Consider the following 49,073-nt stretch of genomic DNA (forward strand, 5'->3'; position numbering starts at 1 on the left):
GGCACGCGCACGCAGCGCGAACTGACCCTGGAGCGACTCAACGCGGCTGTGTTGGGTTGCGCCGAAGAGCGGGCAGCCGCGGTGGGGAGATAATGATCTAAAGAAATTGGCAAGGCTTAAACCCTGACATTTCTAATGATCTTGACCTTGGAACAGCGAAACGACGGCATCGCCGCCGTTTCGCTTTCGACCATGCGCTCGTCACTGCCCAGTCAATTGCCACTTGAGGACCGGATGCGTAGCGCCAACCGGCAACGCCCACGCGCCGCCCAAGCTGAAGTCATACCCGCTGAGACTGCCCGGTTGACTCATCTGCGCCGTGGTCAGGCCGTTGGCATTCGACACCGGCGTGCCCGTGTTCGTGAACACGCCATTCGCTTGCTGTGTCCTTTGCGCGTCCCAATACACGTTCGCTGCAATCGCGCCCTCGTTGGAGGCCGCGATCCCGGCAGTCCGTGCGCCCACCGTTCCAACGGGAATCACTGCGCCGGTCGCGAAGGACTCGCTGATGACACCGCTCGGACCATTGCCGTTCACCAGACCGCCCGCGCCGGGAGCATTAACGCCGCCGAAAGCGCCGCTGACGGCCGCAGTGGAATACGACTGGAGGATCGAGCCACCGTGTATTGGACAAGGCCGCCAGCCGAATAACCCGTCACGGTGCCCGTAGACAACGACTGCACGATGGTGCCGTAGTTCGACACCGCAAGACCGCCCGAGTTACCTGCATCTCCCACATCGGCACCGCTTGACGAGCGTTCGATCAGACCAAGATTGACGCCCGCAAGGCCGCCGTTCTCGTTGTAATTGCTTCCCCGACGCGACCGCTCGACGTTGCGTAAGCGATCGTGCCGAAATTTTCACCGGCGAGCATGCCCAGGGCAGCATCGGTTGAGGTTGCATTGGTGGATGAGCCGGACACGTTGACGTTCCGCGCCACGCCATTCGTGCCGATCACAGCGAACAACCCGCCGAACACGCACTGACAGACAGGCGAGATAACCGTGCTCACCGCATCGACGTTCACCGAATGACCGGAGCCGTCGAACTGCCCTGTAAACGGCGTTTGATCAGAGGCGATCGGACTGATCGTGCCGGCCGAGAAGTCTTTGCCGAGCGCATAGTTACCCGACACATCGCTCGATACCTTCCGCAAGTCCGCTGTGTTGTTCACGAGCTTGTACGCCGTGATGTGCGTCACATCGCCGCTGTAGCGCTGCGGGGTCCATTGTGCGTTCGATAGCAACGTGCCCGGCGTATAGCTGCCGTTCATGTCGTACAGCGCGCTGACCAGCCCTGTGCTCTTCGACCAGTCGATCTTGCCCGCGTTGTTCACGCTGCCGCCGTTATCGACGCCATGCATGTCCGCACGCAGTGTGAGATCGCCCGAACCGCCCTGGTTCGCGATCGTCGCGCCACGGTTGATGGTCACGCCATGACCCGCGTCGAGCACCAGCGCTGCATCGCCCTTCCATTCGATGTCGCTGCGCACCGTGCGTGGGGTTGCGCACATAGACCAATGTGCCAAAAGCATGGGCATGCGTGTCCGGATGTCGCGGTCGTGCAGCCACCCGCGCGCATAAAAAAAACGCGCGGCATCCCGAAGAACACCGCGCGCAACCTTGCACCCTGGTGCGACCGCTGCTCTCGCTTAACGCGGCGCGCCCGTCTCGATCGCGTGGACAAACTGCCGCAGCACCCCGCCCGATGCATCCGTCACCGCCCAGAACGTCATCCCGTCGTGATTCCAGCGTGCGAGCGCATAGCCATCGTCGGACTGCGTGACGACCGGCTGGAAGTCCTTGTCCGCGGTCTTGCTCTTGCCATCGCCCTTGTGCTCGGGAAACACATACACGTCGATCGGATGCTTCAGATACCGGTACACCACCACCGCCACCGGACGATGATCGATGTAATCCAGCCTGCCGCCGACCAGCGCGAATCCCGGTCCGGCCGGATCGATCACCGGCGGCGCGTAGTCGATACGGCCGTTGAACCACGGCTTCACCGTGTGCTTGTCGCTGGACAGCACGTCGATAGGACGATCCGACATCAGCGCGCGCACGTGGCTCGACACGATCTCCTGCGCCATCGGCGATCCGGTCGCGACGCCCGACATCAGCGGCAACGCCTGGAACCACAGCATCGCGCCGAGCACGAGCGCCGAGAGCGTCGCGCCGGCGAACGCGCCGCCGAAGAACGGCCAGGGCGCGGCGAACGCATTGCCGAACCAGCCCCGGCTCGCCCGATGCACGGGCGCGCGTTCACGCTCTGCCTCGAAAGCCTCTTCCCGCACCCGCGCCAGCACCTGCGTGCGCAAATGCACCGGTGCGCGCTGGTACAGCGAACCGTCGGCGAGCCTCGTATCCAGCGAGGCGGTGTCGTTATTTTCCATTTCCCGACCCCTCTGATTGACCCGGTCCGGCACGGCGCACGAGCCGCACGCTCGGCCGGTCTTGCCCACCCTGGGCCGCGCGTACCGCTCCCGCCAGCATCTTGCGGCCGCGCGCGAGCCGCGACATCACCGTGCCGATCGGCACGCCCGTCACAGATGCGACTTCCTTGTAACTCATGTCTTCCAGTTCCCGTAACACCAGCACCTCGCGAAAGGCCACCGGCAGCGCCTCCAGCGCGCGGTGCACCAGGTGAATCTCGTCGCGGCGCACGGCCAGCGTCTCGGGATCGGCGCCCCCTTCCTCCGACCAGCCCGGCAACGCCTCGTCGCCGCCCAGTTCTTCGTCGTAAGGCGTCGCGTCGGCCGTCTGCACCCGTCGACGCCACTCCGTGAACCAGGTATTGCGCACGATCGCCAGCAGCCACGCACGCGCGTTCGCCTCGGCGCCGCCGTCGAATCCGCCAAAGAAACGAAAGGCGCGGAGATACGCTTCCTGCACCACGTCGTCGGCATCGCTTGCATTGCCGGACAACCAGCGCGCGAGATTGTAGGCCGCATCCAGATGCGGCATCACGGTCGCCTCGAAACGCGCCCGCATGGCCACCGCAGCCTGCGGGTCCGCGTGCTCGCCGCGTCCGGCCTTGTCCTGTCTCGACCTGCCTTGCCACATCGCGCGGTCTCCTTTCGCTGCCACGTTCGGGAAACTGCCCCAGGCGGCGCGGCCAGACTGCTTCCCGCGCCCTCCCTCACCGTTACGCATGCCGTCCGGGTTTTATTCCCGTCTCCAGTCCGCTTCTACAACAAATAAAAAGGGAATAACAGGCCATCCACGCCGGTTCGATGGACGGATGCCGCAGCAACGTCCGCACACCGGGCGCCACGCTCAGGCCTCGTCCCCTGCACCGGGCCGCCAGGGGCACGCGATCCCACAAAAGGGAGCGCACCTGCCCCAGGAAACACGACCCACATCGACACCAAGGAACCGCCATGAAAACGGATAGCCTCGCTCAGGATCAGCACCCACACGAAGAACTCGACGATCACGGCAAGCACCGCCGCACCGCCCTGTCGTGCATGGCATGGGCGGGCGCCGGCGTGATCTGGACCGTGAGCGGCGGCGTGCCCGTTTCGCGCCTGATCTCGTCCGCGCAAGCCGCCGAGACGACCAGCGGCTTCAGTTTCGTGCAGATCAGCGACAGCCATATCGGCTTCAACAAGGATCCGAACACCGAGCCGACCAGCACGCTCGAAGAAGCCGTGAAGCGCGTGAGCGCCATGAAGAAACAGCCGGCCTTCATGATCCATACCGGCGACATCACGCATCTGTCGAAGCCCGCGCAATTCGATACGGCGACGCAGATCATCGGCGCCGCCGGCATGGATGTGCACTATGTGCCCGGCGAACACGACGTATTGGTCGAAGACGGCAATCCGTTCTTCGACCGCTTCTCGGCGCAATACGGCCGCGGCAGCAACCGTCACTGGTACAGCTTCGACCAGGGCGGCGTGCATTTCATCGGCTTGACTAACGTGATCGACCTGAAGGGCGGCGGCCTCGGCTTTCTCGGCGATGCGCAACTCGCCTGGCTCAAGGCGGATCTGCAGGGCAAGTCGAGCAGCACGCCGATCGTCGTGTTCGCGCACATCCCGCTGTGGGCGCTGTATCCGGAATGGGGCTGGGGCACCGACGACAGCGCGCAGGCGCTCGCGCTGCTCAAGCGCTTCGGCTCGGTGACCGTGTTGAACGGCCACGTGCATCAGGTCGCACAGAAGGTGGAAGGAGAGATGCGCTTCTATTCGGCGATGTCGACCGCCTTTCCGCAACCCGCGCCCGGCGCGCCGTCGGGACCCGGACCGATGAAGGTACCGTCGGATCAGTTGCGCAGCATGCTCGGTCTGCGTGAAGTCACCCATGTCGCCGGACGAACCCAGCTTGCGGTCACGGATACGTCGCTCGCGGGGGTGCAGTCATGATCTCCACGACGCTCGCGAACTATGTGTCGCCGTATGTTTCGCCGGCCACGCTCCGGCCGCTCGCCGGCAAGTTTCTGCGCAAAGCGGCTTTCGCGCTGGTCGTGAAGGGCGTGATCGGCATGGTGCCTACAGCCTGTGCCGCGGAACCGGCGCAGAAGCCGATGCCCGCGCCCGCGCAACAGGTAGCGATAGCCGCCGCGCCGACCATTTCCATCGACAGCTTCGCGTTCAGCCAGCCCAGCATCACAGTGCCGGTCGGGACCACGGTCACCTGGGTGAATCACGACGACATGCTGCATACCGTCGCGGACGAGGGCAAAACCTTCAAGTCGGATCCGCTCGACAGCGGCGAACACTTCTCGCACGTGTTCGACAAGCCCGGCATCTACAAGTACTTCTGCTCGCTGCATCCGCACATGACCGGGACGGTCATCGTGCAATGAGCGCCGATGCGAAGGTGTGCCTGTTCAACCGCGCGCCTTCGCAATCGCGCTCAGGTTGCCCTCGCCGAAACCGTGATGGCCGCGCCGCTCGACGATCTCGAAGAACATGTCGCCGGGCCGGCGCTCGGCGAAGGTCTGCAGGAACAGCTGCGGCGTGCCGTCGGCAAGGATCTCGCCATCGACGAGAATGCCGCGCGAACGCAACGCCTCGATGTCGAGGCCATGACCGGGCAGACGTTCGTCGATCTCGTCGTAATAGCGCGGCGGCGGCTGGAGGAAACGCACGCCGCGCGCGAGCAGGCTGTCGACGGAGGCGAAAATGTCCGCCGATGCCAGCGCGATATGCTGCACGCCCTCGCCTTCGTGGTCCGGCAGGTACTGCTGCATCAGGTCCGTGCGATAGGTGCCTTCCTCATACACCGGAATGCGGATCGAGCCGCACGGCGACACGATCACGGCCGAGTCCTGCGAGACGTGCCAGTCCGGATGCACCTGATGGATTTCCGCGAAGTGCAGCACTTCGCGATAGAAGTCGAGCCATTCCTGAATGCGCCCCGCACCGACTGTCTGGGTGAAGTGATCGACGTCGAGCAGGCCGGTGCTGTCCGCGGCGGGGCTTGCGTCCGGAATCGGCCGGAAGTCGATGTCGTAGATGGAACTCTCGCCGCTGTTCTTGCCCGGCCAGTGGTCCACGAAGTAGATATGCGAGTCGCCGATGCCCTGAATGGCTGGAATCGCCAGTTCGTTCGGGCCGATCTTCTCGCCCTCGAAGTCCCACGCGCCGTATTCCAGCGCGCGCTCGTGCGCGACCTGCGCATCCAGCACGCGAATACCGATGGCGGCAATGCCCACTCCGTGCGATTCCGCGAAGCGCGAGGCGAACGAATCCGGTTCGGCGTTCAGCAGGAAGTTCATGCTGCCCTGGCGAAACAGCGTCACCGCCTTGCTGACATGCCGCGCCACGGGCACGAAGCCGAGCCGGCCGAACAGCGCGGCGAGCCCCTCCGGATCAGGGCTCGAAAACTCGACGAACTCCAGTCCCGCAATGCCGAGCGGATTGTCGTCCGGACGGGATTCGGACGTCGCGCGGGCGGGAGAAACGGAGTCGGGCTGTGTCATCAGCATTACCTCAAAATTGTACGATCTGGTTCACCGACGCAAAGCTACCACGACCGGCCGCCTCCGCGCGACCCGGCGATGTCCCCGCCGGGCCGGAATGCTTGCGCCTAGAGTAGCGGCAGCGGGTTCGCCGTGTCAAAGCCGGAGCCGCCCGACGCGCTCCGGCCCTGCCCGGCTGTCCGTCGCCGTCGCGGTCGTCGTTTTCAGGCGGCGAGACGCTGCGCGCTCATCGACGGGCGCCGTGTTTGCGGCGGGAACACGTTCCAGGTGCCGTCGTCGTGACGGAAGAAGATGATCGCGAGCGGGCCGCCCGGATGCTGCGCCTCGATGCAGACATAGCGCGCGCCGGTCGCCTGCGAACGGCACAGGCGCACGACCCGTGCCGGATGCGCGGAAGTCGGTGCGAGCCACTTGTCGACGGCCCAGTGCAGCGAGTTGGCGGCGGTTTGCATGACGGTCTCCTCGGGTTCAAGGTTCAGCATTCGGCGCGTCGAGCGCCAATCAGGCGGCGAGCGCCGCATTCATGCGGCGGATGCGGCGGGCGGCGATAGGCGCGGCACAGTCCGCTCACGGCACGGACCGCCGCGCGCGGATGTGCGAGGCAGGCCTGCACCTGACGGCTGCGCGCGCGGCCGTCGAGGCACCACGTGACGAAGTGCTCGCAGTTGTTGGTCAGCAGGTGATAGCGGTCTTCGCCGATGCGGCTGCGCGCGCGGCGCACCGCTTCCATGCCGACGAAGGTGGCGGCCGGGTTCTGGCGCATCGTGACTTCATGGCCGGCTGCGAACTGTTCGACGGTCACTTCCTCGACCGGCCCGCGATGCAGCGACTTGGCGAAGCCGGCGTAGTGGATGACCATGCCGTTGCCGGCATAGATGCCGTGATGGTCGTAGCCGGAACGCCGTGTGACGAGTTCGGTGCCCAGAGCGGGTTCGTCTTCCTGCGCGAAGGCTTGCGCCTGATTCACTTCGAATTGTTCCTGGGTTGACATGGCTGGCTCCGAGGCTGTTCGGCTTGGCGTCATGTGTTTGTGTGGCGCCGGGTTGCCAGCTCTTTTGCATCTTCCTTGCCAGTGTTTATATGTCTTTGATTTTTATATGGTTACGCCAGTTTTACCCCATGTGACGGTCGGCGGATGTAGGATCGAGGCCAACAGTTCTCAGGCGTGTCTGTCGGGTCCGTAGTGTCATTTGCTCGCCTCCTTCGTAAAGCGCTTTGAGCGTATCGAGCGCGCGTCGGAGAAGGTGTTCGCGAGATACAGTCGAGTCTGTACACGGTGTTGGCGCCGTGCCGACTGTTCGCCTGAGTCTGCGAAGCAGAAGTTGTCAGGGACCCAGCCGCTCACGCCCGCCCGTTATGGCGACCCATTTTTCGAACGGCTATGGCGCGCATTCCGGCACGGCCTTTGCATTGATCTCGCGCGTCCCTTCAGGCCATTCCGGAGAACTGCCATGGGCATCCTCACCATCACCGATCTCGCCTACGACAAGGAACTCGATCAGGCGGCGATGTCGGCCATCAGCGGCGGCGGTGCTCCCTGGGTCTACGGCTGGATCACGCCGTACGTGGACCGGGGATCGGGCGGCGGCGGCGGAGTGGGCGGCGCGACCGTGAATGTCTTCGATGTCACGAACAACATCTACGAGGTGACGAACAACGTCACCAACAACACGACGAACGTCGGCCAGATGGTCAACCAGTTCCAGAGCACCACCGTCAGCAACACGGGCAACGGGGCGACGCTGACGGTCAATCCCGACTCGGTCGCCGGGAATCGCGCGGGCTGAGCGGTGCACATCCGCCGTTCGCTGCGGCGCATGTTGGGAGACAATGACCGCGATCGCTCGCAGTCTCCGCCCGCCGCCGCGCCACCCCGAATTCCGGAGGTTGCCATGACCTTCCCCAGCGAGTTTCGATGGACTTCCGCCGCCCGCAGCGACACCGGCTGCGTGCGGCAGATCAACGAGGACGCTCTGCTCGATGCCCCGCCGCGCGGCGTGTGGGCCGTCGCCGACGGCATGGGCGGCCATGCGGTCGGCGATCTCGCGAGCCGCATGGTCATCGAGAGTCTGGCGAAGGTGAAAGGCGCAAGCGGCCTCACTAGCGTGCTGGCCGATGCACGCGCGAGGCTTCTGCGCGTGAACGAACAACTGCGGGCGGAGGCGGCGCGGCGACAGGTCTCGCGAATCGGCAGCACGGTGGTCTTGCTGATCGCACGCGATCGCGCCTGCGGCTACCTGTGGGCCGGCGACAGCCGGATCTATCTGCTGCGGCGGGGCAATCTCGTGCAGCTGACGCGCGACCACAGCCATGTGGAAGAACTGAAGGCGCGCGGGCAATTGACGGCCGAGGAAGCGCTGCACCATCCGGCGCAGCATCTGATCACGCGCGCGGTGGGCGCGCTGGACGTGCTGGAGCTCGACGAGAACACGCTCGAACTGCGCGACGGCGACACCTTCCTGCTATGCAGCGATGGTCTGTCGAACGAGGTGAGCGAAGCGGAAATGGCGAGCGAGCTGGCTCCCGGCGATTGCGATAGGGCGGCGCAAAGGCTGCTCGAGATCGCGTTGTCACGCGGCGGGCGCGACAACATCTCCGTGGTGGTCGCGCATGCCGAGGATCTGATGGCGTCGGACAAGACGCAGGTGAATCCGGGGGTTTGATTGATAGGGGTGGCGCCGAGGTCCATGCGCTCCGCATCCGATCACCCCGCCCTTCACCCCTCCGCCTCCCGGCTCTTCTGCGCCGCCAGCCGGAACTCCTTCGAATGCAGCCCGTGCTTCTTCAGCAGCATCTGCAGATGCGAGCGGTTCATCTCATAGCGCCGCGCCAGTTCCGCCACTGTCCCGCCGGTCTCCTTCAAACCGCGTTCGAGAAACGCACGCTCGGCTTCATCGCTCGCCACGCGTTTCGCTTCCGCGAGCGAACTCGCCGTCACGATGCCGTTGCCGTTCGCCGAGGCATCGTTCATGGCCAGCGAAAGCGACGACTTCGGCCGGATATCCACCGGCAGATGTTCGAGGTCCGCCATGTCGGTGGCGAGGCACGTCAGCCGGTACACCACGTTGCGCAGCTCGCGGATGTTGCCGGGGTAATCGTAGTTGCGCAGGAAATCCCGCAGCCGTGGCGACATGCGCACCGGCCGGCGCTTGAGCGTCGCCGCCGCTTCATCGCCGAAGTACTGCAACAGCAAGGCAATCTCGTCGCGCCGTTCGCGCAACGCAGGCAAGGTCAGGTGAATCACGCTCAGACGGTAGAACAGGTCCTCGCGAAAACGCCCTTCGTCGCAGAACTGTCGCAGGTTGCGATTGGTCGCCGCGACGATGCGCGTATCCACCGCAATGGGTTCGTCCGACCCGACGCGCTGAATCTCATGCGCCTCCAGCACGCGCAGCAGCTTGACCTGGCCCGTGAGCGGCAACTCGCCGATTTCATCGAGAAAGATGGTGCCGGTATGCGCGCTCTCGAACTTGCCCTTGCGATCGTTGGTCGCGCCGGTAAACGCGCCCTTGCGATGCCCGAACAACTCGGACTCCAGCAGATTGTCCGGAATCGCGCCGCAGTTGACCGAGATATAAGGCTTGTCGGCGCGCCCGCCGTTCGCGTGAATCACCTTCGCCATCAGTTCCTTGCCGGTGCCGCTCTCGCCGTCGATCAGGACCGGCAGATCCGTGGGCGCGGCCTTCTCGGCAATCTCCAGCGCTTCGAGCAGCTTCGGATTGTCACCGAAGGTCCCTTCGAAGATGAAGCTGCGTTCCAGCAAGGCCCGCCTCCGCGCACCCGGCGATAGATCCCGCTTCGGCTCCGCTGCAGCGGCCTGCACGAAGCGCTCCTTGTGCGACATCTGCATGACTTCGTCGCGCAGGGCGCTCGCCTGGCGCAGCAGCTTTTCGATTTCAGGGCGTTCGAGACGCGAGGTCCAGCGCAATGTCGAGCGCAGGATCTCGATCTTCTCGATCAGTCCCGCATACGAGATCGCCGAGGTCGGCGCGCTGGCTTCGCTTTCCGGTTGGTCGAGTATTTTCATGCTGCGCTCAGTTGCTTCTGCACGAGTTGGTAGTACATGCCTTTTCTCGCCACGAGTTCGTCGTGCCTGCCCTGCTCGACGATGCCGCCTTCGTACAGCACGAGAATCTTGTCGGCACGCATGATGGTGGACAGCCGGTGCGCGATGATGACCGCCGTGCGCCCTTTCAATATCTCCTGCATGTTGCCGAGGATGTTGCTCTCCGACTGCGTATCGAGCGCGGACGTGGCTTCATCGAACACCAGCAGGCGCGGGTCGTGATACAGCGCCCGCGCGATGCACAACCGCTGAATCTGTCCGCCCGAAAGCCCCACGCCGCGCTCGCCCACCACCTGCTCGTAACCGAGCGGCATCTTCACGATGAACGCGTGAGCATCGGCCATCTTCGCGACTTCCTCGATGCGCCTGCGGTCCGGCGCTTCATCGCCGCTCGCGATGTTGTCGGCAATCGTTCCCGAGAACAGCAGGTTGCTCTGCATCACATAGCCGATCTGCGCGCGATAGAAACCCTTGTCGACCACATTGATGTCGTAGCCGTCCACCGTCATCTTGCCTTCGCTCGGCCCGTAGAAGCCGACCAGCAGTTTCGCGAGCGTCGTCTTGCCCGAGCCGCTGCGCCCGACCACCGCAATCAGCTCGCCCGGCTTGATGTCGAAGCTGATGTTCTCCAGCACGTAGGGCGTCTCGCCGTCGCCATAACGGAAGTACACGCCCTTGAAGCTGATGTCGCCCTGCAGGTCGGGCAGCATCACGCGCTGCTGCATGTCCTCGGGTTTCTGCTCCGGCTCGATGTCGAGCACATCGCCCAGCCGTTCCATGGCGACGCCGGCATCGTTGAGCAGGCTCCACAGGTTGATGAGCCCCATCAGCGGCGCGAGCACGCTGCCCATGAACGCGTTGAACGCAATCAGCTGGCCAATGGTCAGCTCGCGCGCCAGCACCAGGTTCGCGCCCACCCACAGCACGCCGATGGTCGTTGCCGCGTTCAGCAACTGGCTGCACAGCCCCACGGCGATATTGAAACGCTGCGACCTGTACTGCACTTCCAGCGACTTCGCGTACTTCTTCTCCCACTTGAGCCGCACCGCGCGCTCGATCCCCATCCCCTTCACGGTCTCGACCCCGCCGAGCGCTTCCATCAGATAGGAACGCGCGTCGGTGCCTGCCGAAAAGGTCTCGCGCGCGTTCTGCTTGATGCGCGGCGTGGCGAGCACGGTGAGCGCCGTCATCGGGATCACGAATGCGATCAGCAACAAGGTCAGCTTCACGTTATAGAGGAACATGATCGTGAAGTAGATGAAGATCATCAGCAGGTTCAGCACGGTCGTGACCGTGGATTCCGTGAGGAACGCGCGGATGGTCAGGTTCTCCTGAAAGCGCGCGAACACGTCGCCGGTCTTGCGCTTGGCAAAGAAGCCGAAGGGCAGCGAGAACGTATGCTTGAAGAACTGCGACATCATCGCGAAGTCCATGTTGCGCACCATGAAGTTCGCGAGATAGGCGCGGATGGTGGACATCAGCTGCGTGAACAGACTGGAGATGATGAGCCCGGCAATCAGCACATGCAGCAGCCCGACGTTCTGATGCACGATCACGCCGTCGAGAATGTTCTGGATGATGAGCGGCGGAATCACGCCCAGCACCTGGATCACGAAGGTGGCGAGAAACAGGTGCAGCAGGATCTTCTTGTAGGGCTTCAGATAGCCGACGAAGCGCAGCCACGGAGAACGCGACACCGCCTTCTGCGCGAGATCCTGTCCCGGCGTGAAGAGCAGGCAGGTACCGCTCCAGCCGCGCTCGAACTCGCCTACCGTCATCTTCCTGAAGCCGAGCGCCGGATCCGCGACCCACACGTTGTCCTTGGAGACGCCGTAGATGATGATGTAGTGATAGCCCTCCCAGTGCGCGATGAACGGCATCTCGAAGCCGCGCAGCGATTCGAACGTGCATTGCACGCCGCGCGCCGTGAAGCCGAGCGACTCGCCCGCGCGCGCGAGCGAATCGAGCGTCGCGCCGGAGGTCGTCACATTGGCGAGTTCACGCAGCTTGCCGAGCGTCATGTTGATGCCGTAGTGACGGCAGATCATCGCGAGACACGCCGCGCCGCAATCCATCTCCTCCGCCTGCTCCACCCACGCGAAGCGCTTGAGGACGCGTTCGCCCATTTCGGGGCGCGTGTGCAGGTCGAGCATCGCGGGCAGGCGGCGGCGTTCGGCCATCTTCTTCTGCCGCTGCATTTCGCGCTCGGTGAAGCGGATGCGTTCCTCCAGCACCTCGCGCAGCTTCACATTGCGCTCGATGATGAAATGCACCGTCTTCTCGGGAATCACAAGCAGGCGGGTATCGGTGCTCGCGATCGCCGAAGCCATCTGCTCCTGGCGCATCACGCAGGCTTTCTCGCCGAAGATCTCGCCTGGACCGAGCGTCGCGAGCACATGCTGCTGGCCGCCTTCCTCGCGCACGATGCGCACTTCGCCCTGCCGCACGACATAGAGCCGCCGGTCGTCGCGCGAATCCTGCTTGAGGATCTCCTTGCCTTCGGCCACGCGCTTGACGCCCACGCTGCGCACGCACTCTTCCAGTTCGGCCTTGTTGAGCTTCGTGCGCAAGTCGAACAGCTTGGCGACGAAGCCGCCCGCCGAATTGATCGCGACATAACTCGTCACGAAGGCGAGCGCGGCGGGATTCTTCGCGATGACCACTTCGATCGCGGCGCGCGGAATGAACAGCAACTCGGTCTTGCCCGACGAGCGCACCGACGATTCATGGCGGTAGTCGCGCAGCATCGCGATATCGGCGAAGGTCTCGCGCTCCTTCCTGACCCCCATGCTGATTTCCTTGCCATGCTCCTCGGTGAAGATGCGCACCGAGCCCGCCTTGACAATATAGAGGCCATTGGCGGCGTCGCCGGCATTGCACACGGTCTCGCCGAAACCGAAGCGGCGCGAGCTCGCCTGAGCGGCGAGTTCGTCGATTTCTTCGCGCGAAAACGGCGAGAGTATCTCCACCGACGAGAGGAACTCGGCGGGTGAATCGAGGCTCGATGGCGCGTCCATGTCGTGTCGCTTGCTCGGTGGGCTTCGGAGGTCTTCAGCGTGCTTCGATCACATGTTCCTGCGCCCGCAGCGACATCCATTCCTCGCGCAGCAGGCGGCGGATTTCAGCGGTCACGTCGTCGTCGAGCTGCGCGGAATACTTGGCGGTCACCGCGAAGATTTCATATGAGGTGCCGTCGGCGGAGACGAACGGCCCAAGCAGATCGCCGACTTCGGCGTTGAACACCTTCGCCTCGATCTCCGGCTTCAACTGCCCGCGCATCACCCGGCCGACCCGCCCGCCTTCGTCGCGCGTATCGGCCAGCGAATGCTCGCGCGCCATCTCGGCGAAGCTGTCGGGGTCATCGTTGAGATAGGAGATCATCTCCTTCGCGCTGCCTTCGGTGTCCAGCAGGATGTGACTCACTTCGATGCTGTCGAAGCGCGGCGAATTCAACTGGAAGTATTCCTCGACCTCACGCGCGGTGCCCACGCGGTCCAGCATCTTTTCCTGATAAAGCGAGTCCGTGATGAACACCTCGAACTCGTCGAGGCTCACATGCAGCGCATCGAGATAGTTGTTCATGTCCGCCGCGCGATGCAGTCCGCGAATGCGGCGGAACTGGTCCGCGCGGTTCTGGATTTCCTCGTCGCTGACTTCCACGCCGGTCTTGCGCGCCGCGCGCACCGTCAGCTTGTCGCGCACCAGTTGCTCGATGAGGCCGTCGAACTGGCCGCTCAGCTTCAGTGACCTGAGAAACTCGCCGACGTCGACCACTTCGTCGTCGATACGCACAATCGCCGTCATGTTCTTCTCCGTCTGGATGTGTGTCGATCTGGTGATGAGCCTGCCCCTGCACCTACCCCGCCACGTTGCGGAACGGATCGAGCCCGAGGTCGATCAAGCGCCGCTCGCGCACGACAATCTCCGCGTTCGCCGTCATCCCGTAGCGCAGCGGATAACGCGTATCGGCAACCTGGTAATAGTCGCGGTCGAGCGTCACGCGTCCTTCATACACCGGCTGCTTGGAAGTCGGACTCGGTTTCGTCGCGGGTGAGATGAACGCGAGCGTGCCGTCGATCACCCCGTAACGCTGATACGGAAACGCATTGAACTTGAGCTTCACGCGCTGACCTTCGCGCAGGAACGCCCGGTCGTGTTCCGCGATCTCGATCTTCAGCACCGGCTTGGCATTCGCCGGCGCGATGCCGCCTATCGGCGTGTTCGCCTGGATCTTGTCGCCGGGCTGGGTGGACGTGACATCGGTGATGACGCCCGACACCGGCGCGAGGATCAGCAGGAAATTGTCCTTGTCGATGTTCTCGAACTTGATGCGCGCGGCGGCATCCGCCACCAGCCGCGCGGTCTGTAGTTGCAGACGCAACTTGTCTTCGGTACTCGCGACCTCGCGCATCGCCGCCTCATATTGAAGCCGCAGGCTGGTCGCTTCCTGGCCGCTGGTTTCCAGTTGCCGCTTTGCCTGCGTGAAGTCGTGGCTCAAACGGAAGTCGAGTTCCGCGAGCCGCGATTGCTCGACGCGATACGCGCCGTCCGCTTCGAGATAGGCATTGCGCTTCTGGTCCACCTGCGTCTGCGCGATGCCGCCGCCGCCCGGCAGCGCGAACAGGCGCTGGAAGCGGTCGAGCTCGACCTTGGCGGCATCGCGGGCGCGACGGGCGTTTTCCAGCGTGCTGCGCGCTTCCTGCAACTGCGCCTTCTGGCCTTCCGCGAGCTTGCTCGTACCTTCGGAGACGCGCTGCTGATGCTGATGCTCCTCGACATCCATCTGATCCTTGAGCGCCGCGATGCGCCGCTCCATCAGCAGTTTCTTTTCCGGGAACTGCTTCCATTCACGCTCGGCGTCATCGAGCTTCAGTTGCGCTTCGAGCGCGTTGGAGGCCGCCTCGATCGCGCCCCGGGCATTGAGACGCGCGATCACGTCGTCCTTGCGCACCGGCTGACCTTCCGCGATATACAGATCGGCGAGTTCCCCGTCGATGGGCGCATAGAAGCGCCGCACCTCGGATTCCGGCGCGAGCGTGCCCTGCGCCGACACCATCACGTCCGCATGGCCGACGAACGACCAGATCAGCCCGGAGCCGATCAGCGCGACCATCGCGAAGACCAGCGCCTGCGTGAACCTGAGCGGCTCCGCGGTGAGGATCGAAATGCCTTCCACGCCGTGATCCCCGAGCGCTTCGGACAAGGGCTTAAGGTGTGCGTCTCGCTTCACTGGTCGCGCCTCCGCCGGAATTCGTCATGGCGCCTTGCGCGCCGCCGATCAGTCCGAGCTTCGTATTCAGCAATCCGGGTTCGAGCACCATGCGCAGATCCTGCAGCGAGCGGCGCTGCAAATCCGCTTCGGTGTCGATCTCGCGCGCCAGCGTGCTCCACTTCGCGCTTGCGGCGTCGGCCTTCACCTGCCTGAAGATGCGCATGCCGCGCGTGGCGGCGTCTTCCGCGTCGGACAGCAGCTTCGCCTGGGCTCGGAAGGTGTCGGACACGTTGGCCTCAAGACGCTGCGATCCGCCAATGCCGCCGTTCGTCCGGTACTGCTGCCACGACGTCTGCGCCTGCGCCATGAGCGACTGTGCGCGGGCCGTCGCGCGGTCCTTCAGCGAGACTACTTCCGGCGCGACGGTCTTCACGTAGTACGCGTCGCTGTCGAAGTCGAGCGTCTCGTAGAACGAGAGCAGTGCCTCTTCATAGTTCTTCGTGCCGCGCGCCTTCTGCACGTCGGCAAACTGTGCGGCGACGGCCTTCTTGTGGGCCAGTTCCTTTTGCACGGTCGCGGACCATGCGCCCTGCGGCAACTGTTGCAGCGCGTCGATCGCCTGGGCGCTCTTGCCCTGGTTCCATGCGTCCGCCAAGGCGGCATACTGCGTCAGCACCGGCTGCTGCGGCAACTGACCCGCGCTCATCTGGCGCAGCTTCTCCTGGAACGGCGGCGTCGAGAAATTCGCCTTCTTCAACGCAGCCGCGAGCGGCGCAAGGCTCGCGCCGTTCAGGCCGCGACGCACGGCGCCGAAGGCATCGAGATCGGCGCGCACGCGATCGAGGCCCGCAAGGCGCGGATACTTGTCCGCATAGTCCTTGAGCGTCGCGTCGATGGCATCGAGATCGTCCTGTCCGAGACTCTTCACGATGCTCGCATCCAGCCGGTCGATAGCCGAGAGATACACGGAATCGTCGCTTTGCAGTTTGCGCAGGTGACTGAGCGCCAGCCCATACGGCTCGCGGAACTCCGGCACATAGCCCGCGATGCGGTCCAGGTCGCGCTGATGTCCGCTTGCATCGGCGTCCCAGTGCTTCAGGATCGCGTCGATGCGCGGCTCGTCGGCATAGATGCGGATGGGCGCATCGGCGCCGCCGCGGCCCATCACGAACGCCTCCAGCTTGCCGATCCAGGCCAGTTCGTCGAGCAGCGAACGCACGTCCGCATTGTGTTCGCCGAGCGTCCTCATCTGCGCGATGATCGCGTCCGCGTCCTTGAAATCGCCTTTCTTCAGTGCAGCGAGCCAGCGCGGCACGTTCGACTTGAGTACGGCCTCCGTGTTGATCGCCGTGTAATGCAGGTCCTGCGGATGGGCCTTCAGATACGTGTCCGTTGCGGCGGCCGCCGCGCCGTAGTCGCCCTCCGCCATCAGCGACTTGACGTGCCGCTCGGACGAGCCGCTATAGAACAGCGCCGCGCCGCCCGCGACGAACACGGCCAGTACGCCTGCCACCACCATGCGCGTGCGCCGCGACGCGGAACGGTCATCGCTCGCGAGCGCCCGACGCAGCTCCCCGACGAACAGCACAGCCTTGCTCCGTTTCGCCTGATGCGTGTCTGGGCGCTTTTCTTCAGCGACGCCGGGTTGCGCGTCCACGTTGATTTCGTCTTCGCGCGCGGCCGCCTGGTCCACGCAGAAGATGTCGAGGAACGAATGCGCCGAGCCGACGAAAGTCGTCTTGTCGCTGTCGAACGCTTCTTCGGGAGCGACCTGTGCCTGCGGGCTCGTCGACAAGGCGATTTCCGTGAGCGTCGATTCGCCTTCGTCGCCGTGCAGGCGCACCGTGTACGCGAAGTGCGAGCCGCCGAACGCGACACTGTCGCCATCCTTCAGTTCGAGCGCCGACGCGCCGAGCCGTTCGCCGTTGACGAAGGTGCCGTTGGTGCTGCCGAGATCCTCGACAAACGGCGCGCCGCCCTTGATGAACACATGCGCGTGTCGCCGCGACACATAGTTCACCTGATGCGGATAGCGCTCGCGGAAACGCGCGAAGTGATCGTCTGTCTTGCTGACGAGAAACGGAAACTGCACCAGTTCGATGATCTGCAAACCGAGATCATCGCGTTGCGGCACGAAGGTGACGCCGACCGGTCTCGCCTGGCCCGCGCCGCGTGCGCGCGGGGCGAACTGCACGCGATACGACAGCCGGCTGCCGAACGAAACGATGTCTCCAATGTGCACGCGCGCGGGTGTTTCGCGCACGGGCGTGCCGTTGACGGCGGTGCCGTTCTTGCTGCCGAGATCGGCGATATAGACGAAGCCGTGCTCAATGAAAATGCGTGCGTGGCGGCGCGACAGCTGCGCCACGGCTTCGGGCGGACTTGCATCGAACGGCGCTTCGGCACGGCCGATCGGGAACAGGTTTTCGTCGATGCGGATTTCCGTCAGATGGTCGGCATCGCGGCCGAGTTCCGGGTTCGGCAGCGGCTTCAGGATGACATCGAACGCCTCGCCGACACTCGGCGGCGGTTCCGCGACGGGATAGCCTTGAGCCATGTCCATGTCACACGCTGCGTCCAGCCGCTGCGGCCGACGCGTTATGGGAACGCCCGTCGACGCCGGGTACATGGACAAGTTGAGCCGCACCGGAGGCTGCAGCAACGGGTTCCGGCGGCTGTTGAAAGTTTAAGTCACGCATCGTCGTAGTCAATCGTGCGGTACCGGTGTAATCGATCATGAGCGGTCGTGAGCAATCCTGCATGGATTACTTCATATGAAACATCGCCACGGCACATGGGCCGAAGCGATGCTTACTTCATCGCGTCCTTGCTGGCGCTCTGCACGTCGACCGTCGGCCAGCCGCCGCCCAGCGCCTTGTAGAGCGTCACCGTATCGGACAGGATCTGCTGATGATTCGCCAGCAGGGCCAGTTGCGCGGCCAGCAACGTACGTTCGGTCTCGAATACCTGCAGCTGCGAGATCACGCCTTCCTTCAGCTGCGCGTCGATCTGCGCGGCCACGACCGACAACTGATCCACTTCCTGCTGAAGCTCGCCACGCTGTTTCATGTGCGAATCGAGATTGACCAGCGCGTTCTCCACTTCCTCGAACGCGCCCATCACCGTGCTTCGATACTGCTGTTCGAACACCGTGGTCTGTGCTTCGGTGGTCTTCACGCGGGCACGCACGCTCGGGTCGAGTAGCGGGATGTTGATGCTCGGCAAAAAGCTGAACGTGAAGGTCTTGAGCAAGTCGGTGAGCGCGAAGCTCGCCGTGCCGCCGCGTCCCGTCAGGCTGATGGTCGGCAGTTGCGCCAGCTTCGCCTGGCCGACGAGGTCGTACGCTTCCAGCACGCGGTATTCGGCCGCGATCAGATCAGGACGGCGCGACAGCAGTTGCGAGGGCAAACCCGAGGGCACTGGCGGCGCCTGCACGCGCTTCTGAAGCTGGCCTTCGGGCACCTTGAAATTGCCGGCCGGCACGCCGATCAATGTCGCGAGCGCGTTGTCGCCGAGATCGCGCGAGCGCTTGATTTCGAGCAGATCGCGCGTCAGCCGGTTGAGTTCGGCGCGCTGCGTCAGGACCTGCGTATGCGGCACGAGGCCGTTTTTCTCCATGCCTTCGAAGATCGTCAGGATCTGCTGATTGGTCGCGATGGTTTTCTTCTGCTGGTCGATCTGGTCGTCGAACTGGAGGATCTGGAAGTAGGTCGTCGAAACGGACGAGACGAGTTCGAGATAACCGGCGCGCCAGTCGGCCTCGGTGGCACGGAATTCCGCCTTCTGCGCCTGCACGCCCTTCTCCACCGCGCCCCAGATGTCGATGTCCCAGTTCACCTGCGTCGCGACGTTATAGGTCTTCGAGAACTTCTGGCCGGTGGTCTTTTCGAAGGCCGCGCCCGCGCCGAGGTCCATCGACGGCAAGGCGCCGGCGCGCGCTTCGCCGATCTGCGCGCCCGCTACCTGGATGCGCGCGGCGAGCACCTTGATGTCGACGTTGCCCTTGATGGCCTGCTCCACGAGCGAATCGAGATACGGATCCTTGAACTGCTTCCACCAGTCGGGCTGGATGGTGTCGGATGCAGCGACGGCCGGTGCGTCGATTTTGGTGAATGCGGTCTTCTCGGGCGTGTCGGGGCGCTGGTAGGTGGGCACTTTCACGTCGATGCAACCGGACAGCAGCGCGGCGACGCTGAGCCCGGCGGCCGTCGACCAGCGACGAACCGATCGCACGCGCAACGATGGCAACAAGGCTTGCACGATCTCACTCCCGGTGAACGCGCACCGACGGTCGGATGAACAGGTGAGAAGCGCGGCGCCGGCCGCAAGTGACGTCATTCAGTCAATCAAGTAAATCACACGGCGCACCGCGACTCCATACGGGTTATGTCACATGGCGCGCGCGTGTTCTGCGACACGGCGCGCGGCCATGAAGCCCGCTTGCGGGCAGTGTTACGGCAGAGCTCCCCGCGCCCCGCCTTTCCTGCATTGATGCATTGATGCGTTACTGCTGCGACGGCTGTTTCATTCCCGGAAATACTCAGGCGACATCGCCCGGCACGCCGAAATTGAAGTTGGTGATGTTCTTCGCATCCTGTTTGGGCGCGACGTTCGATCGTGCGGCAAGGCCTTCGGCGAAGGCGATGTTGCTGCCGTTTTCGTTCAGCGTCGTCTGCGTCTGGTTGATGAATTGCTGCGGCGTCAGCGACATCGCGAACGCCGAAAGATCCAGGCCCGGGAAAAAGCTTGAAGCAAGCGAAGCGTTGCCGCCGCGTACGGCATTCATCGCACGGCGATCCAGTTCTTCGCTGACGGGAAGATCCTTGATGGTGAGCTTCGTCATGTCGGTTCCCCTTGGATGGGTGGCAGGTTCGAGCGGGTGTCGGCTCGTACCGCTTAAACGCATGGGTCATGCCAGTTGCTTCGCTGCATCGTTTTATTTGCGCTGCGCCTTGTCTGGCCTGGTTTGCATCGATACGGCCGGTGCTGCGCTTCATCATCTTGTGCTCGCCGGAGGCCAACACTTCGGACTCCGTCTGTTGGTCCTTCAGCAACAACCCTCACGATCCACAGACACATTTCTCCCGCCGCACCGGAACGTGCGCCGTTTCATCGGCTGAGGACGGGAAAGGCGCCGCGCGCGGCGGCGCCCGATTCACCTGACGTAGATCGTGATCTTTCTGGAATAAACCGGCGGGTTATGCGGTATGTGCTTGTCGTCGCCCATCAGGAGCTGAAGCGTATGCTTGCCCGGCGGAAGCTCGATCAGGGTTTCGGTTTCGCCAGCGCCGTAGTGCAAGTGATTGCGGTCCGATGGAATCTCCTGATCCATCGGCGGCAAGTCCACGTCGATCAACAAATGATGATGTCCCGTGTTCGGAAACTTGACGCCGCGCGGCGCCACGCCCATGAAGCGCAGACCGAACCAGACCTTGAACGGCTTGCCCGCCGGCAGGGTCTGGCCGTCGTTCGGATAGCCGATGTACGCGTATGCATTGGCCGGCGCGGGCGTCGGGCCGGCCTGCGTGTCCGTGGATGCGACAAGCGCAGTCGCGGTGACAAGCGTGGCCGCCAGCAGGAGAGCGGGCGCGCGAGCGGATCGTTTCTTCATGTCGTATGCCCTCGGCAAGTGTCACGCCTTCACGGTGATGGTGATCTTCTTCGAGTACACGGGCGGGTCGTGCGGAACGTGGTTGTAGTCGCCCATCAGAAGTTGCAGCGTGTGCTTGCCGGGCGGAAGCTCAAGACGCGCGTCGGTTTCGCCCGCACCGTAGTGCAGATGATTGCGGTCCGATGGAATCTCCTGATCGAGCGGCGGCAGGTCGGTATCGACCAGCAAGTGATGATGGCCGACGTTCGGCATGTCGATGCCCTTCGGACACACGCCCATGTTGCGCAAGCCCATCCGCACCCAAAGCTTGCCGCCGCTGATCACCGCGCCGTCGGGCGGCCAGATGATGTAGGCCTCGGCGTTCGGCGGCGCGGGCGTGCGGGCACGCGCGGCGGGAAACGACGAATCGGCGACGAGTGCGGCAAGGGAAGCCAGCGCGCCCAGCACGGTTCTTCTCAGCATGTTATGCACGCCTCTCGGGTTGAAAGGGCATGGCGATCAGCCAGGGAATCGCTTCCTGCACGAGCGTACGCACATGTACGGCCATGCTTGAAGCGCTCGACATCGTCTGCGGTTTTTTTAGATTAGGCCGTAACGTTTAAAAAAGATACGTATGCACGCAGGGCCCCGAATGCCTGATTGCGGAGCCCTTCTTCAGGGGGATGAAGCATCGTATGACTAAGTGCTATCGTTGTTGTTGCTGCACTGGCACGGAAACGCGCTTCGCTTCACGTGACCGGCCCCGGGCGCGGACCTCGCCCGTGCAGTCTTTGCGCAGAAGCGCGCAAGCGGCGCTGCGCCCTACAACTCGAAGCCGGACGCACAGGGTGTGAATATGTGGCGAACTCTTCTCATCGCAAGCATGTTCGTAACGATCGGCGCCGCGCTCGCGCCCGACCACGCGGCGGCGTCGAGCGCATCCGCAGCACCGCTCGCACCGCATCGCGCCGCGCTGGTCATCGGCAATGCGGACTATGAAGGGCATCCGCTGCCAGGCGCCGCGCGCGATGCGGACGATATCGGCACGGCACTCGCCTCGCTCGGCTTCGCGGTCACGCGCCGCATCGATCTCGATGCCGGCGCGCTGCGGCACGCCGTTGATGATTTCGCCAGCCGGCTCGGTCCGCGCGACACGGCGCTTGTTTACTTCGCGGGACACGGCGTTCAAGTGGGCGGCGATGCGCTGCTCCTGCCGCTCGACGCGCGTGCGGCCGCGCCCGCGCAGCTCGTCGAAAAGGGCATGGCGGCGCGGGAGATCGTCGAGCGCATGGCGCGCGCGCGACCCGGCGGCGCGAATCTCGTCGTGCTGGACATGTGTCTTTCAGAGCCGTTCGAAAAGACAGCGCCCGCAGTCTGGCGCCTGCCTGCGCACACGCTCGTCACTTTTGGGGCCGCGCCCGGCGAAGAGGCTGGCGAGGGTCCGCGCAATGGCCGCTACACGACGGCGTTGCTGCATGCATTGGGCGAGCGCGATGTATTGTCCGCCGCGACGTTCAGCGCGGCGGCCGTGCGGATCGCGCAGCAATCCCATGAGTCGCAGCGGCCATGGATTGCGTCTTCTCTGGAAGAGGGCTTTGTGATTGAAGGAAAACCGGACAACATGCGTGTGACTGCCTCAACCGCCACGCATGCAGCCGAATCCGCCATCGACGAACCCATTCGCACACGCGGCATTCTTCCCAAGGACAGCAACGAGCAATACGAACTGGCCTTCTGGGACTCGATCAAGGACAGCACTTTCCCGAGCGACTATGAGGCGTATTTGAAGGCCTATCCAAACGGCCGCTTCGCGGCGCTCGCGAAGGCGCGCATCGAACGGTTGCACGCGGCCGGCAACGCGAAGCCGAGCGTATCGGCGCCTGCTGCGCAGCCCACGGCTCCGTCCGCCGCCACCGCCACGCCCGCCGCGCCTGCGCCCAAGCCGGCGCCTGCCGTCGCCGCGGCTCCCGAGAAGCCGCGTTCGCCTGCCCCTGCCCCTACGCCCGCTACGCCCGCCGCGACAGCCGCCGCTGCCACCGCGTCAGCCAAACCCGCCGCGAAGACTGCGGGCGGCGAGATCAAGGACTGTCCGGCCTGCCCCGCCCTGATCGCGATCACGCCCGGCAGCTTCACGATGGGCAGCAACAACGACGATCCCGCCGAGAAGCCGCCGCACAAGGTATCGATCGGGCACGCGTACGCCATCGGCAAGAACGAAGTGACGGTCGAGCAATGGAACGCCTGCGCCGACGCCGGGGCCTGCACGCGCATCGCACCGGATGGCGAAACGGGCGGCGCGCCCGCCGCCAATGCGCCGATGCGCAACGTCAGCTGGGACGATGCGCAGGTGTATGTCAAATGGCTGAGCAAGACGGGCGGCAAGCCGTATCGCCTGCCGACCGAAGCCGAATGGGAATACGCCGCGCGCGGCGGCACGCAGACGGTCTACTGGTGGGGCGACCAGATGAAGAAAGGCAACGCCGACTGCAAGGACTGCGGCGAGCCGTATCGTGCGGATGCGCCGACGCCGGTCGGATCGTTCGCGGTGAATCCCTACGGCCTGCACGACATGAACGGCAGCGTCTGGGAATGGGTAGCCGATTGCTGGCACAGTTCCTACAAGAACGCGCCCGCCGATGGCCGCGCCTGGGACGAACCGTCGTGTTCGGTGCGCGTGATCCGCGGCGGATCGTGGCGGGAAGGCGCGAGCTACATGCAGTCCGCGACGCGCTTCAAGTACAGCGCGAGCGTGCGGCAGTCGCAGAACGGTTTTCGCGTCGTGCGAGAGATGGAATGAGGCGCGCGCTCAGCTTGTCATCCTGACGACGATCTGCTGCCGCGTGTCCCACTCCGTCTTGCGCAGCGCCGTCTGAAAGTCGCCGGGCGAGCAGGCCTGCTTGCCGAAGTCGGCGCCGAGCGTCCACGTGATCCTGATGGTGTGGGTCGCGGGATCGAGCGAATAATGCGCGTGGTACTTGAAGAAGCCGCTCGACAGATCGAGGTTGTCCGGCATGCTCGTGATATGGATGTTCTCTGGCAGCACGATCTGCGCGGTTCCGAGAAAACGCCCGCCGACGCAGATATAGGGCTGCGTGCGCGCACGCTCGACGAGCCAGTCGCGCACCTGCGTCGCGATGCCGCCCGAGAGACTCGTCAGCGCGGGAAGCGCCGTGGCGCCGTTCGACCAGACGACGTCGTCGAGCGTGCTGCGCTGGGTGGTCGAGAACGGGCCGCTGGTGGCCGCGAGATCGCTCGATGTCAGCACGCCCGTGCCGCGCAGATTCGACTCACGCAACCGGTTCTGCGCAATCTGTTCGCTTCCCGTTGCGTCGACGCGCCCCAGCCTGGTTCGCTCGATATCCGTCATCACGCCCGCATCTTCGACCCAGTAGGTGTAGTCCGCCGCGCCGTCCGGCTTGACGTCGGTATTCAGACGCGCCTCGCGCTCCGACGCCTGCGTCGCGGGCGTGCGCGACAACACCGCGGAATCGACCAGTAACACCGGCCGGTCCATGTCGACTGTGGGCAGGAAGCCGAACGAGACGTCATCGGCCGTGGTGTCGGCATAGAGCTGAAGATCCGGCAGCCAGGTGATCACATGATCGATTGCGCCCGATCCGTAACCCGGCACGGACGGCAGCGTGTACACCGTGCCGAGCCCGATCGCGCGGGCTCGCTGTGAATCCCTACTGCTGCAAGCAGCGCGCCGTAAAGCGCAACGTGATCCTTGCAGTCGCCGTAACGGTTAGCGAGCACTTGCGTCACGTGATGCGGATTGGCCGGATTCTCCCCGATGTACACGAAGACGCAGCGGATGTTGTGACGCACCCAGTCATACAGCGTCCTCGCCTTTGCGCGTTCGTCCGGATCGTTGCGGGTCAGCTGGCGCGCGAGTGCCTTGGATGGCTGGATCGTTCGCGGTCGCATCGACAGCGGCTTCGCGATAGCTCGCCGCAAAGCTCGCATAGTCCGGGAAAGTCGAGACCATCAAGCAGTCGTCATACTGCGCACGGCCAACCGAGCCCTGTTCGGCACGCACGAGGTTCTCGCGCCGATAGTCGAATACATAGCGCGTACGGCGATTCGCCGTGACCGGCAGCTCGCCGACGTAGCCACGCGCATCTGCGTACAGAGGCTTGTCGGCGGGCAGGTCGTATTTGAGCTGTTGCTTGAGCACCGGTTGCTGCCCCGGAACCGTAAAGTCATCGAACTCGCCGGGCACCACTGCTTCGGACTGAATCATTCGGTAATGCAGATGCACCGTCCAGCCCACCGTCACCGCCGGGAAAATTACGAGACGCAGCTTCTCGTCGAAGAACATCGGCGCGCCCTCAGGACGTGACTTCTGAAGGTCATCGATCTGGCTGGAGGCAACACCGTGGCGCACGCCGTTTGCATCGAGCGTGTAGGCCTCCAGGATGTCCAGCTTCGACCGGCTCGGGTCCTATTCGACATATCGACGTCGCTAACGAGAGTCGAGGGAGAGTCCGTCTGCGCGGCGCTTGCCAAAGCGGCACATATGAAGGCGAGCACACAGGTGCCTATTAGAAGAACTGAGCGGGCCATGTCTGAAATCGCCTCGTGATGCAAAGCACCAAAGCTACACGACCAAGCCGCCTCCGAGCGCTTCCATCAGATGAATTCCCCATTCGATGAAATCGGCCGTTTTATATCACATTGAGATATACTTTCGGACTCGACGCACGCTTGCTCTCGCACCTTCCGCCGGTCAGACAGTGTGTAACCCGCTGACTGACTTCCCCGGAATGCCCGACACGTGTCGCGACTCGCCTTACTCCGCTGGCTGCATGGTTTCCTCCCCGCTCCCGTCGCGCTGCGCTGGAGCGAGCGCCTGCGCGGCGGTCTGGGCGCGCTGCTCGGCATCGCGCTGACGGGCGGCATCGGCCATCTGCTGCCGGGCAATGCCGCCACCATCCCGTATCTGATCGCACCGATGGGCGCCTCCGCCGTGCTGCTGTTCGCGGTGCCGGCGAGCCCGCTGGCGCAGCCGTGGTCGATCATCGGCGGCAATCTGGTGTCGGCGACCGTCGGCGTGAGCTGTGCGCTGCTGATCCACGATCCCGTCGAAGCCGCCGCGCTCGCCGTCGCGCTCGCCATCTGTGCGATGTTCGCGCTGCGCTGCGTGCATCCGCCGTCGGGCGCGGTCGCGCTGACGGCCGTGCTCGGCGGGCCGTCGGTTCACGCGCTCGGCTACGGCTTCGTGCTCGCGCCGGTGGCCATCCAGTCGGCGGCGCTGCTGGGCGCGGCCATCGTGTTCCATGCGCTGACGGGGCATCGCTATCCACACGGCCATGCCATACCCAAACCCGCAGCCGCGCCGCAGGACGCCGCATCGTTCACGCGCGCGGATCTGAAAGCCGTGCTGGCGCGCCGCAGCGAACTGCTCGACGTCGATCCGGACGATCTCGAAACCCTGCTGCGCGAAACCCAGCTGCAGGCCTATGCGCGCCGCTTCACCGAGTTCCGGTGCGCGGACATCATGTCGCGCACGGTCGTCTCGGTGACGCCGCAGACGAGCGCACAGGAGGCGCTTGCACTGCTCGGACGCCATCGCGTGAAGGCGCTGCCGGTGATCGATGCGGCGCGCCGCGTGTGCGGCATCGTGACCCGCGCGGACCTTGCGCCCGTGCGGCACGGTGCAAGGTTTCAACGTCTGCGCGGCGCGCTCGCTAGGGCCATGCTTGGACCCTCTGCGGACGCGCCGCGCGTCGCCGCCCTGATGACGACCGAAGTCCGCACCGTGACCTCGAATACCGCCATCGCCGAACTGGTGCCGATGTTCGCCCACTTCGGCCATCACCATATTCCGGTCGTCGATGCGCACGACCGGCTCGCCGGCATGATCACCGAAGCCGACCTGATCGCCGGGCTCTACCAGCAGTCATTCGCAGCCGAGCGCAAGCAGGCTTGACCCAATTCCGTTTTCGCAGACCGTCTCCATGACTCGACCCCGCACGCTCGCCAAACCGGACTTCGAACAGTTGTCCGAATTCCGCTATCAGATGCGGCGCTTCGAACGCTTCTCCGAACACGCCGCGCAGGACGAAGGCATCACGCCGTTGCAGTACCTGCTGCTGCTGCACATCAAGGGCTATCCGGGCCGCGCCTGGGCGACGGTCGGCGAACTGGCCGAACGGCTGCAGTCGCACCATCACGGCGTGGTCGCGCTGGTCACGCGCTGCGAGGCAGCCGGGCTCGTGCGGCGCGCGCCGAGCGCGACGGACCGGCGCCAGGTGCAGGTGCATCTCGAAGCGCGCGGTGAAGAGGTGCTGACGCGCCTCGCCGCGCTGCACCGCGCGGAGCTCAAGTCGCTGCAGGGCGCGTTCCGCGTGCCGCAAATCGATCTTTGATTCATCAGGACATCGGGAGCTCATCTCATGGACCAGCATAAACGCGACTTTTCCGTCAACGACCGCCTGCTGACGATCTGCGGACTGGCCGCTGTCATCGGCGGGATCAGCACGCTCGCGGCCGTCGTGCTGCTCGGGCTGATTTATCTGTTCACCAACCTGTTTTTCTTCGGCACGTTCTCGGTCGCGGAGCACTCGCCGGCGCTCAATACGCTCGGCCCCTGGGTGATCGCGATTCCGGTGATCGGCGGGCTGATCGTCGGGTTGATGGCACGTTTCGGCTCGGAGACGATTCGCGGCCACGGCATTCCCGAAGCCATCGAGGCGATCCTGTTCGGCAAGAGCCGCATGTCGCCGAAAGTCGCGATCCTCAAGCCGCTCTCGTCGGGCATCGTGATCGGCAGCGGCGGGCCGTTCGGCGCCGAAGGCCCGATCATCATGACCGGCGGGGCGCTCGGGTCGCTGATCGCGCAGTGCATCGACGTGACCGCCGCCGAACGCAAGACGCTGCTCGTGGCAGGCGCGGCCGCCGGCATGACCGCCGTGTTCGGCACGCCGGTCGCGGCCGTGCTGCTGGCCGTCGAACTGCTGCTGTTCGAATGGCGCCCGCGCAGCTTCCTGCCGGTGGCGCTCGCATGCGCGGTCGCGGGGTTCGCGCGCGCCGCGGTGTTCGGCACCGGCGCGCTGTTTCCGCTGGAGACCGCGCCGCCGCACATGCTGTCGCTGCTTTCCTGCCTCGTCGCGGGTCTGCTCTCGGGCGCGCTGGCCTCGGGCTTGTCGGCGTCGCTGTACAAGCTCGAAGACCTGTTCCACAAGCTGCCCATCCACTGGATGTGGTGGCCCGCGCTGGGCGCGGTGTTCGTCGGCATCGGCGGCTATCTCGAGCCGCGCGCGCTCGGCGTCGGCTATGACGTGATCGGCGACCTGCTGCATCAGCACATCGCCATCCAGGTGGCGCTGTCGATCCTCGCGGTGAAGGCGATCATCTGGGTCATCGCGCTTGCGTCGGGCACCTCGGGCGGCGTGCTCGCGCCGTTGCTGATGCTCGGCGCCGGCCTCGGCACCGCGCTCGGCGCGATCCTGCCCGGACACGACGCGGCGCTCTGGCCGCTGGTGTGCATGGCCGCGACGCTCGGCGCCACGCTGGGCGCGCCGCTGACCGCCATCGTGTTCGCCTTCGGCCTCACGCACGATGCCAACGCGCTGCTGCCGCTGCTCGCGGCGACACTCGTCGCGCACGGTTTCGCCACCGTCGTCATGAAGCGCTCGATCATGACCGAGAAGATTGCCCGGCGCGGCTATCACATCTATCGCGAATACGGCGTGGACCCGCTGGAGCGGCATCACGTCGAGGAAGTAATGACGCGCGATGCCCAGACCATCGACGCCGGCACGCCGCTCGCCGACGTCCTCGCCAGACACTTCGGCCCGCAGCAGATGCACCGCGCGTATCCGGTGCTGCGCGACGGCGCGCTCGCCGGCATGCTCGACCGGGCGTTGCTGGGCACGCTGATCGGCGCTTCGTCGGTGCGGGAAGCGGGCGTCAGTGTCGGCGATGCGCTGCGCGGCGCCGGCTATGCCACGCCGGTCTTCGCGCTGCCGGGCGAACCGTGCCGTCTCGCGGCCACGCGTCTTGCCGTACACGAACTGGAGCGCCTGCCGGTGGTCGCGGACGCGGCTTCGCTGCGGCTGGTCGGCATCGTCGCGCGCAGCGATCTCGTGAAGCCGGCGCGCGCGCACTTCGACGAGGAGCATCGGCGGGAGCGGTTCAGGGGCTTCCGCCGCGCGCCCGCGTTGCGCAAACACTGAGGCGGCGCGGAACTTTCTGGCGGGATCGCGCTTCCGAAAGCAGTCGTCCACGCTTTCGCAGGAGCCAAAAAGATGGCCGCTTTCCCGCTTGCTTTCCCTTGCGACATCCTGGCGCGCGTGCAACCGTCATGACCACGCGCCGCGCCTTTCTTCACTGGACGGCCGCCGCCGCGCTCGTGACGCAGGCCGGACGAGCCACCCGAGCCGCCGACACGCCACCCATGCTCAAGCGCCCGATTCCGTCGACGGGCGAGCCGCTGCCGATCGTCGGCTGCGGCACCTGGCGCACCTTCGACGCGGGCACGGACGCCGCCCGCCGCCGCGAACTCGCCGACGTGCTGCGCGCGCTGTTCGCGGCAGGCGGTTCGGTGATCGATTCCTCGCCGATGTACGGCTCCTCCGAAGAAGTCGCGGGCGCATTGCTGGCCGACGCGCGCACGCGCGAGCGCGCGTTCATCGCGACCAAGGTCTGGACCGAAGGCCGCGCGGCGGGCATCGCGCAGATGGAGCAGTCGCTGCGCTACTGGCAGACGGATCGCATCGATCTGATGCAGATCCACAATCTGCTCGACTGGCGCACCCAGCTCGCGACGCTGCGCGAATGGAAGGCCGCCGGCAAGGTGCGCTACGTGGGCGTCACGCATTACACCTCCAGCGCGTTTCCGCAAGTGGAAGCGGTGCTGCGCTCGGAGCGCGTGGATTTCGTGCAGATCAACTACGCCGCCAACGATCGCGACGCCGAAGCGCGCCTGCTGCCGCTCGCGGCGGAACGCGGGGTCGCGGTGATCGTGAACCAGCCGTTCGGCGGCGGCTCGCTGCTCGCCAGTCTGCGCGGCCGGCCGCTACCGGACTTTGCGCGCGAACTCGGCTGCGGCTCGTGGGCACAGCTTCTGCTGAAATTTGTGCTGGGCAACCCCGCCGTGACCTGCGTCATTCCCGGCACGGGCAAGCGCGACTACATGATCGACAACGCGCGCGCGGGCAGCGGCGGCTTTCCGGACACGGCGATGAGACAGCGCATTGCCGCGGCCGTCGCATGAGGAGCCGATCATGAGCGATCCGTATGACCTGCAGCGCTTCGTCGATGCTCAATCGGGCGTCATCGAAGACGTCCGCGCCGAGCTTGCCGCTGGCCGCAAGCGCACGCACTGGATGTGGTTTGTCTTTCCGCAGATCGAAGGGCTCGGCCACAGCGCGATGGCGCAGCGCTACGCCATCGCGTCGCGTGACGAAGCCCGGGCGTATCTCGCGCATCCGGTGCTGGGCGCGCGTCTCGTCGAGCTCACGCGGCTCGTGAACGGCGTGCAGGGACGCGGCGTGGACGCCATCTTCGGCTATCCGGACGACCTGAAATTCCATTCGTCGATGACGCTGTTCGCCCGCACCGCCGACGATCCCGCCGTCTTCGACGAAGCGCTGCGCCGCTACTTCGAAGGCCGCGCCGACGAAGCGACGCTCGCGCGCCTCTAGCCTCCCCGGGCGACGGGCACAGCCGTTGCGCGAGAGCGGGCATTCTCATCCGAACGGAGCCTCATCTCATGAGCCATGCCTTCAAGATCAAGGACCACGTCAGCTGGAACACCCCGCAGGGCGAAACGACGGGACACGTCGTGCGCGTCATCACCGAGCGGACCCATGTCGACGGCCACACCGTCAACGCCTCGTCCGACGATCCGCATTTCGAGGTCGAAAGCGACAAGAGCGGCAAGCGCGCCGTTCACAAGGGCGAAGCGCTCAAGCGCATCGCGCGCTGAATCCCCCTTTCCGACCACCGCACGCTCGCACTAATGCAGTGCGCGCGGCGGGGCGGACACCGTTTCTGCAGAAGTCACGAGAAACGTTCAAACTTCCATCGCGCTGCAAGCTTGAATCGCGCATTTCCCATTGAACCGGTTGGCCCAACCCTTTGAGGAACAGAAGAATGAAAGCGAAACTCGTGGCACTGCTCGTTGCATCGTCGGCACTTGGCCTGACTTCCACGGCATCGTTTGCCCAGGTCGCCGGCGCCCAGCCGCTCGGCGTATCGGTCGAGGTCTCGACTGCCATCATCAACGGCTGGAGCGTCAAGAAGTCCATCCTCAACAAGCCCGTCGTCAACGACCAGGGACAGCGCGTCGGCGTGATCCACGACATCATCGTCGCGCCGGACAAGTCGGTGTCGTTCGTCATCATCGCGGCGAACCAGTTCCTCGGCGTGTCGCATCACGACGTCGCCATTCCGGTCGATCAACTCGACGTCAAGGACGGCAAGCTCGTGCTCGCGGGCGCGACCAAGGACGCCATCAAGGCGCTGCCTGAGTTCCAGTACAACAAGGTCAAGGCCACGCCCCAGCCGCGCGCCGAATACGAGCATCACTGATCCAGCCTTTGCGTCATGAACGGGGCGGCCTCGCGCCGCCCTTTTTCCAGCCACAGGAGCCCCGCCGATGTTCAACGCCCTCATGCTCCAGAAGCAGGACGACCGCACGCTTGCCGCCATCGAATCCATCGACGAACCCCGGCTTGCCACATCGAGCGACGGCGACGTGCTGGTGCGGATCGACTACTCCACGCTCAATTACAAGGATGCGCTCGCGATCACCGGCCGCGGCCCGGTCGTGCGCGCCTGGCCGATGGTGCCGGGCATCGACTTCGCGGGCATCGTGGAGACGAGTTCGCATCCGGACTATCAGCCCGGCGACCCGGTTGTCATGAACGGCTGGGGCGCGGGTGAAACCCACTGGGGCGGACTCGCGCAAAAGGCCCGCGTGCCGGGCGCGCATCTGATCGCGCTGCCCACCGGCATCACGACGCGCCAGGCGATGGCCGTCGGCACCGCGGGTTACACGGCCATGCTGTGCGTGCAGGCGCTGGAGCGGCACGGCGTGAGCGCCGCCGACGGCGAGGTGCTGGTGACGGGTGCGAACGGCGGCGTCGGCAGCTTCGCGGTCGCGATTTTGGCGCGGCGCGGCTATCGCGTGATTGCCTCGACGGGACGGCCTGAAGAAGCCGCGCGGCTGCGCGAACTGGGCGCGGCGGATATCGTCGAACGCGCCACGCTGTCCGCGCCGGGCAAGCCCTTGCAGAAGGAACGCTGGGCGGCGGCGGTGGATTGCGTCGGCAGCCATACGCTCGCCAATGTCTGCGCGAGCCTGCGCTACGGCGGCGCGGTGGCGGCGTGCGGCCTCGCGCAAGGCATGGATCTGCCGGCCACGGTCGCGCCGTTCATCCTGCGCGGCGTGGCGCTGCTGGGCGTGGACAGTGTCTATGTGCCGCGCGAGCGGCGAGTCGCCGCGTGGCGGGCCATCGAGGAAGACGTGCCGGTGGCGACCATGGAAAGCGTCGCGGCCACGATCCCACTCGCCGATACGCCCGACTGCGCCGCCCGGTTGCTGCGCGGTGAAGTGGCCGGGCGCGTGATCGTCGATGTCAACGCCTGAGAGACGTCAGAAGGTGCGTCAGAAGGTGCTCCAGCCGTCGGCGCTGACTGTTGCCGGGCGCGTGATCGCCGCCGGCGCGACATGCCGGGCGGGCTTGACGGCCGGCGCTTGCACCGCCTGAGTCAGGCGAGACGGCGCGCCGCCTTCCACCACGAAAAACGCCACGGCTTCGTTGAGCCGGCGGCCCTGCTCTTCGAGCGAAGTCGCGGCGGCGGCGGCTTCCTCCACCAGCGCGGCGTTCTGCTGCGTGACTTCATCCATCTGGGTGATGGCCTGATTGACCTGTTCGATACCGCGCCCCTGTTCCGCCGACGCCGCCGCGATCTCCTGCATGATGTCCGTCACCCGCGCGACCGCCTGCGTGACTTCGGCCATCGTCGTGCCGGCTTCGCCCGCGAGTTCGGAGCCGTTGCGCACCTTGTCGACGGACGCGGCAATCAGGTCCTTGATCTCCTTCGCAGCGCTCGACGAGCGCTGCGCAAGGCTGCGCACTTCGCTCGCCACAACTGCAAAGCCGCGGCCCTGTTCGCCCGCGCGCGCCGCTTCGACCGCCGCGTTGAGCGCGAGAATATTGGTCTGGAACGCAATCCCTTCGATGATCCCGGTGATCTCCGCGATCTTGTCCGAGCTGTCGCTGATGCCGTTCATCGTCGCGACGACGCGGCCCACCACGTCGCTGCCCTTCCTGGCGATCTGCGATGCGTTCGACGCGAGCGAGCTGGCTTGCTGGGCGTTGTCGGCATTCTGGCGGACCGTCGACGTGAGCTGTTCCATGCTGGCCGCGGTTTCCTGCAGCGACGCGGCCTGTTCCTCGGTGCGCTGGCTCAAGTCGGTATTGCCGGTCGCGAGTTCCTTCGCCGCGCCGCCCACGGCGCCGCTGCTTTCGCGCACCCGGCTGACGGTCTCGGTCAGACGCGCATTCATCTCGGCGAGCGCGCGCAGCAGGTCGCCGGTTTCGTCCTTCGCGTCGGCGACGATGCGGCTCGTCAGATCGCCGCGCGCCACCGTCTGCGCAATGTCGACCGCCGCGCCGATCGGCCGCGTGATCGAACGGATGATGGCGATGCCCGCGATCACCGCGAACAGCGACGCCGCCACGCACAGCGCGATCAGCACATTGCGCTGGAACACGTAGCTGGCGTCGTAGTCGCGCACGATCTCTTCGCGGCGCGCGATGGTGTAGCTCGCGTAGTCGTCGGTGGCCTTGACGAGCTGGGCGAGCAGCGGACGGCACTGGTCGTCCATCTTGACGATCGCGTCCTCGTGTTTGCCCGCCAGCGCCAGGCCGACGATATCCGTCGCAACCGGCCCGTACAGCGTCTCCACACGCGCCATCTCGGCGACCAGGCTGCGGGCCTTCTCGCTCGTGTCGGTGGCGCTCGCGATCATGTCGCGCAACTGCTTGAGCCGCGCCTGCACGTCTTCGTGCGCGCGCGTGACGGCTTCCTTCTCGATCTCCACGTCGGCGGGCTTCGTGACCAGCACCAGATTGCGGGCAGCGATGGCGCGGCGGTCGACGGCGGTGCGAATCTGTGCGGCGACATCGGCGCGGGCGTTGATGCCGTTCACGTAGTGCGAGAAGCCGTCGGTCGCCACCGACAACGCCCGCAGCGACATGCCGGCCACCAGCACGACCAGCACGGCCAGGATGCCGAATCCAGCGATCAGTTTGGTTTTGATCGTGATGTTCTTGAGGTTCATGGTTTGGGTTCTCTCAGGGTCCGGTTGTGGGACTGTCGGCGCCATAGGGTTCGATTGAACGTTTGCCCTCATGCGGGGCGCGGCGCTCCAGGTACTGATTACGGCCTGTGGCCATCGCTCTTAAGATCAGACAAGTAAATAAGTCTGAGATTTGTCCAACCGTGGCGGCCGGTGTATATCGGCGATACTGAGCGGCCGTGCTGTCCCGTCGATCCCTCCTGATAACAATCCATGTCCGATTTACTCGACTTCCGTACGTCCGAATTCGAAGCGGCGCTTGCCGCGCTTCCGCCGACGCCCGTTTCCGGCATTGCCACCGACGAGTCCTGGTGGAACGCGGTGCGCGGCCTGTACCAGCAATCGGATGAGCTGATCAACCTGGAGAACGGCTTCTGGGGCGCCATGGCCGAGCCGGTCAGGCAGATGTTCGAGTACTGGACCGATCGCGTGAACCGCGAGACGACGCTGCTGATCCGGCGGCACTACACGCCGCTGCTCGACGGCCTGCGTACGCGGGTCGCGGCCGCGATGGGCTGCGCGCCCGAGGAGATCGAGCTGACGCGCAACGCCACCGAGGCGCTGCTGGCGCTCATCAGCGGCTATAACCGCCTCGCGCCCGGCGACACGGTGCTGTACAGCGACCTCGATTACCCCTGCGGCAAGGACGCGATGGAATGGCTGCGCGAACGGCGCGGCGTGACGCCGGTGCGTCTCGTGATCCCCGAGCCCGCCACCCGCGAAGCGGTTCTGGACGCGTATGCGGAAGCGCTGCGCGCGCATCCGCGCACGCGCCTCGTGCTGCTGTCGCATGTGTGCTTCGCAACGGGATTGGTCATGCCGGTGGCGGAACTGTCGACGATGGCTGAACGGGCAGGCGCGGATGTCATCGTCGATGCCGCGCATTCGTGGGGCCAGCTGGACTTCGACGTGCCCGCGCTCGATGCGCCCTTCGCCGCGCTGAACCTGCACAAGTGGATCGGCGCGCCGCTCGGCTGCGGGGCCATTTATGTGCGGCGCGGGCATGTCGCTTCGATCGATCCGTATCTCGGCAATCGCAGCTGGCCCGCCGACGACATCCGCGCGCGCGTCCACACCGGCTCGCCCAACTTCGCCGCGTGGTTCACGGTGCCGGCGGCGCTGGAGTTGCACCAGCGCATCGGCGCGCACGCGAAGGAAGCGCGCGTGCGCGCGCTGCGCGATGCGTGGGCCGAGCCGGCGCGCGAGATCGACGGCGTGCAGATCCTGACCCCGCCCGATCCCGCGATGACCGCGGGCATCACCGCGTTCCGGCTGCGCGGCCACGCCGGCAAGACGGGCTGCGATTCGCTCGTGGCCGCGCTGAGCGAGCGCTTCGGCGTGTTCACGGTGACGCGTCCGGGGCCCGAAGCGGGCGAAGTCGTGCGGGTGACGCCGGCCGTGCTTTCGCGCATGGAGGATGCACAGCGCCTGCTCGACGGCATCAGGACGCTCGCACGCGGGGCTTGAGGCCCGCGCGTTCAGTCCGCGACGGGCCGTGCGTCCAGCCGTTCGATCAGCGCTTCCAGCGCCTCCGAGCACGGCGCTTCCACTTTCAGCGCGAGCAGCGCGTCGGCGCGCGTCTTGCCGAGATTGATCGCCGCGATCGGCTTGCCGCTCTTCGCCGCCCATTCGCAGAAGCGGTAGCCGGAATAGACCATCAGCGACGAGCCGACGACCAGCATCGCATCGGCGCCCTCGAGCGAGCGTGCCGCGTCCTCGACGAGCGGACGCGGCACGCTTTCGCCAAAGAACACCACATCCGGCTTCAGCAAGCCGCCGCAGCGGGTGCAGCCGGGCACCTCGAAGGCGGCGAAGTCGAGATCCTCGATCTGCGCATCGCCATCGGGCACGGCGGGCGCCGTGTGGCCCACGAAGTCCGGGTTCAGCGTCTCGAGCCGGCGCTGCACGGCGGAGCGCGTGTGCGGCTCGCCGCAGGCCAGGCAGCGCACCCGCCCGATGTTGCCGTGCAGTTCGATCACGTCCGGATTGCCGGCCCGCGTATGCAGGCCATCGACGTTCTGCGTCACCAGCCGATGCACGCGCGAACGCGCGGCCAACGCCCGCACCGCGTGATGCGCGGCATTGGGGCGGGCCTGCTCGACCATCGGCCAGCCGATCAGACTGCGCGCCCAGTAGCGGCGGCGCGCATGGTCGGAATCGAGAAAGTCCTTGAGCAGGATGGGCGAGCGGCCGGTGCGCTGGCCTTCGCGGTCGCGGTAACAGGGAATGCCGGACTCGGTGCTGATGCCCGCGCCCGACAGCACGAACAGCCGCGGATGCCGTTCGACGAATTCATGAAGCTGCTGCACGTGTCGTCCTTCGACGCGCGTGGGGGACGCGTCCGTATCGATCGATAGAGTCAAAATATACGGGCAAACCGGCCGCGCTGCTGGCCTTACCAATTTTACGATTGGTAAATTGGCTTGACCAAATGAGCGGCCCTCGCTAGATTGTCGGCACCCCACTCCAACGACACATCGAGACAATCGGCATGCTGACCGTCATCTGCGAAACGCCCGGAACCCTCAAGGCCGAACAGCGCGACAAGCCGCAACGCGGCGCCAATGAAGTCCTGCTGCGCGTGAAGCGCGTCGGCGTGTGCGGCACCGACCTGCATATCTTCACCGGCAATCAGCCGTATCTCTCCTATCCGCGCGTGATGGGCCACGAACTGTCTGGCGTGATCGAGGAAGCGGATCCGGCGAGCGGCCTCGCCGCCGGCGACACCGTCTACGTGATGCCCTATCTCTCCTGCGGCACGTGCATCGCCTGCCGTCAGGGCAAGACCAATTGCTGCGTCAACATCCAGGTGCTCGGCGTGCATCGCGACGGCGCCTTCACCGAATATCTGAACCTGCCCGCGCAGTTCGTCCACAAGGCCGAAGGCGTCACGCTCGATCAGGCCGCGATGGTCGAATTCCTCGCGATCGGCGCGCATGCCGTGCGCCGCGCCGATGTCCAGCCGGGCCAGCGCGTGCTGGTGGTGGGCACGGGACCGATCGGCATGGCCGCGCTCACCTTCGCGCGGCTGCGCGGCGCCCATGTCACCGCGCTCGATACGCGCGCGGACCGCCTCGCGTTCTGTCAGCGCGAGCTGAAAGTGGATGCCACCGTGCAGATCGGCGCGAACGACAAGGACGAGTTGTCGACGCTCACGAACGGCGAATTCTTCGATGTCGTGTTCGACGCCACCGGCAACCCGCGCGCGATGGAACGCGGCTTCGAATTCATCGCGCATGGCGGCAAATACGTGCTGGTGTCGATCGTGCCGGACCGGCTCTCGTTCGCCGATCCCGAGTTTCACAAGCGCGAGGCGACGCTGCTGTCGAGCCGCAACGCGACGCCGGAAGACTTCGAAACCGTGCTCGCCGCGATGCGCCGCGGCGACGTGCCCACCGACGCGCTCAACACGCACCGCCTCGCGCTCCACGACGTGCCCGAGCGCTTCTCTTCGCTGCTCGATCCGCAGGCGGGCGTGGTGAAGGCGATCGTCGAGTGCTGAGGCTTCATGCCGGCGCGCCGCGTTCAAAGCGCGGCCGTCCATGCGCGTCGTGCCACGGCTCGGCGCTCTTGCACCAGATCTCGTAGCGCGGCGGAAACAGGCCGGTTTCATCGAAGAGACCGGTCGGCACTTCCACCTCATCCACGCCCTCGAACGCGAGATAGACCGGCGACCCGCATGACGGGCAATGATGCCGCCGGCCCGTCGCGGAACTCGACCACGCACGCGTGTCGCCCGACACCTGCACTGCGTGGCGCGCGAAGATCGCGTAGACGCCGAACGGCGCGCCGTGAATGCGCCGGCACGTCATGCAATGGCACAGGTTCACTTCCTTCGGCTGGCCGGTGACGCGGATCCGCACCGCGCCGCATGCGCATTGTCCTTCGTGGACCGGTTGAGGATTCATGGCCTGTCTCCGTCTGGATTCGCCGCCTGCATTTCGCCCTATGAACCGAGCAATCGACGTCGCGTGACGCTGGCGCTTTGGGCGTTGAAAGTGTCTTTCGACGCGCCTGCACGTTCGATACCATGAGTTCAGCGGCGCTTGCAAACCTCACGCGGACCTTCCCACGAGGCGGCGCTCGACGGCAAGCGGCAGACCGTCATCGCGCTGGCCCGGCGCGCGAGATTCACGATCAGAACGATCACCCGGGACCGTCCACGTGAGGTTCGTATGCGCGCGCAGCAGCCGAATGACGAGTCCTGTTCGCCCCGTCACGATTCTTCCCCGGCGCGCATGCGCCGCGCCCGCTGGCTCAGGCGGTCGCTGCAAGTGATCGTCGCGGTGACCATCGCGGCATGCGGTGGAGGCGGAGGCGGTTCAGGCGACTCATCGACAGCGTCCGGCGGCTCGCCTTCGAGCGGCGGGTCTGCGTCAGGAAGCGGCAGCGCTGGCAGCTCCGGGAGCGGCACGTCATCGGGCACCTCATCAGGCACCGGGACCGGCGCCGGCAGCGGCATGGCTTCAGGCGGCAACACCGGAACCGGCACCGGCAGCGGCACCACCACCGCGCGCTCATCCCCGACCGATGTCCTCATGCATCACAACGACCTCTCCCGCAGCGGCCAGATGCTCGCGGAAACGAAGCTCACGCTCGCGAACGTCAACGCTTCGAGCTTCGGCAAGCTGCGCATGCTCACCACCGACGGCCGCGTCGATGCGCAGCCGCTGCATGTGACGGGCCTGTCGATCGGCGGCGCAGTGCGCAACGTGGTCTACGTGGCAACGGAGCACGGCAGCCTGTACGCGTTCGACGCCGACACCGGCGCACCGCTCTGGCAAGTCTCCCTGCTGGGCGCAGGCGAAACGCCGACGACGACTGCCTGCCAGGACCTGTCGCCGGAGATCGGCATCACGTCGACACCGGTGATCGACCGCTCGCGCGGAACGAACGGCGTGCTCTATGCCGTCGCGATGAGTTCCGACGCCAATGGCCGCGCGCATCATCGCCTGCATGCGATCGACCTCGCAACCGGCGCCGAACTGTCCGGCGGCCCGCGCGAGATCGCGGCGACCTATCCCGGCACCGGCAGCAACAGCGTGAACGGCGTGATCACCTTCGATCCCGCGCTGCACACCGAACGGGTCGCGCTCACACTCGTCAACGGCAACGTCTACATGGGCTGGACCGCGCACTGCATGTCCGGCCCGTACACCGGCTGGGTCATGGCCTACAGCGCCGATACGCTCGTGCAGACCGGCGTCATCAACATCACCGCAAACGGCGCACAGGGCTCCATCTGGATGGCGGGCTCGGGCATGGCTTCCGACGGCAGCTACGTGTACCTCATCGCCGGCAACGGCTCGTTCACGCCGACGCTCAACGCGCAAGGCTTTCCCGTCGACGGCAATCTGGCCAACACGTTCATGAAGATGTCGCTGGCGCCGGACCTGAAGATCGTCGATTACTTCGCGACGATGAACAACGTGCAGCAGGCAGGCAACGACGAGGACTTCGGTTCCGGCGGACCGCTGCTGCTGCCCGACCAGACGATGAGCGACGGCACCGTGAAGCACCTCGCGGTCGGCGCGGGCAAGGACAACAAGATCTACGTCGTCGACCGCGATGCGATGGGCAAGTACAACCCCAATGCGAACGGCAACTGGCAGACGCTCGTCGGCACGCTGGCAGGGGGCATATGGGGATCGTCGGCGTACTACAACGGCGTGGTCTACTACGGCGGCCTCAACGACAGCCTGAAGGCGCTGCCCATCAGCAACGCGATGCTCGCGACCACCGCCGCCTCGCGCAGCGCAACGGCCTTTCCCTACCCCGGCACGACGCCCGCGATCTCGGCGAACGGCGCGGCGAACGGCATCGTGTGGGCCCTCGAGAACGGCGCGGTGGGTGCGCTGCATGCCTATGACGCGGCCAATCTCGGGCGCGAACTGTACAACAGCAATCAGGCGGGCACGCGCGATCAATGGGGCGCGGGCAACAAGTTCATCACGCCGATGGTCGCGAACGGCAAGGTCTTCGTCGGCACGACGACGGGTGTCGCCGTGTTCGGGCTGCTGCAGTAATTGCAGCGCATGCGAGCGTCCGATGCAACGGACGCGCGCGAATCCCGGCTTCAGCGCACGAAATAGCCGCGGTTCTGCATGCAGTCGCTGTAGGCGCGCCAGTAACGCACCATCGGCGGCTCGGGCGGAGGAAGGGGCGGCATCTTCATGTCGCCGCTGAGGATGGCGTCGGATGCACCGGACGCGGCCGCGATGCCCGATGCCGGCAGCGCCGCCGATGCCCCCTGCGGCGCCGAAGCTGCGTGCGCGCCTGAAGCGCCCGCCACGGTGACGGCGGACGCCCCCGAAGCCGCCACCGCCGACGACGCTGCGGAAGCCGCCAGCGCACCCGATGCAACCGGCGGCAACGGCGGCTCGACCGCACGCGGCGGCGAGAGCGGACGCGGTTCGCGAGGCGCATCGCGCGGCGGCGTCTGCGCTTCGCGCGCCATGTTCACTTTGGTGTTCTGGTTGGCGTAGGCGTAGCAGGCGGCGGTATCGACCGATTGCTGCCACGAACTCTGACTGCGGCCGGGCAAGGCCAGCGGCTGTTGCGCGGCAGCGGCGCCTGACGCTGCGAGCAAGGCGATTCCCGCGTAAGTGGAAAGTCTCATTTGGCTTGCTGTTCCCCGATGCGGTGTTATTAGTCGTTGCAGACGGCTTGCCGCCGGCCGGTCCAGGCGTGCACGCACGCACCGGCATCCGGACGGCGCGCGTCTGCGCCGGGCCTGCTGTCAAGGATACCGCGCGAGCAAAACCGTCCACGCCAGAAGCACCGGCTTCTTCCGCCATTTTTCAGACAAGGCGCGAGGTGCCGGAAAACGCCAGGCTCAGAACTTCATGCCGATGCCCACGCCGAGCACCCACGGATCGATCTTCAGCGACCCAAGGTCCGCGCCATCCGCCGACGCGCTCGTGCGCATCCAGATCTTCTTCAGGTCCGCATTGACGAAGAGATTCTTGGCGACCTGCACGTCGACGCCCACCTGCAAAGCCGGACCGAAGCTGCTGTGATTGATCGATACGGGCGTCGCGCCGGCCTTCAGCTTGTCGTTGTAGAAGAGCGTGTAGTTCACGCCCGCGCCCACATACGGACGCACGCGCCCCGCGTGATTGAAGTGATATTGCAGAAGCAAGGTGGGCGGCAGCACGCCGACGCCGCCCAGCCCGCCCACGTTCGACGTCACCTGATGCCGCGACGTCGCCAGGATCAGTTCCACGCCGATCTGGTCGCGAATCATGTAGGTGAAGTCGAGTTCGGGAACGATCGCGTTGTTCACGCCTGCGTCGAGCGTGCCCAGCGCGCCGCCCGCCTTCACGTCCGGCTGAATGCTGATCGCGCGCAGCCGCACGAGCAGGTCGCCCGCATGAAGTCCGCCGCTTGGCACGCTTGCCGGCGTGTCATCGCCCGCGCATGCCGGCATCGAAAACAGCGTGACGCATGACAGTGCAATCACGCCTGCAACCACCCCTGGTGCCTTTCTCATTTTCGCTTTCCCGCGTTGAAAATGAGGATTTTCCCGAGGGTTGGAGCCTGCGCCCTTGATCACCATCAAGCCGGCAGCACGTCCCGAGGCTTGCGCGCGCAATGCTTGCGCATCGACAAGCAATCAGTGCGGGCAGTGTTGCGCGAGCGGGTCCGCGTCTTGCTGAAATCGAGGAAAGTGCAGAACAAAGGGAGGCGCAGATGAAACCCACACTCAACGCACTCGGACGCATGGCGGGGATTCTGCTGGGCGGCACCTTGGCGATGGTCGCGAACGCACAGCAACCGAACAAGCTTCAGTACGACAGCACGCCCGCTTACCAGGAGCACAACACGACGCCGCCCGCCGCTGCAGCCGCAAACGCCAGCGACGCATTGAAGACGCGGCCTGGCAAGGAATCGGCGGGCAAGGCGGAAGCGGCGAAACGGCCCAACGGACTCGGCTTCGATGCCGGCTCCAGCACCATGGGCAAGAAGCAATAGGACTGTGGCGTACTGCCGCGTCAGGACTCGTTAGGCCAGGGCCAGGTGGCATAGCGCGACGGCTCCGGCGTTGCGGCCTCATGCGCCGGCGCCGCGCTGCGTGCCTCATCCGGCAGCTTCTCGCCGAACCATGACACCTCCTTGCGACGCTCCTGCACATAGGCATTCCAGCCTTCCTTGCGGCCGGCGAAGAGATCGTGCTTCACCGTGTTTGCAAGCATCGGCCGGTTGAGCGTCTCATCCAGCAATGCCTTCGGCCAGACGAAGAAGGCGCCGGACGCGCGGCGGATGAATTCGCGCGGCGCCATGTCGGGATCGATGAAGCCGAGCAGCGTGAAGCCCGCCAGCGCGTCATTGCTTTTCAGCGCGTCGCCGATGCTTGCATATTCGTCGGCGCATTGGCTCACGCAGAACACTGCCTCCAGTACGTCGCCCAGATGCAGCAGCAACGCGCGGCGTTCGTAGGGTTCCTGCGTGGCGGTTTCGTGTTTCGTCATTCGCTGTTCCGATATGTCGAGAGTGGATGGCGCTGCATGCGATGCACGTCCTGTGCCCGCCTTTTTACATGCGCCGCGATCATCTGAATTCTAGCGAACCCTTCGTGACGCGTCGGCGCGCCGCGCGGATCATTTCGCGAAGCGCGCCCGAAAGCTCGCCCGATAATCGTTCGGCGACACACCCAGCCGCCGCGCAAACACGAGCCGCATGCGATCCGCCGTGCCGAAGCCGCATTCATACGCGACCGTCTTGAGCGGCGTGTCGCTGCTTTCGAGCGCGTTGCGCGCGGCATCGACACGCGCACGCTCGACGAACTCATGCGGCGTCATCTGCGCGAGCTGCACGAAGGCGCGCGCAAAGTTGCGCTCGCTCATGCCGGCCACGCCCGCAAGCTGCGCCACCGAAAGCCGCGCGCCGATGTGCTCCATCACATACGCCTGCACCTTTGCGACGGGTGATGTGTCGTCGGCGGGTGCGCTGAGATACGGGCTGAATTGCGACTGCCCGCCGCGCCGCTGCGCGAACACCACGAGGCGTTTGGCCACCGCGAGCGCCACCTGCGGACCGTGATCTTCGGCGACCAGCGCGAGCGCCACGTCGATGCCCGCCGTCACGCCCGCCGACGTGACGAGACGGCCATCGCGCATGTAGATGCGGTCCAGCTCCACCCGCGCACGCGGAAACGCATCCGCGAGCCGGCGTGCGTCCTGCCAGTGCGTGGTGACGTCGCGTTCGTCGAGCAGGCCCGCATGGCCCAGCGCGAACGCGCCGGTGCAGATGGAGCCATAGCGTTCGCAGCGCGCGGCGACATCGGTCAGCCAGTGGGTCAGCGCGGGAATCGGCGGCTGCGTCGGCAATGCGGGTCCGCCCGCGACGAGCGCCGTGCCATAGCGCTGGCCAGGGGCGTCGAAGGCGACATCGGCCAGCAGACGCGTACCGTTCGAGGCCCGCACGACGCCCTCCTCCGGACCGACCAGCGTGATCGCGTAGCCCTCGGTGGCGGGCACGAAGCCGTTCGCTTCGGCGAAGACATCGAGCGGACCGGCTACATCGAGCGCCTGCACGCCCGGGAAGATGGCTATCGCAACGGTATGCATCGGGTAAGAGTCCGTGAGACGCGTGTGGCTGAGGCGTGTGGCAGAAGACGGCGTGCGCTTGGCAGGCTTCGGCGCATCGTTTCGATTGAGACGGACGCGCGTTTTGCCGAGACTGATCACTGTCGCAACGCACTGATCCAGCCCGGCGGCGACTGCTGCGATTCTAGCAATCCAAGGCTTCATGTTCCTCACGTTTCGCCTGTTTCGAATACGCCGCCGCATCAACTTTCACGGAGTCTCCGTCATGAACGAAATCATCGCAGGCATCAAGATCCCCGATAGCCGCCTCGCACGCGAAGCCACGCAACTCGTGCGCGACACCGAGCCCGACCTGCTCTATCACCACTCGCGCCGCGTGTTCCTGTTCGGCGCATTGACCGGCGAACGCAAGCAGCTCAAGTACGACGCGGAGTTGCTCTACATCGGCGCGATGTTCCACGACATGGGCCTCACGCCGGCCTACAGCAGCCCGCATGACCGCTTCGAAGTCGATGGCGCGAACGCGGCGCGCACGTTCCTGCATCAGCATGGCATTGGCGAGAGCGATATCGAGCAGGTGTGGGACGCGATCGCGCTGCACACCACGCCGGGCATTCCGCAACACAAGAAGCCGGTGGTGGCGCTGGTCACGGCGGGCGTCGAAATGGACGTGCTCGGACTCGCCTACGACCAGTTCACCGACGATCAGCGGCGTCTCGTGGTGGCGGCCCATCCGCGCGAAGCGAACTTCAAGGAAGGCATCATCGATGCCTTCACGCAAGGCACGATCAACAAGCCGGAATCGACCTTCGGCAACGTCAAGGCCGACGTGCTCGCGCTCAAGGACCCGAACTACCGGCGCCTGAATTTCTGCAGCATCATTCTCGGCTCCGCCTGGAACGACCAGCCGCACGATCACGCGAGCTGCCGCAACCCGGCACACGCGCACGGTTGAGCGGGAGGCTCATCGACAGACGTTGTACGGCCCCATGTCCACGTGGAAGTGGGTCTTGTGCAGCGCGTTGTAATCAGGGCCGAGCGTTGTGTTGAAGGAACGGCACGCGCCCGCGTGGACCCGGCGCAGAAACAGTGCGTCGGGTGACGCGGGATCGTCCCAGCGGGCGAGCGTGATGCGGCGGCCGTCGTCGAGCACGAAGCCGGTCAGGTCGATGGCGTTCGCGCTCGCATGCTGGCTCAGCGCCGTGTCCTGCTGATGATTGACGTTGCGGCACGCATAGCTGCCTACATGCTCGATACGCGTCACGCCTTCGCCGAAGGTTTCGCGCGCGGCGGGTTGCAGGAACTGATGCTCGAAATACGCGAGGCCGAGCGCGAGCGGACACGTGGCGAGAAACGGCGCACTGAAGCGCACGTCTTCTGTCTGCGTGACACGCACCACGTCTTTCAGCGGACAGCCGCCCTGGCCCGTTGCGTTCGCCATGTGGCGATAGGCCAGCCCCGAGCGCGCGAGCGCCGCGTCGCAACGCTGCGGGTCGTGCATCGCGCGCCACAGTTTGAACTGCGTGAACGTGTCGGGCGGCGCGCGCACGTCGAGCGGCGCGAACGGATCGTAGCGTTCAGGCAGCGCGATGCGCCGCGAATACACGCCATAGCCGAACGCCAGCGCGCCGGCGAGCACCGCCAGCAGCAGCCAGCCGATGATCCGGCCTGCCATGCGTCGCTCAGGAATGATCGGCCGCGTGCGCGGCGCTCACGCGTTCCGCGAGTTTCGCGTCGTAGCTCGAATGCACGTGCATGCGCTTCTTGTCGGGATAGGCGTATGAATAAGCCTTGCGCAACGCAAGCGAGGCCTCGTGGAAGCCCGACAAAATGAGCTTCTGCTTGTTCGGATAGTTGGCGATATCGCCCACCGCGAAGATGCCCGGCCGCGACGATTCATAGTTCGACGTATCCACTTCGATGCGGCCGCCGCGCACGTCGAGATTCCAGGTCGCGATAGGACCCAGCTCCGAGACGAGGCCATACAGCGCCACGAGCTTGTCCGCCGCGAGTTCGGTCGCGCCTTCGATCTGCTTCACGCGCACGTGTTCGAGCCGGCCTGCCGGAGCATCGAGCGAGTCGATCATGCCGACCACGAACGTCATCTCGCCCGCTTCGACGGCGCGCTTCATCGCCGCAACCGAATTCGCCGCCGCCGAGAATCCGTTGCGCCGATGCACCAGCGTCAGCGACCGGGCAATGTCCTTCAATGCGAGCGCCCAGTCGAGAGCCGAATCTCCGCCGCCGGCAATCACGACGTTCTTGTCCGCAAAGTCTGCCGCGCGCGACACGCTGTAATGCACGTCCGTGCCTTCGAGCGCCGCCGCTTCGGGCACCTGGAGGCGCTGCGGGACGAAGGCGCCGTTGCCCGCGGCGATCAGGATCGCGGCGCAGTCGAAGCGCATGCCATTTTCGGTCGTCACGGTCCAGCGATGATCGGTCTCGCGCTGAGTGACGGACTGCACGCGCTGGTCGAGATGGACGGGCACGTCGAACGGGCGGATCTGCTCGAGCAGGCGATCCACGAGTTCGCGCGCGGTGCAGGACGGAATGGCGGGGATGTCGTAGATCGGCTTGTCGGGATACAGCTCGATGCATTGCCCGCCGATGCGCCCGAGCGTATCGACGATCTGGCATGTCAGGCCGATCACCCCGGCCTCGAAGGCGGCAAACAGGCCCACAGGGCCGGCGCCAATGATCAATACGTCGGTGGTGATGGTGTCGCTGCTGGGGGTCATGTCGTGGGATTCCTGTAGCGGCTGCGGGTTCTGCGCAGCACGGTTCAGGCCACGATACAGAAAGCATGGGGATGGGGCAATGAAGGCCCTTGTCGCGGAGCGGCGATTGGGCCGGGTGCTGGATCGGCGGGACTCGGGACATGCTCGCTTTTCGGACCTTTCTCCTTACGCGGCGCTGGGCGAGCGCTGACAATCTTTCCTGAGTTGCTTGCCTTCGCGACGCCTCGCGGGACGATCAAGCCGCCTCGTTCCCGAAGAGAGCATGAACAAGCGTCTTTACAAGTCAAGGTTGAAACGCGTCTGGCATCCGCTTGTCGGTGCAGCGAAGCTGTGCATCGGCACGCTTGCCGGGACTGAACCGACGTGGGCGCAGATTGTCGCGGTCCCGGGCTCTGGCGCGCAAGTCGTGCAGACGCAGAACGGCCTCGCACAGGTGAACATCGCCAAGCCCTCGGGCGCGGGGGTGTCGGTCAATCATTACTCGCAATTCGACGTTCCGCGACAAGGCGCGATTCTCAACAACTCGCCCGCCATCACGCAGACGCAGCAGGCCGGATTGATCAACGGCAATGCCAACCTGGCGCCGGGCGGCTCCGCGCGCGTGATCGTCAATCAGGTGATGAGCCCTTCACCCTCCACGATTCGAGGGTACGTTGAAGTCGCCGGGCCGCGCGCCGAGGTCGTTGTTGCCAAACGGTTTGATAGTCGACGGGGGCGGCTTCATCAACACGAGCCGCGCCATTCTGACCACGGGCACGCCGAACTTCGGGCCGAACGGGTCGCTGTCGGGCTTCACGGTGAGCGGCGGCAACCTCGTCGTGCAAGGTGCGGGCTTGAACGCCGCCAACATCGATCAGGTCGACCTGCTCGCGCGCGCAATCCAGGTGAACGCGGCCATTTACGCGAACCGGCTCAACGCGGTCACGGGCGCAAACGGCATCGAGCACGATTCGCTCGCCGCGACGCCGGTCGCGGGCAACGGCACGGCACCCGCCGTCGCGCTCGACGTGAGCGCGCTCGGCGGCATGTATGCGAATCGCATCTTTCTCGCGTCGAACGAGTATGGCGTCGGCGTCTCGACGCGTGGCGTGCTTGCCGCTCAGGCGGGCGAGCTCACACTCACGTCGAACGGGAAACTCGTGCTCGCGGGGCAGACCAACGCAAGCGGCACGCTCAACGTTGCCGCGCGAGACGGCATCGACAATCGCGGCACGACGTACGCGCAGGGCGACCTCGTCGCCACGACAGGAGGAGTGCTGGCGAACAGCGGCCTGCTTGCGGCGCAGCGCCAGACAACGCTTCGCGCGGACAGCATCGCCTCGACGGGCACGCTCGCGGCGGGCGTGAACGGTGATGGGTCGTTGGCGCAATCGGGTGACCTCGACGTGAGCGCATCAGGCGCCGTGACGGCGACCGGCCGCAATGTCGCGGGCGGCAATGCGGCCCTGAGCGGCAGCGCGCTTAATCTCGGCGGCAGCATCACGTCCGCGCACGGCGCGCTCACATTGGCGGCGCGCGGCGCCGATGCGAACCTGTCGGGCGCGACGACTACGGCCGGCGGCGGCCTCGAGGTGAGCGCCGCGAATGCGCTGGTCAACGATCAAGGCGTGCTCAGCGCAGCAGATATCCAGTTGAACGCGGCGTCGCTCTCGAACCGCGATGGCTTGATCGCACAGACGGGCACTGGCACGGCCGCGCTTGCCGTAGCGAACACGCTCGACAACCGCGCCGGCTCGATCGCCAGTAACGGACGTGTGGCTGTCGCGGCCGGTACGCTTGTCAACGCGTCAGGCTCCATGACGGCCCGAGGCGGCCTCGCGGTGACGGCCGACGGCGTGCTCGATAACGCCGGCGGCAAACTGCTGTCGAACGCGGACGTGAATCTCGTGAGCGTTGCGCTCAACAATGAGCGCGGGCAGATCGGCGCAGGCACAAACGAGACGATTCGAACCGGGCGACTGACCAATAGCGGCGGCTCGCTCGTCGCGCCGAATCTCACGGTCACGAGTACCAGCACAATCGACAACACCGGCGGCGGGATCGAGGCGAACGCGCTCAATGTCAACACGACGGAACTTATCAATCGCGCGGGCCGGATCACGCAATACGGCGCAACGTCGACGGGATTCCATGTCAGCGGCACGTTCGACAATTCCAACGACGGGACTTTTCAGACCAACAGCACGGATCTAACGCTCGCGCCGGGCGCGCTCATCAACGACGGCGGCTCCATCATCGATGCTGGCACGGGCACGCTGACGATTGCGCCCGCCAACGGCGCTGGCTATTTCTCGAACGTTGGCGGCCGGATCATCTCGGCCGGCACGCTCACCGCGCAGGCCGCTGGCCTGAACAACGCGAACGGCGTGCTGGCCGCACAAGGCGCGATCTCTGCGCGCTTCGCCGGCGACGTCGACAACACGCGGGGCGCAGTTCGCGCGCTCGGGTCGCTGTCGCTCGCCAGCGGCGGCCGCCTGATGAATACGAACGGGCAGGTTCAAGCGGGCACGTGCACGGGCACGGGCACGGGCGCAGGCGTTGATCTGAGCACGCTCGACCTTCAGGCGGCGAGCATCGACAACACGAGCGGCCTCGTGAGCAATCTTGGCACGGGCGATGTGGCCGTGCGAGGCGGCAACGGCATCGTCAACCGCGGCGGCACGATGACCG

Annotated in this window: 45 protein-coding genes and 3 pseudogenes; 20 read left to right on the plus strand and 28 right to left on the minus strand. The window is 65.5% G+C overall.

Features of this window, described 5'->3' with window-relative positions; all coding sequences use genetic code 11:
- Positions 1-201: 201 nt before the first annotated feature.
- From QCE69_RS31400 to QCE69_RS31415, 4 genes are all read right to left on the minus strand, one after another.
- Complete coding sequence (locus QCE69_RS31400; protein ID WP_309934821.1) at positions 202-537, minus strand: hypothetical protein; 336 nt, start codon at positions 535-537, stop codon at positions 202-204.
- 226 nt (positions 538-763) lie between these two features.
- The gene (locus QCE69_RS31405) at positions 764-1,453 is read right to left on the minus strand and encodes a hypothetical protein (RefSeq protein WP_309934823.1); all 690 of its coding nucleotides are present in this window, start codon (positions 1,451-1,453) and stop codon (positions 764-766) included.
- Positions 1,454-1,651: 198 nt separating this feature from the next.
- Entirely contained in the window at positions 1,652-2,395 is a 744-nt protein-coding gene (locus QCE69_RS31410) for an anti-sigma factor (RefSeq protein ID WP_309934825.1), read from the minus strand.
- Entirely contained in the window at positions 2,385-3,065 is a 681-nt protein-coding gene (locus QCE69_RS31415) for an RNA polymerase sigma factor (RefSeq protein WP_309934827.1), read from the minus strand. The genes QCE69_RS31410 and QCE69_RS31415 overlap by 11 nt, the downstream gene beginning before the upstream one ends.
- A 404-nt stretch (positions 3,066-3,469) precedes the next feature.
- Here QCE69_RS31415 and QCE69_RS31420 point away from each other — a divergent pair, with 404 nt between their 5' ends.
- Both QCE69_RS31420 and QCE69_RS31425 read left to right on the plus strand, forming a co-directional pair.
- Positions 3,470-4,369 carry a metallophosphoesterase family protein gene (locus QCE69_RS31420; protein WP_409021262.1) on the plus strand — a complete coding sequence of 300 codons (900 nt, stop codon included), beginning with the start codon at positions 3,470-3,472 and terminating at the stop codon, positions 4,367-4,369.
- The gene (locus tag QCE69_RS31425) at positions 4,366-4,812 is read left to right on the plus strand and encodes a cupredoxin family copper-binding protein (RefSeq protein ID WP_309934831.1); all 447 of its coding nucleotides are present in this window, start codon (positions 4,366-4,368) and stop codon (positions 4,810-4,812) included. Before QCE69_RS31420 ends, QCE69_RS31425 begins: the two co-directional genes overlap by 4 nt.
- A 24-nt stretch (positions 4,813-4,836) precedes the next feature.
- On the opposite strand, the gene QCE69_RS31430 is transcribed toward QCE69_RS31425, so the two are convergent.
- The 3 genes from QCE69_RS31430 to QCE69_RS31440 all read right to left on the minus strand — a co-directional run bounded on the left by QCE69_RS31430 (position 4,837) and on the right by QCE69_RS31440 (position 6,922).
- Positions 4,837-5,931 (minus strand): VOC family protein, encoded by a 1,095-nt coding sequence (locus QCE69_RS31430; protein ID WP_309934834.1) that lies wholly within the window; start codon positions 5,929-5,931, stop codon positions 4,837-4,839.
- Between the two features lie 203 nt (positions 5,932-6,134).
- Positions 6,135-6,383 (minus strand): hypothetical protein, encoded by a 249-nt coding sequence (locus tag QCE69_RS31435; protein ID WP_309820253.1) that lies wholly within the window; start codon positions 6,381-6,383, stop codon positions 6,135-6,137.
- A gap of 23 nt (positions 6,384-6,406) precedes the next feature.
- Positions 6,407-6,922 carry a lecithin retinol acyltransferase family protein gene (locus tag QCE69_RS31440; RefSeq protein ID WP_309934837.1) on the minus strand — a complete coding sequence of 172 codons (516 nt, stop codon included), beginning with the start codon at positions 6,920-6,922 and terminating at the stop codon, positions 6,407-6,409.
- 460 nt (positions 6,923-7,382) lie between these two features.
- On the opposite strand from QCE69_RS31440, the gene QCE69_RS31445 reads away from it, so the two are divergent.
- Both QCE69_RS31445 and QCE69_RS31450 read left to right on the plus strand, forming a co-directional pair.
- Positions 7,383-7,718 (plus strand): hypothetical protein, encoded by a 336-nt coding sequence (locus QCE69_RS31445; RefSeq protein ID WP_309926377.1) that lies wholly within the window; start codon positions 7,383-7,385, stop codon positions 7,716-7,718.
- A 105-nt stretch (positions 7,719-7,823) separates the two neighbouring features.
- A complete protein-coding gene (locus QCE69_RS31450) occupies positions 7,824-8,594 on the plus strand; it encodes a protein phosphatase 2C domain-containing protein (protein ID WP_309926379.1) in 771 nt (256 codons plus the stop codon).
- 53 nt (positions 8,595-8,647) lie between these two features.
- On the opposite strand, the gene QCE69_RS31455 is transcribed toward QCE69_RS31450, so the two are convergent.
- From QCE69_RS31455 to QCE69_RS31495, 9 genes are all read right to left on the minus strand, one after another.
- Positions 8,648-9,958 carry a sigma-54 dependent transcriptional regulator gene (locus tag QCE69_RS31455; RefSeq protein WP_309820267.1) on the minus strand — a complete coding sequence of 437 codons (1,311 nt, stop codon included), beginning with the start codon at positions 9,956-9,958 and terminating at the stop codon, positions 8,648-8,650.
- Positions 9,955-13,014, minus strand: coding sequence for a peptidase domain-containing ABC transporter (locus QCE69_RS31460; protein ID WP_309926381.1), 3,060 nt, complete (start codon positions 13,012-13,014; stop codon positions 9,955-9,957). The genes QCE69_RS31455 and QCE69_RS31460 overlap by 4 nt, the downstream gene beginning before the upstream one ends.
- A gap of 34 nt (positions 13,015-13,048) precedes the next feature.
- Entirely contained in the window at positions 13,049-13,801 is a 753-nt protein-coding gene (locus QCE69_RS31465; RefSeq protein ID WP_309820271.1) for a peptidylprolyl isomerase, read from the minus strand.
- 52 nt (positions 13,802-13,853) lie between these two features.
- On the minus strand, positions 13,854-15,227 hold the full coding sequence (locus QCE69_RS31470; protein ID WP_309926383.1) for an HlyD family efflux transporter periplasmic adaptor subunit: 1,374 nt from the start codon (positions 15,225-15,227) through the stop codon (positions 13,854-13,856).
- Complete coding sequence (locus QCE69_RS31475; protein WP_309935424.1) at positions 15,205-17,766, minus strand: FHA domain-containing protein; 2,562 nt, start codon at positions 17,764-17,766, stop codon at positions 15,205-15,207. Before QCE69_RS31475 ends, QCE69_RS31470 begins: the two co-directional genes overlap by 23 nt.
- 254 nt (positions 17,767-18,020) lie before the next feature.
- Positions 18,021-19,469: an efflux transporter outer membrane subunit gene (locus tag QCE69_RS31480; protein WP_309926386.1), complete on the minus strand. Its 1,449-nt coding sequence runs from the start codon at positions 19,467-19,469 to the stop codon at positions 18,021-18,023.
- A gap of 280 nt (positions 19,470-19,749) precedes the next feature.
- Positions 19,750-20,052 carry a hypothetical protein gene (locus QCE69_RS31485; RefSeq protein WP_309820278.1) on the minus strand — a complete coding sequence of 101 codons (303 nt, stop codon included), beginning with the start codon at positions 20,050-20,052 and terminating at the stop codon, positions 19,750-19,752.
- A gap of 312 nt (positions 20,053-20,364) precedes the next feature.
- Entirely contained in the window at positions 20,365-20,820 is a 456-nt protein-coding gene (locus QCE69_RS31490) for a DUF4399 domain-containing protein (protein ID WP_309934839.1), read from the minus strand.
- A gap of 21 nt (positions 20,821-20,841) precedes the next feature.
- Positions 20,842-21,282 (minus strand): DUF4399 domain-containing protein, encoded by a 441-nt coding sequence (locus tag QCE69_RS31495; protein ID WP_309820281.1) that lies wholly within the window; start codon positions 21,280-21,282, stop codon positions 20,842-20,844.
- 373 nt (positions 21,283-21,655) lie between these two features.
- Here QCE69_RS31495 and QCE69_RS31500 point away from each other — a divergent pair, with 373 nt between their 5' ends.
- The gene (locus tag QCE69_RS31500; protein ID WP_409021249.1) at positions 21,656-23,596 is read left to right on the plus strand and encodes an SUMF1/EgtB/PvdO family nonheme iron enzyme; all 1,941 of its coding nucleotides are present in this window, start codon (positions 21,656-21,658) and stop codon (positions 23,594-23,596) included.
- A gap of 9 nt (positions 23,597-23,605) precedes the next feature.
- Here QCE69_RS31500 and QCE69_RS31505 read toward each other — a convergent pair whose 3' ends face one another.
- The 3 genes and pseudogenes from QCE69_RS31505 to QCE69_RS31515 all read right to left on the minus strand — a co-directional run.
- On the minus strand, positions 23,606-24,448 hold the full coding sequence (locus QCE69_RS31505) for a hypothetical protein (RefSeq protein ID WP_309934842.1): 843 nt from the start codon (positions 24,446-24,448) through the stop codon (positions 23,606-23,608).
- Complete coding sequence (locus tag QCE69_RS31510) at positions 24,394-24,726, minus strand: transglutaminase-like domain-containing protein (RefSeq protein WP_309934843.1); 333 nt, start codon at positions 24,724-24,726, stop codon at positions 24,394-24,396. Before QCE69_RS31510 ends, QCE69_RS31505 begins: the two co-directional genes overlap by 55 nt.
- A pseudogene (locus QCE69_RS31515) lies at positions 24,632-25,231 on the minus strand (DUF3857 domain-containing protein); the annotation flags it as partial. The pseudogene QCE69_RS31515 and the gene QCE69_RS31510, both read right to left, overlap by 95 nt.
- A 345-nt stretch (positions 25,232-25,576) precedes the next feature.
- Between QCE69_RS31515 and QCE69_RS31520 the strand changes: the two are divergent.
- From QCE69_RS31520 to QCE69_RS31555, 8 genes are all read left to right on the plus strand, one after another.
- The gene (locus QCE69_RS31520) at positions 25,577-26,731 is read left to right on the plus strand and encodes an HPP family protein (RefSeq protein WP_309934845.1); all 1,155 of its coding nucleotides are present in this window, start codon (positions 25,577-25,579) and stop codon (positions 26,729-26,731) included.
- 28 nt (positions 26,732-26,759) lie between these two features.
- Positions 26,760-27,170: a MarR family transcriptional regulator gene (locus QCE69_RS31525; protein ID WP_309926395.1), complete on the plus strand. Its 411-nt coding sequence runs from the start codon at positions 26,760-26,762 to the stop codon at positions 27,168-27,170.
- Between the two features lie 27 nt (positions 27,171-27,197).
- Positions 27,198-28,979: a chloride channel protein gene (locus QCE69_RS31530; RefSeq protein ID WP_309934847.1), complete on the plus strand. Its 1,782-nt coding sequence runs from the start codon at positions 27,198-27,200 to the stop codon at positions 28,977-28,979.
- 128 nt (positions 28,980-29,107) lie between these two features.
- On the plus strand, positions 29,108-30,019 hold the full coding sequence (locus QCE69_RS31535; protein ID WP_309926399.1) for an aldo/keto reductase: 912 nt from the start codon (positions 29,108-29,110) through the stop codon (positions 30,017-30,019).
- Positions 30,020-30,029: 10 nt separating this feature from the next.
- A complete protein-coding gene (locus QCE69_RS31540) occupies positions 30,030-30,449 on the plus strand; it encodes a DUF1810 domain-containing protein (protein WP_309926401.1) in 420 nt (139 codons plus the stop codon).
- A gap of 68 nt (positions 30,450-30,517) precedes the next feature.
- A complete protein-coding gene (locus QCE69_RS31545) occupies positions 30,518-30,733 on the plus strand; it encodes a DUF2945 domain-containing protein (RefSeq protein ID WP_309926402.1) in 216 nt (71 codons plus the stop codon).
- A 167-nt stretch (positions 30,734-30,900) separates the two neighbouring features.
- On the plus strand, positions 30,901-31,338 hold the full coding sequence (locus tag QCE69_RS31550) for a PRC-barrel domain-containing protein (protein ID WP_309820298.1): 438 nt from the start codon (positions 30,901-30,903) through the stop codon (positions 31,336-31,338).
- Between the two features lie 67 nt (positions 31,339-31,405).
- A complete protein-coding gene (locus tag QCE69_RS31555; protein WP_309934849.1) occupies positions 31,406-32,398 on the plus strand; it encodes an MDR family oxidoreductase in 993 nt (330 codons plus the stop codon).
- Between the two features lie 18 nt (positions 32,399-32,416).
- On the opposite strand, the gene QCE69_RS31560 is transcribed toward QCE69_RS31555, so the two are convergent.
- Positions 32,417-34,099 carry a methyl-accepting chemotaxis protein gene (locus tag QCE69_RS31560; protein WP_309934851.1) on the minus strand — a complete coding sequence of 561 codons (1,683 nt, stop codon included), beginning with the start codon at positions 34,097-34,099 and terminating at the stop codon, positions 32,417-32,419.
- A 231-nt stretch (positions 34,100-34,330) separates the two neighbouring features.
- Between QCE69_RS31560 and QCE69_RS31565 the strand changes: the two genes are divergently transcribed.
- Positions 34,331-35,584, plus strand: a complete 1,254-nt coding sequence (locus QCE69_RS31565) for an aminotransferase class V-fold PLP-dependent enzyme (RefSeq protein WP_309934852.1) — start codon at positions 34,331-34,333, stop codon at positions 35,582-35,584.
- 11 nt (positions 35,585-35,595) lie between these two features.
- Here QCE69_RS31565 and QCE69_RS31570 read toward each other — a convergent pair whose 3' ends face one another.
- Positions 35,596-36,483 (minus strand): NAD-dependent protein deacetylase, encoded by an 888-nt coding sequence (locus QCE69_RS31570; protein ID WP_409017958.1) that lies wholly within the window; start codon positions 36,481-36,483, stop codon positions 35,596-35,598.
- Between the two features lie 125 nt (positions 36,484-36,608).
- Here QCE69_RS31570 and QCE69_RS31575 point away from each other — a divergent pair, with 125 nt between their 5' ends.
- Complete coding sequence (locus tag QCE69_RS31575) at positions 36,609-37,619, plus strand: zinc-binding alcohol dehydrogenase family protein (RefSeq protein WP_309926409.1); 1,011 nt, start codon at positions 36,609-36,611, stop codon at positions 37,617-37,619.
- A gap of 4 nt (positions 37,620-37,623) precedes the next feature.
- Here the strand turns inward: QCE69_RS31575 and QCE69_RS31580 are convergent, their stop codons facing one another.
- Positions 37,624-38,025: a GFA family protein gene (locus tag QCE69_RS31580; protein ID WP_309926411.1), complete on the minus strand. Its 402-nt coding sequence runs from the start codon at positions 38,023-38,025 to the stop codon at positions 37,624-37,626.
- 330 nt (positions 38,026-38,355) lie between these two features.
- On the opposite strand from QCE69_RS31580, the gene QCE69_RS31585 reads away from it, so the two are divergent.
- Positions 38,356-40,143 carry a PQQ-binding-like beta-propeller repeat protein gene (locus QCE69_RS31585; protein WP_309934854.1) on the plus strand — a complete coding sequence of 596 codons (1,788 nt, stop codon included), beginning with the start codon at positions 38,356-38,358 and terminating at the stop codon, positions 40,141-40,143.
- Between the two features lie 50 nt (positions 40,144-40,193).
- Here the strand turns inward: QCE69_RS31585 and QCE69_RS31590 are convergent, their stop codons facing one another.
- Positions 40,194-40,736: a hypothetical protein gene (locus QCE69_RS31590; RefSeq protein ID WP_309926415.1), complete on the minus strand. Its 543-nt coding sequence runs from the start codon at positions 40,734-40,736 to the stop codon at positions 40,194-40,196.
- 216 nt (positions 40,737-40,952) lie between these two features.
- A complete protein-coding gene (locus tag QCE69_RS31595; protein WP_404987643.1) occupies positions 40,953-41,609 on the minus strand; it encodes an OmpW/AlkL family protein in 657 nt (218 codons plus the stop codon).
- A 200-nt stretch (positions 41,610-41,809) separates the two neighbouring features.
- On the opposite strand from QCE69_RS31595, the gene QCE69_RS31600 reads away from it, so the two are divergent.
- The gene (locus QCE69_RS31600; RefSeq protein ID WP_309926417.1) at positions 41,810-42,091 is read left to right on the plus strand and encodes a hypothetical protein; all 282 of its coding nucleotides are present in this window, start codon (positions 41,810-41,812) and stop codon (positions 42,089-42,091) included.
- A 20-nt stretch (positions 42,092-42,111) separates the two neighbouring features.
- Here the strand turns inward: QCE69_RS31600 and QCE69_RS31605 are convergent, their stop codons facing one another.
- Together QCE69_RS31605 and QCE69_RS31610 are read right to left on the minus strand one after the other, a co-directional pair.
- Entirely contained in the window at positions 42,112-42,588 is a 477-nt protein-coding gene (locus QCE69_RS31605; RefSeq protein ID WP_309934857.1) for a hypothetical protein, read from the minus strand.
- 129 nt (positions 42,589-42,717) lie between these two features.
- Entirely contained in the window at positions 42,718-43,686 is a 969-nt protein-coding gene (locus QCE69_RS31610) for a DJ-1/PfpI family protein (protein ID WP_309934858.1), read from the minus strand.
- Between the two features lie 244 nt (positions 43,687-43,930).
- Here QCE69_RS31610 and QCE69_RS31615 point away from each other — a divergent pair, with 244 nt between their 5' ends.
- Entirely contained in the window at positions 43,931-44,620 is a 690-nt protein-coding gene (locus QCE69_RS31615) for an HD domain-containing protein (RefSeq protein ID WP_309934860.1), read from the plus strand.
- Positions 44,621-44,629: 9 nt separating this feature from the next.
- On the opposite strand, the gene QCE69_RS31620 is transcribed toward QCE69_RS31615, so the two are convergent.
- Positions 44,630-45,340 carry an extensin family protein gene (locus QCE69_RS31620; protein WP_309934862.1) on the minus strand — a complete coding sequence of 237 codons (711 nt, stop codon included), beginning with the start codon at positions 45,338-45,340 and terminating at the stop codon, positions 44,630-44,632.
- A gap of 7 nt (positions 45,341-45,347) precedes the next feature.
- Positions 45,348-46,403 carry an NAD(P)/FAD-dependent oxidoreductase gene (locus QCE69_RS31625; RefSeq protein ID WP_309934863.1) on the minus strand — a complete coding sequence of 352 codons (1,056 nt, stop codon included), beginning with the start codon at positions 46,401-46,403 and terminating at the stop codon, positions 45,348-45,350.
- A gap of 262 nt (positions 46,404-46,665) precedes the next feature.
- On the opposite strand from QCE69_RS31625, the pseudogene QCE69_RS31630 reads away from it, so the two are divergent.
- Positions 46,666-48,199: pseudogene (locus tag QCE69_RS31630) on the plus strand (filamentous hemagglutinin N-terminal domain-containing protein); the annotation flags it as partial.
- Positions 48,200-49,073, plus strand: a pseudogene (locus tag QCE69_RS31635) (hypothetical protein); the annotation flags it as partial.

Origin of the sequence: Caballeronia sp. LZ032 (assembly GCF_031451315.1) — a bacterium.
GTDB lineage: Bacteria > Pseudomonadota > Gammaproteobacteria > Burkholderiales > Burkholderiaceae > Caballeronia.

Excerpts from the sequence above, each read along its gene's own strand:
- QCE69_RS31560 (WP_309934851.1), bottom strand. The coding sequence starts at position 34,099 with ATGAACCTCAAGAACATCACGATCAAAACCAAACTGATCGCTGGATTC.
- QCE69_RS31580 (WP_309926411.1), bottom strand. The coding sequence starts at position 38,025 with ATGAATCCTCAACCGGTCCACGAAGGACAATGCGCATGCGGCGCGGTG.
- QCE69_RS31540 (WP_309926401.1), top strand. The coding sequence starts at position 30,030 with ATGAGCGATCCGTATGACCTGCAGCGCTTCGTCGATGCTCAATCGGGC.
- QCE69_RS31605 (WP_309934857.1), bottom strand. The coding sequence starts at position 42,588 with ATGACGAAACACGAAACCGCCACGCAGGAACCCTACGAACGCCGCGCG.
- QCE69_RS31490 (WP_309934839.1), bottom strand. The coding sequence starts at position 20,820 with ATGAAGAAACGATCCGCTCGCGCGCCCGCTCTCCTGCTGGCGGCCACG.
- QCE69_RS31415 (WP_309934827.1), bottom strand. The coding sequence starts at position 3,065 with ATGTGGCAAGGCAGGTCGAGACAGGACAAGGCCGGACGCGGCGAGCAC.
- QCE69_RS31530 (WP_309934847.1), top strand. The coding sequence starts at position 27,198 with ATGGACCAGCATAAACGCGACTTTTCCGTCAACGACCGCCTGCTGACG.
- QCE69_RS31450 (WP_309926379.1), top strand. The coding sequence starts at position 7,824 with ATGACCTTCCCCAGCGAGTTTCGATGGACTTCCGCCGCCCGCAGCGAC.
- QCE69_RS31590 (WP_309926415.1), bottom strand. The coding sequence starts at position 40,736 with ATGAGACTTTCCACTTACGCGGGAATCGCCTTGCTCGCAGCGTCAGGC.
- QCE69_RS31565 (WP_309934852.1), top strand. The coding sequence starts at position 34,331 with ATGTCCGATTTACTCGACTTCCGTACGTCCGAATTCGAAGCGGCGCTT.
- QCE69_RS31500 (WP_409021249.1), top strand. The coding sequence starts at position 21,656 with ATGTGGCGAACTCTTCTCATCGCAAGCATGTTCGTAACGATCGGCGCC.
- QCE69_RS31485 (WP_309820278.1), bottom strand. The coding sequence starts at position 20,052 with ATGACGAAGCTCACCATCAAGGATCTTCCCGTCAGCGAAGAACTGGAT.
- QCE69_RS31625 (WP_309934863.1), bottom strand. The coding sequence starts at position 46,403 with ATGACCCCCAGCAGCGACACCATCACCACCGACGTATTGATCATTGGC.
- QCE69_RS31475 (WP_309935424.1), bottom strand. The coding sequence starts at position 17,766 with ATGGCTCAAGGCTATCCCGTCGCGGAACCGCCGCCGAGTGTCGGCGAG.
- QCE69_RS31555 (WP_309934849.1), top strand. The coding sequence starts at position 31,406 with ATGTTCAACGCCCTCATGCTCCAGAAGCAGGACGACCGCACGCTTGCC.
- QCE69_RS31585 (WP_309934854.1), top strand. The coding sequence starts at position 38,356 with ATGCGCCGCGCCCGCTGGCTCAGGCGGTCGCTGCAAGTGATCGTCGCG.
- QCE69_RS31440 (WP_309934837.1), bottom strand. The coding sequence starts at position 6,922 with ATGTCAACCCAGGAACAATTCGAAGTGAATCAGGCGCAAGCCTTCGCG.
- QCE69_RS31535 (WP_309926399.1), top strand. The coding sequence starts at position 29,108 with ATGACCACGCGCCGCGCCTTTCTTCACTGGACGGCCGCCGCCGCGCTC.
- QCE69_RS31525 (WP_309926395.1), top strand. The coding sequence starts at position 26,760 with ATGACTCGACCCCGCACGCTCGCCAAACCGGACTTCGAACAGTTGTCC.
- QCE69_RS31495 (WP_309820281.1), bottom strand. The coding sequence starts at position 21,282 with ATGCTGAGAAGAACCGTGCTGGGCGCGCTGGCTTCCCTTGCCGCACTC.
- QCE69_RS31545 (WP_309926402.1), top strand. The coding sequence starts at position 30,518 with ATGAGCCATGCCTTCAAGATCAAGGACCACGTCAGCTGGAACACCCCG.
- QCE69_RS31510 (WP_309934843.1), bottom strand. The coding sequence starts at position 24,726 with ATGCGACCGCGAACGATCCAGCCATCCAAGGCACTCGCGCGCCAGCTG.
- QCE69_RS31465 (WP_309820271.1), bottom strand. The coding sequence starts at position 13,801 with ATGACGGCGATTGTGCGTATCGACGACGAAGTGGTCGACGTCGGCGAG.
- QCE69_RS31600 (WP_309926417.1), top strand. The coding sequence starts at position 41,810 with ATGAAACCCACACTCAACGCACTCGGACGCATGGCGGGGATTCTGCTG.
- QCE69_RS31615 (WP_309934860.1), top strand. The coding sequence starts at position 43,931 with ATGAACGAAATCATCGCAGGCATCAAGATCCCCGATAGCCGCCTCGCA.
- QCE69_RS31595 (WP_404987643.1), bottom strand. The coding sequence starts at position 41,609 with ATGAGAAAGGCACCAGGGGTGGTTGCAGGCGTGATTGCACTGTCATGC.
- QCE69_RS31610 (WP_309934858.1), bottom strand. The coding sequence starts at position 43,686 with ATGCATACCGTTGCGATAGCCATCTTCCCGGGCGTGCAGGCGCTCGAT.
- QCE69_RS31445 (WP_309926377.1), top strand. The coding sequence starts at position 7,383 with ATGGGCATCCTCACCATCACCGATCTCGCCTACGACAAGGAACTCGAT.
- QCE69_RS31425 (WP_309934831.1), top strand. The coding sequence starts at position 4,366 with ATGATCTCCACGACGCTCGCGAACTATGTGTCGCCGTATGTTTCGCCG.
- QCE69_RS31455 (WP_309820267.1), bottom strand. The coding sequence starts at position 9,958 with ATGAAAATACTCGACCAACCGGAAAGCGAAGCCAGCGCGCCGACCTCG.
- QCE69_RS31435 (WP_309820253.1), bottom strand. The coding sequence starts at position 6,383 with ATGCAAACCGCCGCCAACTCGCTGCACTGGGCCGTCGACAAGTGGCTC.
- QCE69_RS31410 (WP_309934825.1), bottom strand. The coding sequence starts at position 2,395 with ATGGAAAATAACGACACCGCCTCGCTGGATACGAGGCTCGCCGACGGT.
- QCE69_RS31575 (WP_309926409.1), top strand. The coding sequence starts at position 36,609 with ATGCTGACCGTCATCTGCGAAACGCCCGGAACCCTCAAGGCCGAACAG.
- QCE69_RS31550 (WP_309820298.1), top strand. The coding sequence starts at position 30,901 with ATGAAAGCGAAACTCGTGGCACTGCTCGTTGCATCGTCGGCACTTGGC.
- QCE69_RS31430 (WP_309934834.1), bottom strand. The coding sequence starts at position 5,931 with ATGACACAGCCCGACTCCGTTTCTCCCGCCCGCGCGACGTCCGAATCC.
- QCE69_RS31420 (WP_409021262.1), top strand. The coding sequence starts at position 3,470 with ATGGCATGGGCGGGCGCCGGCGTGATCTGGACCGTGAGCGGCGGCGTG.
- QCE69_RS31460 (WP_309926381.1), bottom strand. The coding sequence starts at position 13,014 with ATGGACGCGCCATCGAGCCTCGATTCACCCGCCGAGTTCCTCTCGTCG.
- QCE69_RS31620 (WP_309934862.1), bottom strand. The coding sequence starts at position 45,340 with ATGGCAGGCCGGATCATCGGCTGGCTGCTGCTGGCGGTGCTCGCCGGC.